Annotated in this window: 57 protein-coding genes, 1 tRNA gene and 1 pseudogene (1 of these 59 cut by a window edge); 32 read left to right on the top strand and 27 right to left on the bottom strand. The window is 64.6% G+C overall.

All coding sequences use genetic code 11. From position 1 onward, the window contains the following. Positions 1–250: 250 nt before the first annotated feature. From B5V03_RS21280 to B5V03_RS21265, 4 genes are read right to left on the bottom strand one after another with little or no spacing between them, the layout of a single operon-like run. On the bottom strand, positions 251–568 hold the full coding sequence (locus tag B5V03_RS21280; RefSeq protein WP_129272342.1) for a response regulator transcription factor: 318 nt from the start codon (positions 566–568) through the stop codon (positions 251–253). Positions 569–619: 51 nt separating this feature from the next. After that, positions 620–1,843, bottom strand: a complete 1,224-nt coding sequence (locus B5V03_RS21275) for an ABC transporter permease (protein ID WP_129272341.1) — start codon at positions 1,841–1,843, stop codon at positions 620–622. After that, positions 1,840–2,565, bottom strand: a complete 726-nt coding sequence (locus B5V03_RS21270) for an ABC transporter ATP-binding protein (RefSeq protein ID WP_129272340.1) — start codon at positions 2,563–2,565, stop codon at positions 1,840–1,842. The genes B5V03_RS21275 and B5V03_RS21270 overlap by 4 nt, the downstream gene beginning before the upstream one ends. Continuing rightward, positions 2,562–3,992, bottom strand: coding sequence for an efflux RND transporter periplasmic adaptor subunit (locus tag B5V03_RS21265; RefSeq protein ID WP_129272339.1), 1,431 nt, complete (start codon positions 3,990–3,992; stop codon positions 2,562–2,564). Before B5V03_RS21265 ends, B5V03_RS21270 begins: the two co-directional genes overlap by 4 nt. 591 nt (positions 3,993–4,583) lie before the next feature. Here B5V03_RS21265 and B5V03_RS21260 point away from each other — a divergent pair. From B5V03_RS21260 to B5V03_RS21235, 6 genes are all read left to right on the top strand, one after another. After that, on the top strand, positions 4,584–5,237 hold the full coding sequence (locus B5V03_RS21260; RefSeq protein WP_129272338.1) for a response regulator transcription factor: 654 nt from the start codon (positions 4,584–4,586) through the stop codon (positions 5,235–5,237). Positions 5,238–5,404: 167 nt separating this feature from the next. Further along, positions 5,405–5,806 (top strand): curlin subunit CsgB, encoded by a 402-nt coding sequence (locus tag B5V03_RS21255; protein WP_164988172.1) that lies wholly within the window; start codon positions 5,405–5,407, stop codon positions 5,804–5,806. Between the two features lie 116 nt (positions 5,807–5,922). Next, a complete protein-coding gene (locus B5V03_RS21250) occupies positions 5,923–6,315 on the top strand; it encodes a curlin (RefSeq protein WP_129272336.1) in 393 nt (130 codons plus the stop codon). A gap of 26 nt (positions 6,316–6,341) precedes the next feature. After that, entirely contained in the window at positions 6,342–6,752 is a 411-nt protein-coding gene (locus B5V03_RS21245; RefSeq protein WP_164988171.1) for a curlin, read from the top strand. A 66-nt stretch (positions 6,753–6,818) separates the two neighbouring features. Next, the gene (locus tag B5V03_RS21240) at positions 6,819–7,259 is read left to right on the top strand and encodes a curlin (RefSeq protein WP_283811542.1); all 441 of its coding nucleotides are present in this window, start codon (positions 6,819–6,821) and stop codon (positions 7,257–7,259) included. 12 nt (positions 7,260–7,271) lie between these two features. Next, a complete protein-coding gene (locus tag B5V03_RS21235) occupies positions 7,272–7,553 on the top strand; it encodes a hypothetical protein (protein ID WP_129272333.1) in 282 nt (93 codons plus the stop codon). A gap of 53 nt (positions 7,554–7,606) precedes the next feature. On the opposite strand, the gene B5V03_RS21230 is transcribed toward B5V03_RS21235, so the two are convergent. Continuing rightward, positions 7,607–7,888 (bottom strand): hypothetical protein, encoded by a 282-nt coding sequence (locus B5V03_RS21230; RefSeq protein WP_129272332.1) that lies wholly within the window; start codon positions 7,886–7,888, stop codon positions 7,607–7,609. A 282-nt stretch (positions 7,889–8,170) separates the two neighbouring features. On the opposite strand from B5V03_RS21230, the gene B5V03_RS21225 reads away from it, so the two are divergent. Next, positions 8,171–8,620 carry a hypothetical protein gene (locus B5V03_RS21225; protein ID WP_164988170.1) on the top strand — a complete coding sequence of 150 codons (450 nt, stop codon included), beginning with the start codon at positions 8,171–8,173 and terminating at the stop codon, positions 8,618–8,620. A gap of 6 nt (positions 8,621–8,626) precedes the next feature. Here B5V03_RS21225 and B5V03_RS21220 read toward each other — a convergent pair whose 3' ends face one another. Further along, positions 8,627–9,466 (bottom strand): GNAT family N-acetyltransferase, encoded by an 840-nt coding sequence (locus tag B5V03_RS21220; RefSeq protein ID WP_129272330.1) that lies wholly within the window; start codon positions 9,464–9,466, stop codon positions 8,627–8,629. Between the two features lie 114 nt (positions 9,467–9,580). On the opposite strand from B5V03_RS21220, the gene B5V03_RS21215 reads away from it, so the two are divergent. Continuing rightward, complete coding sequence (locus B5V03_RS21215; RefSeq protein ID WP_129272329.1) at positions 9,581–10,285, top strand: SDR family oxidoreductase; 705 nt, start codon at positions 9,581–9,583, stop codon at positions 10,283–10,285. Between the two features lie 272 nt (positions 10,286–10,557). Then, complete coding sequence (locus B5V03_RS21210) at positions 10,558–11,391, top strand: outer membrane protein (protein WP_129272328.1); 834 nt, start codon at positions 10,558–10,560, stop codon at positions 11,389–11,391. A gap of 88 nt (positions 11,392–11,479) precedes the next feature. Here B5V03_RS21210 and B5V03_RS21205 read toward each other — a convergent pair whose 3' ends face one another. Further along, positions 11,480–12,535 carry a serine hydrolase gene (locus B5V03_RS21205; protein ID WP_164988169.1) on the bottom strand — a complete coding sequence of 352 codons (1,056 nt, stop codon included), beginning with the start codon at positions 12,533–12,535 and terminating at the stop codon, positions 11,480–11,482. A 251-nt stretch (positions 12,536–12,786) separates the two neighbouring features. On the opposite strand from B5V03_RS21205, the gene B5V03_RS21200 reads away from it, so the two are divergent. From B5V03_RS21200 to B5V03_RS21190, 3 genes are all read left to right on the top strand, one after another. Continuing rightward, positions 12,787–13,230, top strand: coding sequence for an ArsR/SmtB family transcription factor (locus B5V03_RS21200; protein WP_349643397.1), 444 nt, complete (start codon positions 12,787–12,789; stop codon positions 13,228–13,230). Between the two features lie 2 nt (positions 13,231–13,232). Next, positions 13,233–13,724 carry an SRPBCC family protein gene (locus B5V03_RS21195; RefSeq protein ID WP_129272326.1) on the top strand — a complete coding sequence of 164 codons (492 nt, stop codon included), beginning with the start codon at positions 13,233–13,235 and terminating at the stop codon, positions 13,722–13,724. A 196-nt stretch (positions 13,725–13,920) separates the two neighbouring features. After that, positions 13,921–14,763, top strand: a complete 843-nt coding sequence (locus B5V03_RS21190) for a hypothetical protein (RefSeq protein ID WP_129272325.1) — start codon at positions 13,921–13,923, stop codon at positions 14,761–14,763. A gap of 4 nt (positions 14,764–14,767) precedes the next feature. On the opposite strand, the gene B5V03_RS21185 is transcribed toward B5V03_RS21190, so the two are convergent. From B5V03_RS21185 to B5V03_RS21175, 3 genes are read right to left on the bottom strand one after another with little or no spacing between them, the layout of a single operon-like run. Then, positions 14,768–15,976 carry an ABC transporter substrate-binding protein gene (locus tag B5V03_RS21185; RefSeq protein WP_129272324.1) on the bottom strand — a complete coding sequence of 403 codons (1,209 nt, stop codon included), beginning with the start codon at positions 15,974–15,976 and terminating at the stop codon, positions 14,768–14,770. Positions 15,977–16,017: 41 nt separating this feature from the next. Next, on the bottom strand, positions 16,018–16,869 hold the full coding sequence (locus B5V03_RS21180) for a fumarylacetoacetate hydrolase family protein (protein WP_129272323.1): 852 nt from the start codon (positions 16,867–16,869) through the stop codon (positions 16,018–16,020). Between the two features lie 24 nt (positions 16,870–16,893). Then, a complete protein-coding gene (locus B5V03_RS21175) occupies positions 16,894–18,402 on the bottom strand; it encodes a bifunctional 3-(3-hydroxy-phenyl)propionate/3-hydroxycinnamic acid hydroxylase (RefSeq protein WP_129272322.1) in 1,509 nt (502 codons plus the stop codon). Between the two features lie 168 nt (positions 18,403–18,570). Between B5V03_RS21175 and B5V03_RS21170 the strand changes: the two genes are divergently transcribed. Together B5V03_RS21170 and B5V03_RS21165 are read left to right on the top strand one after the other, a co-directional pair. Next, positions 18,571–19,233, top strand: coding sequence for a TetR/AcrR family transcriptional regulator (locus B5V03_RS21170; protein ID WP_206736169.1), 663 nt, complete (start codon positions 18,571–18,573; stop codon positions 19,231–19,233). A 55-nt stretch (positions 19,234–19,288) separates the two neighbouring features. Next, the gene (locus B5V03_RS21165) at positions 19,289–19,552 is read left to right on the top strand and encodes a hypothetical protein (RefSeq protein WP_129272321.1); all 264 of its coding nucleotides are present in this window, start codon (positions 19,289–19,291) and stop codon (positions 19,550–19,552) included. Between the two features lie 124 nt (positions 19,553–19,676). On the opposite strand, the gene B5V03_RS21160 is transcribed toward B5V03_RS21165, so the two are convergent. Continuing rightward, positions 19,677–20,468 (bottom strand): DNA-binding transcriptional regulator, encoded by a 792-nt coding sequence (locus B5V03_RS21160; RefSeq protein WP_129272320.1) that lies wholly within the window; start codon positions 20,466–20,468, stop codon positions 19,677–19,679. Positions 20,469–20,615: 147 nt separating this feature from the next. Between B5V03_RS21160 and B5V03_RS21155 the strand changes: the two genes are divergently transcribed. Beyond that, positions 20,616–21,599 (top strand): VOC family protein, encoded by a 984-nt coding sequence (locus B5V03_RS21155; RefSeq protein ID WP_164988168.1) that lies wholly within the window; start codon positions 20,616–20,618, stop codon positions 21,597–21,599. Between the two features lie 51 nt (positions 21,600–21,650). Here B5V03_RS21155 and B5V03_RS21150 read toward each other — a convergent pair whose 3' ends face one another. Then, entirely contained in the window at positions 21,651–22,304 is a 654-nt protein-coding gene (locus tag B5V03_RS21150) for a response regulator (protein ID WP_129272319.1), read from the bottom strand. Further along, positions 22,301–23,686, bottom strand: a complete 1,386-nt coding sequence (locus B5V03_RS21145; RefSeq protein ID WP_129272318.1) for a sensor histidine kinase — start codon at positions 23,684–23,686, stop codon at positions 22,301–22,303. The genes B5V03_RS21150 and B5V03_RS21145 overlap by 4 nt, the downstream gene beginning before the upstream one ends. A gap of 188 nt (positions 23,687–23,874) precedes the next feature. Here B5V03_RS21145 and B5V03_RS21140 point away from each other — a divergent pair. Beyond that, positions 23,875–24,736, top strand: a pseudogene (locus B5V03_RS21140) (DUF2380 domain-containing protein). Between the two features lie 2 nt (positions 24,737–24,738). Here B5V03_RS21140 and B5V03_RS21135 read toward each other — a convergent pair. The 3 genes from B5V03_RS21135 to B5V03_RS21125 are packed head-to-tail and all read right to left on the bottom strand — an operon-like array spanning position 24,739 to position 27,774. Continuing rightward, the gene (locus B5V03_RS21135; RefSeq protein WP_129272317.1) at positions 24,739–25,770 is read right to left on the bottom strand and encodes an L-idonate 5-dehydrogenase; all 1,032 of its coding nucleotides are present in this window, start codon (positions 25,768–25,770) and stop codon (positions 24,739–24,741) included. A gap of 24 nt (positions 25,771–25,794) precedes the next feature. Next, the gene (locus tag B5V03_RS21130) at positions 25,795–26,562 is read right to left on the bottom strand and encodes an SDR family oxidoreductase (RefSeq protein WP_129272316.1); all 768 of its coding nucleotides are present in this window, start codon (positions 26,560–26,562) and stop codon (positions 25,795–25,797) included. A 12-nt stretch (positions 26,563–26,574) separates the two neighbouring features. After that, on the bottom strand, positions 26,575–27,774 hold the full coding sequence (locus B5V03_RS21125; protein WP_164988167.1) for a mandelate racemase/muconate lactonizing enzyme family protein: 1,200 nt from the start codon (positions 27,772–27,774) through the stop codon (positions 26,575–26,577). 177 nt (positions 27,775–27,951) lie between these two features. Here B5V03_RS21125 and B5V03_RS21120 point away from each other — a divergent pair, with 177 nt between their 5' ends. Together B5V03_RS21120 and B5V03_RS21115 are read left to right on the top strand one after the other, a co-directional pair. Further along, entirely contained in the window at positions 27,952–28,719 is a 768-nt protein-coding gene (locus tag B5V03_RS21120) for a GntR family transcriptional regulator (protein ID WP_129272314.1), read from the top strand. Between the two features lie 24 nt (positions 28,720–28,743). Further along, a complete protein-coding gene (locus tag B5V03_RS21115) occupies positions 28,744–30,108 on the top strand; it encodes an MFS transporter (protein WP_129272313.1) in 1,365 nt (454 codons plus the stop codon). A gap of 93 nt (positions 30,109–30,201) precedes the next feature. Here the strand turns inward: B5V03_RS21115 and B5V03_RS21110 are convergent, their stop codons facing one another. The 4 genes from B5V03_RS21110 to B5V03_RS21095 form a co-directional block, all read right to left on the bottom strand. Continuing rightward, a complete protein-coding gene (locus tag B5V03_RS21110; RefSeq protein WP_129272312.1) occupies positions 30,202–31,452 on the bottom strand; it encodes an arsenic transporter in 1,251 nt (416 codons plus the stop codon). A 21-nt stretch (positions 31,453–31,473) separates the two neighbouring features. Beyond that, complete coding sequence (locus tag B5V03_RS21105) at positions 31,474–32,748, bottom strand: MFS transporter (RefSeq protein WP_129272311.1); 1,275 nt, start codon at positions 32,746–32,748, stop codon at positions 31,474–31,476. Between the two features lie 67 nt (positions 32,749–32,815). Further along, positions 32,816–33,256 (bottom strand): EamA family transporter, encoded by a 441-nt coding sequence (locus tag B5V03_RS21100; RefSeq protein WP_129272310.1) that lies wholly within the window; start codon positions 33,254–33,256, stop codon positions 32,816–32,818. Positions 33,257–33,489: 233 nt separating this feature from the next. Next, positions 33,490–35,967, bottom strand: a complete 2,478-nt coding sequence (locus tag B5V03_RS21095) for a hybrid sensor histidine kinase/response regulator (RefSeq protein WP_129272309.1) — start codon at positions 35,965–35,967, stop codon at positions 33,490–33,492. A gap of 205 nt (positions 35,968–36,172) precedes the next feature. Here B5V03_RS21095 and B5V03_RS21090 point away from each other — a divergent pair, with 205 nt between their 5' ends. From B5V03_RS21090 to B5V03_RS21075, 4 genes are all read left to right on the top strand, one after another. After that, complete coding sequence (locus tag B5V03_RS21090) at positions 36,173–37,255, top strand: zinc-binding metallopeptidase family protein (RefSeq protein WP_129272308.1); 1,083 nt, start codon at positions 36,173–36,175, stop codon at positions 37,253–37,255. Positions 37,256–37,430: 175 nt separating this feature from the next. Beyond that, positions 37,431–39,446: an acetyl-CoA carboxylase biotin carboxylase subunit gene (locus tag B5V03_RS21085; RefSeq protein WP_129272307.1), complete on the top strand. Its 2,016-nt coding sequence runs from the start codon at positions 37,431–37,433 to the stop codon at positions 39,444–39,446. 164 nt (positions 39,447–39,610) lie between these two features. Beyond that, on the top strand, positions 39,611–40,477 hold the full coding sequence (locus B5V03_RS21080; RefSeq protein ID WP_129272306.1) for an isocitrate lyase/PEP mutase family protein: 867 nt from the start codon (positions 39,611–39,613) through the stop codon (positions 40,475–40,477). Beyond that, positions 40,474–40,773, top strand: coding sequence for an acylphosphatase (locus tag B5V03_RS21075; RefSeq protein WP_129272305.1), 300 nt, complete (start codon positions 40,474–40,476; stop codon positions 40,771–40,773). The genes B5V03_RS21080 and B5V03_RS21075 overlap by 4 nt, the downstream gene beginning before the upstream one ends. 78 nt (positions 40,774–40,851) lie before the next feature. Here the strand turns inward: B5V03_RS21075 and B5V03_RS21070 are convergent, their stop codons facing one another. Beyond that, positions 40,852–42,372 carry a PAS domain-containing sensor histidine kinase gene (locus B5V03_RS21070; protein WP_129272304.1) on the bottom strand — a complete coding sequence of 507 codons (1,521 nt, stop codon included), beginning with the start codon at positions 42,370–42,372 and terminating at the stop codon, positions 40,852–40,854. A gap of 159 nt (positions 42,373–42,531) precedes the next feature. Between B5V03_RS21070 and B5V03_RS21065 the strand changes: the two genes are divergently transcribed. From B5V03_RS21065 to B5V03_RS21055, 3 genes are read left to right on the top strand one after another with little or no spacing between them, the layout of a single operon-like run. Further along, on the top strand, positions 42,532–43,089 hold the full coding sequence (locus B5V03_RS21065; RefSeq protein WP_129272303.1) for a GbsR/MarR family transcriptional regulator: 558 nt from the start codon (positions 42,532–42,534) through the stop codon (positions 43,087–43,089). A gap of 16 nt (positions 43,090–43,105) precedes the next feature. Then, positions 43,106–43,771 carry a DUF4166 domain-containing protein gene (locus B5V03_RS21060; protein ID WP_129272302.1) on the top strand — a complete coding sequence of 222 codons (666 nt, stop codon included), beginning with the start codon at positions 43,106–43,108 and terminating at the stop codon, positions 43,769–43,771. After that, on the top strand, positions 43,768–45,204 hold the full coding sequence (locus B5V03_RS21055; protein WP_129272301.1) for a TIGR01777 family oxidoreductase: 1,437 nt from the start codon (positions 43,768–43,770) through the stop codon (positions 45,202–45,204). The genes B5V03_RS21060 and B5V03_RS21055 overlap by 4 nt, the downstream gene beginning before the upstream one ends. 2 nt (positions 45,205–45,206) lie before the next feature. Here the strand turns inward: B5V03_RS21055 and B5V03_RS21050 are convergent, their stop codons facing one another. Further along, positions 45,207–46,061, bottom strand: a complete 855-nt coding sequence (locus tag B5V03_RS21050; protein ID WP_129272300.1) for a LysR family transcriptional regulator — start codon at positions 46,059–46,061, stop codon at positions 45,207–45,209. 111 nt (positions 46,062–46,172) lie between these two features. On the opposite strand from B5V03_RS21050, the gene B5V03_RS21045 reads away from it, so the two are divergent. Beyond that, positions 46,173–46,595, top strand: a complete 423-nt coding sequence (locus B5V03_RS21045; protein ID WP_129272299.1) for a tautomerase family protein — start codon at positions 46,173–46,175, stop codon at positions 46,593–46,595. A gap of 43 nt (positions 46,596–46,638) precedes the next feature. On the opposite strand, the gene B5V03_RS21040 is transcribed toward B5V03_RS21045, so the two are convergent. Together B5V03_RS21040 and lipB are read right to left on the bottom strand one after the other, a co-directional pair. After that, entirely contained in the window at positions 46,639–47,352 is a 714-nt protein-coding gene (locus tag B5V03_RS21040) for a DNA helicase (protein WP_164988166.1), read from the bottom strand. 195 nt (positions 47,353–47,547) lie between these two features. After that, positions 47,548–48,285 (bottom strand): lipoyl(octanoyl) transferase LipB, encoded by a 738-nt coding sequence (gene lipB, locus B5V03_RS21035; protein WP_129272298.1) that lies wholly within the window; start codon positions 48,283–48,285, stop codon positions 47,548–47,550. Positions 48,286–48,367: 82 nt separating this feature from the next. Between lipB and B5V03_RS21030 the strand changes: the two genes are divergently transcribed. From B5V03_RS21030 to B5V03_RS21020, 3 genes are all read left to right on the top strand, one after another. Then, the gene (locus B5V03_RS21030; protein ID WP_008141759.1) at positions 48,368–48,610 is read left to right on the top strand and encodes a FliM/FliN family flagellar motor switch protein; all 243 of its coding nucleotides are present in this window, start codon (positions 48,368–48,370) and stop codon (positions 48,608–48,610) included. A 202-nt stretch (positions 48,611–48,812) separates the two neighbouring features. Next, a tRNA-Leu gene (locus tag B5V03_RS21025) sits at positions 48,813–48,897 on the top strand. A 430-nt stretch (positions 48,898–49,327) separates the two neighbouring features. Further along, entirely contained in the window at positions 49,328–50,503 is a 1,176-nt protein-coding gene (locus B5V03_RS21020) for a lipase family protein (protein ID WP_129272297.1), read from the top strand. A gap of 39 nt (positions 50,504–50,542) precedes the next feature. Here the strand turns inward: B5V03_RS21020 and B5V03_RS21015 are convergent, their stop codons facing one another. Further along, positions 50,543–51,481, bottom strand: a complete 939-nt coding sequence (locus B5V03_RS21015) for a GlxA family transcriptional regulator (protein WP_129272296.1) — start codon at positions 51,479–51,481, stop codon at positions 50,543–50,545. A 92-nt stretch (positions 51,482–51,573) separates the two neighbouring features. Between B5V03_RS21015 and B5V03_RS21010 the strand changes: the two genes are divergently transcribed. Further along, a complete protein-coding gene (locus tag B5V03_RS21010; protein WP_129272295.1) occupies positions 51,574–52,260 on the top strand; it encodes a DJ-1/PfpI family protein in 687 nt (228 codons plus the stop codon). Between the two features lie 85 nt (positions 52,261–52,345). Further along, the gene (locus B5V03_RS21005; protein ID WP_245502283.1) at positions 52,346–53,614 is read left to right on the top strand and encodes an ABC transporter substrate-binding protein; all 1,269 of its coding nucleotides are present in this window, start codon (positions 52,346–52,348) and stop codon (positions 53,612–53,614) included. A 31-nt stretch (positions 53,615–53,645) separates the two neighbouring features. Here the strand turns inward: B5V03_RS21005 and B5V03_RS41550 are convergent, their stop codons facing one another. Beyond that, positions 53,646–53,903 carry a hypothetical protein gene (locus B5V03_RS41550; RefSeq protein ID WP_164988165.1) on the bottom strand — a complete coding sequence of 86 codons (258 nt, stop codon included), beginning with the start codon at positions 53,901–53,903 and terminating at the stop codon, positions 53,646–53,648. A gap of 289 nt (positions 53,904–54,192) precedes the next feature. On the opposite strand from B5V03_RS41550, the gene B5V03_RS20995 reads away from it, so the two are divergent. Continuing rightward, positions 54,193–54,567, top strand: a complete 375-nt coding sequence (locus tag B5V03_RS20995) for a hypothetical protein (protein WP_129272294.1) — start codon at positions 54,193–54,195, stop codon at positions 54,565–54,567. A gap of 4 nt (positions 54,568–54,571) precedes the next feature. Here the strand turns inward: B5V03_RS20995 and B5V03_RS20990 are convergent, their stop codons facing one another. Continuing rightward, positions 54,572–54,765, bottom strand: the final stretch of a protein-coding gene (locus B5V03_RS20990) for a polysaccharide deacetylase family protein (protein ID WP_129272293.1). The gene runs 1,105 nt beyond the window's last position; only the last 194 of its 1,299 coding nucleotides appear in the window; its start codon lies off the right edge, out of view — the gene reads right to left on this strand; its stop codon occupies positions 54,572–54,574.

The following is a 54,765-nucleotide window of genomic DNA, read 5'->3' as shown; positions in this document are numbered from 1 at the left end:
CGTGTGCGCGACGGCTTTGCTCACAGTTGCCTGCCCTGCGAAACCCTTCGCGCCGATGTAATTAACGTCCACCGCCGTCCGGCCCGCGTTCGTGACGATCGCGATACGCCCCTCTTCCTTGGGCCGGGTTGTGGTGATGAATACGCCGCTTCCGAATTTCGGTAAAGTGGAATATTTTTGCGACCGTGCATTGACCGGTGGCTAGGGTGTTTTGCCCGACGGGCTGCACAAGGGATTGTGGCCACGGCCGTTAGTCCGGCGCGGTCGGTACCCGCGGATTCTGCGCGAGAGCCTGTGCCGGCTTGACTGCCGCCGGGTTGGCTCCGCTCCTGCCCAGGTCGCGGCGCAGTGAAAGGGGGGCTGCTTTGAGCGCATAGATGATCGCGATCTGGGTCCGGTTCTGAAGGCGGTATTTGCGCATGATGTTGCCGATATGCGCGCGCACCGTGTTCTCCGAGATCTTGAGCTCGTAGGCGATGTTCTTGTTCTGCATGCCCCGCGCGATCAACATCATCAGCTCACGCTCGCGCGGTGTCGGTGTAATCGAATCCTTCGGATCCGGGCTCATGACTGGTTCCTCCCTGGTCTTCGGGTTGACGTGGCCGCCGCCGGCATCTTCTCACTCCGTCTTGAGCGCATCGATCGGACTGAGCCGGGATGCCTTGTGGGCGGGATAGAACCCGAAAATAAGGCCGGTCGCGATCGAGAAGACGAGGGCAAGGCCGATCGCCTCACCGTCGATCGAGGTGATCCATCCGGCCATGCGGGCGACCGTCATCGAGAGCGTGATGCCGCCGGCAACGCCGATGGCACCGCCGAGCAGGCAGAGGACGAGCGCCTCGCAGAGAAATTGCAGCCGGATGTCCCGCATCCGTCCGCCCAACGCGCGGCGGATTCCGATCTCCCGCGTGCGCTCGGTAACCGACACGATCATGACGTTCATGATGCTGATGCCGCCGACGAGCAGCGAGACCGAGGCGATGGCGACGAGCAGGAGCGCCACGGTGCGGATCGCGCCCTGCTGCGCTTCCATGGCGGCGGCCGGGTCCTGGACCTTGAAGTCGTCGTCCTGGCCGGCGGGGACGCGGTGGCGCTGCCGCAGCAGGTTTTCGATCTCCGTTCGAGCGCCCGCCATCTGGCCGTCCGCGGCCACCTTGGCGATGATGTAGGCCACCGAATCCCGGTTGATGTTGCTCGCGCTGCCGAGGAAGCGCAGCTTGGCGGTGCTGAGCGGTACAAAGGCGACGTCGTCCTGCGCCGGACCTTTGCGATCGAGCACGCCGACCACTTCGAGCGGCACCTTCATGATCCTGATCTGCGCGCCGATCGGATCGTCGCCGGGCGCGAACAGCTCGCGCGCGACCGTGCTTCCGAGGATCACGACCTTGCCGGCGCCGGCCTCTTCGGCGCCGGAGAAATAGCGCCCGGTCGCCAGCTGCCAGTCCCGCACCATGAAGTGGCCGGTCGTCGTACCGTTGATGGTCGTGTTCCAGTTCTTGCTCTCGTGGATGACCTGCGCCGTTCCGGCGATCGAGCCGGCCGCGGCCTGGATTTCCGGAATCTGTTCGAGGATGGCCTGCACGTCGCTCTCGGTCATCGTCAGCTTGCTGCCGTCCTTGAGGCGTACGCCGCCCTGATAGACTGCGCCGGGCGTGATCATCAGCACGTTGGCGCCGATCGAGCGGATCTGTTCCTGGAGGCGAAGCTGCGCACCGGATCCGATCGCGAACACCGTCACGATGGACGCGACGCCGATCACGATGCCGAGCATGGTGAGGAAGCTGCGCAGCGGATTGAGGCGCAGGGCGTGCAGGGCGATCTGAAAACCCTGGAGCATCGTCATGACACAGCGCTCCGTTTTGGCAGCAGCTGGAACAGCGTCTCGTCGCTGACGAGCTCGCCGTCGTGCAGGCGGATGGTGCGCCGGCACTGTGTCGCGATGCCGGGATCATGCGTGATCATCACGATGGTCTGGCCGTCGCGGTTGAGCGCGGCGAACAGCGCCAGGATCTCGGCGCCGGTGCGGCTATCGAGCGCGCCGGTCGGCTCGTCGGCGAGCACGATCAGCGGGGAAGCGATCAGCGCCCTCGCGATCGCGACGCGCTGCTGCTCGCCGCCCGAGAGCTGCCGCGGAAAGTGATGAGCCCGGTGCAGCATGCCGACGGCCTGAAGGCTCGTCTCAGCACGCGCAAGGCGCGCCTTGCGGCCGACGCCGCAATAGACCAGCGGCAGCGCGACGTTCTCGATCGCGTTGTGGCGCGCGAGCAAATTGTAGGACTGGAACACGAAACCGATGCTGCGGGCGCGCAACAACGACCGGCGATCTTCCGAGAGCTCGGCGACATTGGCTCCCTCGAGATAGACCGCGCCCTCGCTCGGCAGGTCGAGCAGCCCGATCATGTTCATCAGCGTCGATTTGCCGGAGCCCGACGGTCCCATCACGGCGACGATCTCACCCTGCGCGATGTCGAAGCTGACGTTGCGCACCGCTGCCACCGCAACCCCGTCGGTGCGATAGGTTTTGGACACGGATCGGAGGCTGATGAGGGGCAGGGGGGCGGTCATGATCCGAACCTGATTCCGAGGAACTCCATGCCCGCGGGCCGGATGGCCTGGCCGACGGCGACCTGGCTACCCTCGACGAGGTCTCCGCTCCTAAGCGCGACCTGTTCGGTGCCGGCCGCTCCGACCGTCACCGCAATGCGTTGGAGCGAGCCGCTCGCAGTGCGCACCCACACGCCGCTGTGCGCGGCCGTTGGGTCCGGCGGCGTGCCAGACGGCTGGAAACGCAGCGCGGCGAGCGGCACCTTCAGCACATCGTCCTGCCGCTCGATCACGATCTTCACCAAAGCAGTCATGCCGGGCAGCAGCGCGCCGTCGAGATTGGAGGTCGACAGCACGACGGTGTAGGTGACGACGTGCTGCTGGTTCTGCGGCGCCTTGCGGACCTGCCGCACCACGGCTTCGAAGCGGCGGTCGGGGTAGGCATCCACCGTGAAATGGGCGCGCTGGCGGGGGGTGATGCGCCCGATATCGGCTTCGTCGACCAGGGCATGAATCTCCATGTCTTCCAGGCGGTGGGCGACCACGAAGGTGGTGCGGGATTCGAGGCCGACCGCGAGCGTCTGGCCCTCGTTGACGAACCTGCCGACGACGACGCCGTCGATCGGCGAACGGATCACGGTGCGGTCGAGATCGGCCTGGGCCGCAGCGAGAACGGCTGCCTTCTCCGGCACCGCCATTCGGGCCTGCTGCAACTCGGCTTCGATTCGGCGGACGTCGGCCTGCGCGCCGTCTACGGCGTAGGCGTTGAGGGACATGAGGACTTCGGCCTCGCGTTCCTGGGCCACGCGCGCGGTGAATTCTGTCTGCGCGTCGTCGACCGTCGACGTTGCCACGACATTTTGCGACTGGAGCGCCAGCTTGCGTTGCAAGGTCTTCTGCGCCGACGCCTTGACCGCCTGGGCGCTGTCGAGCTTGGCGGCGAGCACGTCCCTGCTGCCTTTGGCGTTTTGCAGATCGATCCTGGCGCGATCGAGCTTGGCCCGCTCGATGTCAACGAAGGAGTCGGCGACCGCCAGCGCCGCCTTGGCCTCGTCGACCTTGGCCGCGAAGCTGCGGGGATCGATCAAGGCAAGCGGCTGGTCCTTGCTGACGGCGTCGTTGAAGTCGACATAGACGCGGGCGAGCTGCCCGGACAGTTGCGAACCGACCTCGATCGTCTTGACGGGTTGCAGGGCGCCCGTGACGGTGACGGTCTGCTCAATGCTGCCGCGCTGAATTGCGGCGTAGCGGAACACTGGCGCATCCGACCCGAATGTCGGAGCTTCCGCGCCGGAAGGCACGAGGAACTTCCTCGTCGATTGATAGGCGCGAACCGCGCCGTCCGAGGCGTGTCCGGCAGCGCCAGTGATGATGTCCGGCCCCGCACTGTAGATCGCGGCGAGGGCGCATGCAGTCCCGAACAAGGCAATGACAGGTACAAATCGCATATCAAAAGCCCGCCTTCTGAAAATGACTTTGCTGGCGGAAAGGTCGCTTATCGCGCTATGGTTGCATTTCATCGAAGCAATATCGAACTATCGATTTTATGTCGCCGGTCTCGGGGCGACGGACGGGCGCGCTTCATGATCCAGTAGTAAAGTCTGCTGGGTGCTACTTTTCGTGATTTGCGCAACGCGCATACCGGGCGTATTCCAAACGACGCGCGCGGTATCAAAACTCGATAGCTGACTGAACGTCCCGTCAGGTTTGCAGGCGATGGGCGTTCGATTGGCGTGTGGGTGGCGACGCCATGACGCAGTGGGCAATATCACGGCCGCAGCGCCGGACTGCTGCATCCTCCAGATGGCACCTCGCCGTGACGCCGCCTATCGCTGCGTCGAACTCTTTCAATCACGAAGTCCGATATGTGAACGCCTTCACTCGTCTCCACGGCGTGTTGGCTCTAAGACGTGATATCTGCGGGCCGATGAGATTCTCTCGGTCATCGCGCATGCCTCCAAGCACCTTGTTATCGCTTGCAAGAACAATGGATGGCTCGTTGCTTGATCATCGAGCGCCAAGTCCGGGAGCCTGTTGGAATGAGTTCAAATCAAGCCACAGTTTATGTCGTTGATGATGAAATCGAGATACGAAACGCGATCGGAAGCCTCTGCGAGGAGACGGGGCACCAGGTGAGATTGTTTGCCTCGACCGACGAATTCCTCGCGGAGACGCTCACTGACGGACCATCCTGCCTGGTGCTCGACATCCGCTTTCCCGGAACGTCGCCGACCGGGCTCGAGCTTCAGCGCAAGCTGACGGAAACTGGCGTGCCGATACCGATCGTCTTCATCAGCGGGCACTCTGACGTGCGCGTCTCGGTCGAGGCCATGAAGCACGGTGCGGTCGAGTTTCTGCCAAAACCGTTCCGTGAGCAGGAGATCCTCGATGCGATCAGGCACGGTATCGAGCGGGATCGGAGGCGGCTTGTGCGAGAGGACGGTGTGCGCGAGGCGCGACAGCGCGTCGAGACACTGACGGCGCGGGAGCGCGAGATCATGCTGCTGATGGCCGAAGGGCTCGTCGCCAAGCAGATCGCGGCAAAGCTCGGCGTCAGCGAGGTGACGGTGAAGGTCCATCGCGCCCGGATGATGCGAAAGCTGGAGCTACGTTCGCCGATCGAGGTAGCGCGATTGATCGACAGCATAGGACTACAGGCCGAGCGTTTCGATGTCAGACCTGCGCAGAGCTAGACTTGCGGGGTGCGATATGACTGCACGACGTCTAGTCCGTATCGACTAGCATGAACTGCAGTCTATCGCACGGCGCACGACCGGTTCAGAGTCATCCCTACGATGTCGGTCTCCTCCAGGACGGCATCAGAAACCAGTCAGACAACTTGGTTAGAAAGGGATATTCCATGCGCAAATTGTTTCTTGCTTCCGTTGCCGTGTTCGCCCTGTCTTCCGCTGCCCAGGCCGCCAATACTTCGACCACGGTGCAGCTCGGCGTCGTGAACTCCTCGAGCGTCACGCAGAACGGCCTCACCAACGACAGTTCGTCGACGACTCAGATCGGCATCCTGAACGGCGCGAGCACCATGCAAGGCACCAGCTCGCCGTCGCTCAACAACGCCAGCACGGTGAACCAGGCCGGCGTGCAGAACTCGGCGACCACCGGCCAGGTGGCCTTCGGCAACAACGGCAGTGCGATCACCCAGAATTCGTTCGGGCCGCCCGCCCTCCAGAACAACTCAGCCGCCGTCGGCCAGCTCAGCGGCCTCGGCATCAACACGAGCACCGTCTCGCAGACGGCGCACTGAACCACCTCGTCGGCCGGACGCGTCACATCGCGGCGCGTCCGGACCGTTGTCGAAAGCACCGCAACCGGGCCAGCCGACCCATCAGGGATCGCGCGCTCATTCTCGCGGAGGACATCATGCGGATCACCTATCTCGTTGCGACAGCCGCCGTGCTCAGTGCCTTGACCGCTGTCGATGCCCGGGCCGGCAACTCGGCCAGCGTGCTGCAATTCGGCACGACCAACAGCTCCTTCATCTCGCAGACGGGCTCAACCAGCAACAGCGCCACGACGATGCAGTTCGGCGCGACCAACACGGCGACCACCTTGCAGACGGGCTCGCTCCTCACGGTCAACACCGCGGTGACCGGGCAGGGCGGTACCACCGCGACGGCGTCCAACACGGCGCTGGCCGGCCAGGTCGGCGGCTCCAATTCGAGCCTGATCGGCCAGATCGGCGCCAACAATACGGCCGGCGTCGGGCAGCTCGGGATCCTGAACGGCTCGACTGTTCTCCAGCAGACCCCGTGAGCAACTCCGAAGTGGTGAGGCACGTCATGAAACGTCTCCTGGCAGGCAGCTGTGCCGCAATGCTCGCTCTGTGCTCCGCCGGTGCAGGACCCGCCGGCGCCCAGACCGCCGACATCAAGACCATCGTGTCGGTCGGCGGTCCGCCGGTGGTGCTGAACCAGAACAGCCAGCTCAACATGGCGGGCGTGTTCATGATCGGCGGCAGCACCAGTGCGACAGTGACGCAGAACGGCACCAATAATGCCACGGGCATCCTGCAATTCGGCGGAACGAATTCGGCATCGGTCGGGCAGGCCGGGACGAACAATTTCGCCTTCGTCGGCCAGACCGGCCAGTCGGCGACCAGTGTGGTGTCCCAGCTCGGCGCCATGAACACGGGCGCAGTGGTGCAGTTCAGCAAGGTCAACAACTCGACGATTGTCCAGACCGCACCTTGAGGGGCGCGTGAGCTAATCGGCGTCGGGAACCAGCGGGGAAGCGCGATGTGGTGCGGCAGAGAGGTCTTGACGCGGGTTCTGGCCGTGGCGGCGCTCTTTGCCGCCCTCGGCGCGGCGACGCCGGCGTCGGCCGGATCGGTCCAGCGCAGCGTGACCAACCGGAACGTGAGCATCGAGACGATCGTGCAATTCGGCGACAACGTTCAGCCTGTCACGATCGAGGAGAACAGCCGCGTCAATATCGCGCGGGTGATCCAGATCGGCGGAACGGGAACGGTGGATGCGACGATCATCCAGAACGGCGCGCGCAATTATGCCAACGTGATCCAGGTGGGCGGCACCACCAACGCGGCGGTCGGTCAGTCCGGTCTCAGCAATACCGCCGATATCGTCCAGGTCGGCAATTCCACCAATGCGCTCCTGCTTCAGATCGGCGACATGAATACGGGAGCAGTGAGGCAGTTCGGACGTTTCAACTGGCTGGCGATCTTCCAGTTCGGCCGATGATGGAGGTGTGACATGAGATTGCTCCTACTCGCATCCGGAATAGGATTCATCGGCGTGGTTGCGATGGCGCCCGCCGGGGCCGGCGATGGCCACACCACGGTGGTCCAGGACGAGAACGGGACGGCGGCGATCACCCAGAGCGGCGATCCCGCGCAGGCCGAGGTCAGGATCGAGAAAGAGCCCGGGCGTACCACGGTGTACCGGCGCAGCGGCGGCAACACCGCCATCGTGTCGCAGGGCACCGGAAATGCGCAGGACATGCTCGACTGGCTGCGCAAGCAGCAGGGCCGCTGACGCACCAAGGCCCACCGTCCGCGAAGGACGATGGGCCTCGGCGCAAGCGAACCCTACCAGCTGCGATATCTGCCGGTCAGCGTGCCGTTGTTGTTGCCGCCAGGGCCGACGTCGCCTTGCGACGAGCTCGGCGTCGGATGGTTGGTGCCGTTGAGCGCGCCGTACGGCCCGGCGTCCGGATAATACGCGCGCGGCTGCACCGGCTCATAAGCAGGGGCGGTGCGATCCCAGCCGACGCGTTGATCGTTCCAGCCGTAACCCTGCGCCGAGGCGGCCGTGGTGCCCGCGATGAGTGATGCCGTGATCAGGCAGAGGAGTTTCGACTTGTTCTGCATTGATGATGCTCCTTGCTTCGTGTCGGGGCCAACGGATGCAATGGGGGAGCGTTCCGGGCGCCTTTGGCCTCGCCCGATCAACTCCGATCAACAGGTTATGAAGTGCCGTTCCGTGGAACGAAGTGCCTGAAATCATCCGGGAATTCCGGGCGTCATGTCGCACTTTGTTCCCCGTTAATCTCATGCCTTAACCAACAATTAATTATACGTTTGCGGGTGGGCGACAGGCGGGCCTAGCATGCAGTGGGGAGCCGCGAAAAGCCGAACGAGTTGGTGCGTATCATGATGTCCAGATCACATGGGGCGCTCGTCGCCTCGCTCAGCGCGGCCGCGCTGCTCCTTGCTCCCAGCGAAAGTTTTGCCAGGCCCGGCGGCGCCGCGCCGCATGGCATAGCTGCCGCAGCGCCTTCCGGCCCGGTGGCGCGTCCGCCGATCGCACCTGGCGCCCGGTTCCGCGGCCGCAACACGCCGTGGGTCTATTGGCCGGGCGGCGGCGGGTTCTACTACGGCGGGGGAAACGACAACCAGCCCTTCGTCGATATCGGACAGCCCGTCTCCAACGACGTGCGTTACACCTACACCTATGACGTTCCCTGGGACTGGACGCATCGCTTCCCGCCGAACGTGGTGCCGTCTGACCGGCCCTATGTGTCGAGCTGCCCGACGGAGCAGGTGACGGTGCCCGGCCGCGGCGGTGGCGAGCATACCGTCAACATCATGCGCTGCTACTGAGCAGCGCTAGCCAAGTTCAAAACTGGTCACGCCGAAGACGCGGTCGATCCGCAGCGGCGGGATTGCGCCTGTGTACATCCGCGCCGTCTCGAACACCGGCTTGAGGGCGAGATCTTCCACGAGCGCGATCGCTTCGCGATTGACCGCGGGGACATCGAGGAAGATGTCGCCACCACCTGAGCTTGCCAGCAAGGCCTGCACGACCTTCGCCGCCGCAGCGCGATCGTCGGCGACGAGCGGGCCGATCTTGTAGCCGTTCCGGCACGGCCGGATCACGCCCCATGCGGCGAGCTTCCCGTCACGCAACAGCGCGCGGCCGAGATGGCCTTGAGTCTCGATCCAGGCACGCAGGAAAGCGCTGCGTCGAGCCGGGAAGACCGTGGCGTCGTCGGCTTCCACAAGCGCGAACGGGACTTTGTCGAGCGCCACGACATCGGCCGGCGCCGGCGGCGCGGCGACGGTGCCACCATAGCGGATATTGGCGTAGGCCAGCCGGAAGCCCGACTTCTTGTAATTGTCCTGCTGCGCCACGACACCGTCGAGGCCGATCACGCGTGGGCGCGCATGCGCGATCGCCGCGTTCCAGATCCGCAGGCCGTGGCCCGCGCCGCGAAAACCTTCGCGCACGATGTAGAAGCCGAGGAAGGCGAAGCGATCATCGTAATTGACGCAGGAGACGGTTGCGACCGGCTCGCCATCGATCTCGCCGACGAAGAAGCCGCGCGCATCGGGGATCGCGAAACAGGCGGCGTCCGACAGGCCCGGATTCCAGCCCTCGGCCGCGGCCCAGTCGACGGCGACGGAGATCTCCTCGGGGCGCAAATTGTGGATCTGCAAATCGCTCATGACGGATGCCTTCGATGGTGGACCAGCCGGCGGGTCTGGCTGTAGAAGCCCTCATGATAGGCCGGGCCATAACAGACTAAACCTTGGGCTCGCCTCAACACAGGGATGATCGTCATGGCAGCAGAGAAGGTCGCACTCGTCACCGCCGGCGGCAGTGGTATGGGGGCGGGCGCCGCCCGGCGGCTCGCCACGGACGGCTTTCGCGTCGCGATCCTGTCGTCCTCCGGAAAGGGCGAGGCGCTGGCGGCCGAGCTCGGCGGCCTTGGCGTCACCGGCTCCAACAAGTCGAACGACGATTTGAAGCGCCTCGTCGACGGCGCGCTTGCCAAGTGGGGGCGCATCGACGTGCTCGTCAACAGCGCCGGCCATGGGCCCCGCGCGGCGATCACGGAGATTACCGACGAGCAGTGGCATACCGGCCTCGATACCTATCTGCTCAACGTGATCCGTTCGACCCGGCTGGTGACGCCGGTGATGCAGGCCCAGAAGGCCGGCGCCATCATCAACATCTCGACCGCCTGGGCGTTCGAGCCGAGCGCGATGTTCCCGACCTCCGCGGTGTTCCGCGCGGGCCTTGCCGCCTTCACGAAGATCTTCACCGACACGCATGCCGCCGACAATATCCGCATGAATAACGTGCTGCCGGGCTGGATCGACAGCCTGCCGCAGCTGGACGCGCGCCGCGACAGCGTGCCGATGAAGCGTTACGGCAAGGTCGAGGAGATCGCGGCGACGGTCTCGTTCCTGGCATCCGACGGTGCCGCCTATATCACCGGCCAGAACATCCGTGTCGACGGTGGGCTGACGCGCTCGGTCTGATGAAGGCAGAATCAAATCGCTTCGGTGCTACTTTGTCTTGACGCGACACCGGTGAGCGTTGCGCGTCGCTCGCGACAGGTGACACGTGGCCCTCGAGCCACACTTGTCCTCCGTCGCACGATGCGAGGCGCGCATTGCGTCACAGTCCCTACGAACTGCGCCGCAGACAAAGACGCTGAGAGGCGCGCCGCCTATGCCTAGCCCGTGCCCGGATACTCCCATCCGGTGCATTCGAGACGCGAGTTTCGATCGCGTGGGGCCAGGAGATTGGAATGAAGAAGTTTTTGTTGGCGGTTGCCTCGGTTGTTTTGGGCAGCGCATCGGTGCATGCAGCCGACCTCGCGGCGCAGTACACCAAGGCGCCGGTGATGGCACCGGCCTACAATTGGACGGGCTTTTATGTCGGCGGCAATGTCGGCGGGCAGTGGGGCAGCGCTGATCTGAACACCTCGACCGTCTGGACGCCGGCGGGTTATTTTGCCACGAGCAGTGTTCCCGCTATCGGCACGGTCGGCGCCCAGGGCGCCAACAGCTCCAGCGTGACCGGCGGCTTTACCGCCGGCTACAACTGGCAGGTCAACCACGCCGTGCTCGGTCTCGAAGGCGACATCAACTATTTCGGTTTCAAGGGAAGCGCGAGCGGTTCGGCGGTCTATCCCTGCTGCGCCCCGACCGCCTTTACGGTGTCGTCACAGGTCTCGGCCGACTGGCTCGCGACCATCCGCGGCCGCATCGGCTTCCTCGCGGCTCCGACCTGGCTGCTTTACGCCACGGGCGGCGCGGCGATCGCGGAGGTGAAGGGCAATTTCAACTTCACCGATACGTTCTCGGCGGCGACCGAGTCGGCCGCAATCCGCGACACGCGCGTGGGCTGGACCGCAGGTGTGGGCACCGAATACGCCTTCGGCGGCGGCTGGTCGCTCAAGGCCGAATATCTCTATGTCGATCTCGGTCGCAGCACGGCAACCAGCACCAATCTCGTGACTTTCGCGGGTACCGCGCCGTCTCCGAGCAACGTCTACACCCACTCGGTCGACCTCAAGTCGAACATCGTGCGCGTCGGCGTGAACTACAAGTTCGGCGGACCGGTCGTCGCCAGGTACTGAGGTTCATAAGGTACTGAACTTCATCCCGTTCCTGATCTGGCGTGGAAAGCCCCGGCCTGGCCGGGGCTTTCTGTTTTCGGGGAACGGCTCAGCGCGCGGCCACGAGCCTTGCCAGCGCGGGCAGGATCTTGTAGCGGGCGATCTCATGCGGGTATTCGCCGCGATTGGCCAGCAGCACGATGCCGATCCGACGCGCCGGCACGAGGCCGATATAGCCCGAGGCATTGTTGAGGCCGCCCGGCTTGTCGACGACGGTCGTGTCCGGAAGATGCACCGTCTCCCACGCCATGCCCTGTCCGAACTTCTCGTCGACGCGGAAGGCCTCGTGCTGCGTCATCCGCAGCGCCTCGCGCAGATGCGGATCGACCGGGTGGCCATCGACTGAGGCCGCAACGAAGGTCGAAAGGTCCCGCGCCGAGGAGAACATCTGGCCGGTGCCGGGGACGTCAAAATAACTCTGCTGGTTGCCGATCGGGCCGATCGCCGCGCCCTGGTCCGAATAGCCCTGGACCACGCGCTGCATCCAGGCCGCGGACATGACGGCGCGGTTGTCCTCGCCGCGTTCAGGCAACGAAGTCGCGGTCATGCCGAGCGGCGCAAGGATACGCTGTTCGAACTGCGTCGCGATCGGCGTGCGGTAGCAGCGCTCAAGCACGAGCTGGAGCAGCACGTAGCCGGCATGGCTGTAGACGCGCTGCTTGCCGGGCGTCTCGCCGGCGTCGGGCTTCCAGGCGTTGAGCATCTCGATGAACCGCGCGCGCGAAAACTGCTCGTTCGGCCAGGGCGGATGGTCGGTCGGCAGCAACAGTCCCGACGTGTGGGTGGCAAGCTCGCCGACGGTGACGTGGCGGATATAGTCGCCTGTGAGCTCGGGCAAATATTTCGGCAGGGGATCGTCGAGCCGCAGCTCGCCGCGGAGCGTGCCCAACGCCACCAGCGTCGCCTCGAACGGCTTGCGCAGCGAGCCGAGGTTGAACAGCGTATCCGGTGTGATGGGACGTCGCGTGGTGTCCTCGGCAAAGCCGTAATTGAAGAACTCGACATGGCGGCCGGCATAGAGCGCGGCGGCGAGGCCGCCCGGCTGGTCCGGTGTCATGGTCGGCGCGAGCTCGGCGGCGACGATGTCGCGCATCTGCGCGATCATGTCGGAATCCGCGGACGCGCGCCGTGGTGCAAGCGCGATCGCAAGCGGAACGAGCGCAACCCGGGCGAAGGTTCGCCGGGTGATCGGGGATGAGGTGACAACAGGCGACACGTGCTCTGATGAATCATGCTTGTGCGCCCCCGTTTCTCTTTTAGCGGGGAGGGCGCGATGTCCCAATTCACGATTGCGCGTTGTGGGTTCCGCATCGCGGGTGACGACGCCACAAATTAACTTAGCCAATCAGCTAACAATTGTTGACGCCGGCGGCGCGCGGCCCTATAGTTAGCTTCATGGCTAACCAATTATCCCATCTCGATCAGATCTTCGCGGCCCTTTCCGATCCGACGCGGCGGGCGATCGTGATGCGGCTTTGCGCGGGCGAGGCCTCGGTCGGGGAACTCGCCGACCCCTTCGACATGGCGCTGCCGAGCTTCATGAAACATATCCACGTGCTGGAGACGAGCGGGCTCGTTCAGTCGGAGAAATCCGGCCGCGTGCGTACCTGCCGCCTCAGCCCGGACACGCTGGTCGGCGCGGAAGACTGGTTCCAGCAGCAGCGCGCGATCTGGGAGGCGCGGCTCGACCGGTTCGAAGCTTACGTGATGAAGCTCAAACAGGAGAGGGCGGCCGTCAAGCGGCCGTCCCGGAACACCGACAAGAAAACCGACAAGACAACCAAACGGAAAGGTTCCTGACGATGACGAATGCTGCCAATCCCGCTCTGTCGCAATGGTCCCTCGACCGCGAGATCGTGATGTCGCGCGTGATCGACGCGCCGTGCGATCTGGTGTTCGAGGCGTGGTCCGATCCAAAACATCTGCCGCAATGGTTCGGGCCGAAAGGCTTCAAGCTCGAGACTTTTGAGATCGACGTGCGGGTCGGCGGCGTCTGGCGCTTCAACATGATCGGGCCCGACGGCACGGTCTATCCGAACCGCATGCGCTTCCGCCGCATCGAGCGGCCCTCGCTGATGGAGATGGACCACGGCGTCGACCAGGACGAGGATCCCGGCATGTTCCGCTTCACCGTCACCTTTGCCGAGCAGAGCAACGGCAAGACGGTTCTGATGATGCGGCAACTGGCCTCCAGCACCGCGCAGCGCGACGGCATGATCGGCTTCGGCGCCGTTGAATACGGCTACCAGACGCTGGACAAGCTGGCGGCGTATGTCGGTGGGATGAAGAAATAAGTGCGACGCGCGAGTCGGGGGCGCCCTCGAAGCGGCGTCCCCGGAATACGCATGGAAACGCAGGCGCCTTCGCGATTATGACAGCGCGCAGGCGAATTATGACAGTGCCGTCACGCAGATTTTTGTCGCGTCGTGGTGCTGATTTATGACAGAATTACTACCGTTGGATGTCATGTTGACTACGGCGGAGCGATTCATGTTGCAGTGGCAGGCACGGTCAAATCCCCTCGCGTGGTGGTGGGGGTCCCTGACGCTCGTCAGCGCTGCCAACATTCTCGTCTGGTTCATGCTGTACCGCGAGTTCTACGCTTCGCCTGCCGGCAACGTCGGCGGCGGCTCGGACATCGGGCTGATGTTCCTGCTCTGCGCCGGCTATGTGTTCGGCTGCGCCTTCCGCTCGTTCCTGCCGCGCGCCGACGTGCAGCGCATCTGCCTGTTCGACACCTGGCTCTCCAGCGTGTTCGTGGGCCGTACCGTCGCGACCGTGGCCGAGCTGTGCTTCGTCGCGCAATGGGCGATCATTTTGCATCAGCTTGGTCACATGACGGGCGCCGAGACCGCGGTGAACATCGCGCTCGTGATCGTGCCCATCATCATCATCGCGGAGTGCTTCTCCTGGTACGCGGTGGTGACGACCAACTTCCTCTTCAACGCCATCGAGAACTCGCTGTGGGCGGTGACCTTCTTCCTCGCCGGCATCGCACTGTGCCGCCTGATGCCGGAATTCCAGGGGCCGGTGCGCTGGGCGCTGATTGCCGGTATCGTCGGCATCGCCTGCTTCCTCGCCTTCCTCGTCACCGTCGACGTGCCGATGTATCTCAGCCGCTGGCGGGCAGGGCATGAAGAGGGCGGCAGGTTCCTGGGCTTCCTCGAAGGCCTGCACGACGTCTCGACGCGCTGGGTGGTGACCCACGACATCGCCCATTGGAAGGGCGAGCTGACCTGGATGTTCCTGTATTTCAGCGCCGCGGTGTGGTCGAGCCTGGCGCTCTGCGCGCTCTATGCCATGGAAGGCTATCTCACGCGGTATCTCGCCTGAGCGGTTATTTGCCGACCAGACCGCACTTGCTGCGGTCGAGTGGTCGGAAAGCCTGGTCGGGCGGGATGGTCGCGACCAGCTTGACGAAGTCCCAGGGTCCCCTGGATTCCTCGGGCGTCTTGACCTGCACCAGATAGAGGTCGTGCACCATGCGCTGGTCCTCGCGGATGCGGCCATTGGGCGTGTAGGCATCCGAGACCGGCGTCGCCTTCATCTTCGCCATCACGGCAGCGCTGTCGTCCGAATCGGTGTCCTTCACCGCTTGCAGATAGTGACGCACGGCGGAATAGACGCCGGCCTGGATCTGCGACGGCATGGCCTTACGGCGCGCGTAGAACGCATCGGAGAACTTTCGGGCAGCCGGTGAGACGTCCTCGAAGAACGAGGTGACGATGAGATCGCCGCGTGTCGCCTTGAGACCGACAGCTTCGATATCGACGTTCTGGAACGACATCGGCACGATCTTCATGCCCTGGTCGGCAAGACCGAATTCCTCCGCCTGCTTGATCACGGTGGCATTGTCGCCGGCGACATTGATCGCGAGGATCCTTGCGCCCGAGGACTGCGCCTGGAGCAGGAACGATGAGTAGTCGGGCGTGCCGAGCTGTGCCTTGACGCTGCCGGCGATCTTGCCGCCGAGCTCGGCGATGCGGGCGCGCGCGGTCGCCTCGATCGAATGGCCGAAGGCGTAGTCGCCGGTGATGAAGAACCATGGCTCCTTGCTGGTCTGCATGATGCCGGAGACCACCGCGGTCGCGGTCGAATACGCGTCCTGGGTCCACTGCACGCTGGTCGGCGCGCAGGCTTCGTCGGTGAGCTGGTTGGCGCCGGCGCCAGAGACCAGGAAGATTTTTCCGTTGCCGCGCACCAGTTCCTGCACCGCAAGCGCAGCACCGGAACTGCCGCCATCCGCGATCGCCTGCACGCCATCGGTGAACCACTTTCGCGCGAGCGAGGCCGCAAGGTCCGGCTTGTTCTGGTGATCGGCCTGCAAGATTTCGATCGGCTTGCCGTTGATCTTGCCGCCGAACTCCTCCGCCGCCATCCGTGCCGCCTCGACCGAGCCGGGCCCCATCGCAGTTGCGAAAATGCCGTTCATGTCGGTGAGGACGCCGATGCGGATGGCATTGCCCTTGATCTCGGCGCGCGCGGTGCCCGCGAGCGCCAGTGTGATCAGCAGGATGGCGGTGGATGTCGTGCGGATTGTGGCCATGGCGTTTCCCGATTTTATCGTTGATTGATTGGCGCTGGTGATCAGGCCGGTTCGGTGATGACCTTGTTGCGCAAGGTTCCGATGCCGGAGATTTCGACCTCGACGGTGTCGCCGGGGCGCATCCAGAGGGGTGGTGTACGCTTGGCGCCGACGCCGCCCGGCGTGCCCGTGACGATGACGTCGCCGGGGACGAGTGGGCAGATCGTCGAGATGTAGGCGATCAGCGCGGGGATTGCGGTGATCAGGAGATCCGTCGTCGTGTTCTGCACGACGGTGCCGTTCAGCCGCGTCTGCAAGGTCAGCTTCGACGGGTCGGGAATCTCGTCCGTCGTCACCAGCCACGGGCCAAAGCTGCCGCTCTCCGCAAAGGACTTGCCGGAGAGGAACTGGCTGGTGTGGCGCTGCCAGTCGCGGATGCTGCCTTCGTTGTAGCAGGAATAGCCGGCGATGTGGTCGAGCGCTCGGCTTGCGGGGATGTGCCGGCCTTCCTTGCCGATGACGAGTGCAAGCTCGCCTTCGTAATCGAAATCGTCGCTGACTTTGGGCTTCACGATCGGCTGGAGATGGCCGACCTGGCTACATGGGAAGCGGACGAACAAGGCCGGCTTCTCTGTGACGGTACGTCCGGTCTCGGCGACGTGGTCGCGATAGTTGAGGCCGACGCAGATGATCTTGCCGGGATCTGGGATGACGGGCGCAAAGCTGATCTCGTCGAGCGAATGATCGGACGCCGCGGACGCGACCAGCTTTGCCGCTTCGGCCATGCGATCCGCTTCGAGCATTTGCCGCAGCGTGGTGCAGGGCGCCATGCGCGTGCCGAGATCGACGACGCCATTGTCCTTGACGGCCCCGAAGGAGGCGCGGCCGTTGGCGATGAAAGAGAGCAGCTTCATACGATGTCCTTGAGGTGTGTTCGGTCAGGCCGCGGACGGCACATGGGATGGAGGCGAGATGGCGGCGATGAGCCGGTCGAGTTCGGCATCGTTGCGGGCGGCGCCGCGGACGTAGCGGTCGGGACGAACGAGCGCGGCCGTGATGCCGTGCTCGCGCAGCCATGGTCCGATACCCTCGGCGTCGTCGCTGGTCAGGATTTTGATCCCTGCCTGTGAATGAGCCAGCCGCGTCGGCAGCGTGGCCGCGCTCGCGACAAGGAGGACGTGGCTGTAGCCGATCCGGTCGTCGCCGCGGCTGCCGTCATTCAGCATGAACTGCGGCGCGAGATGACCGGCTAGAGGCAGGTCGCCGAGCGCAAGGCCGGGGCCGAGCAGGGGCTTCTTCACCTCCAGCTTGACCGGCGCATTCTCGCGCGCTTCGCCCGCGGCAAGGCCGGCTTCGATCGCCTTGGTGTTGATGACACCGCCAAGGCGAATGGCGAGCGCGATGAACTCGCGCACATGCGGCTGACGCTCGCTCTGGTAGGTGTCGAGCAGATCAGGCGCGGCGTCGCCGCGGACGATCGCGGCCAGCTTCCAGGCGAGGTTGGCGGCATCGCGGATACCGGCGCACATGCCCTGGCCGAGGAAGGGTGGGGTCTGGTGTGCGGAATCACCCGCGAGCAGCAGCCGGCCGTTGCGCCATTGCTGCGCGATCACGGAATGAAAGGTATAGACCGCCGCGCGCTCGAGTTCGGCATCCTCGGGCGTGATCCAGCGCGACAGCAGTTCCCAGACCTTTGCCGGCTGCGCCACGTCCTGTGAATCCTCGTCCGGAAGAACCGTGATCTCCCAGCGGCGCCGCGTGCCGGCGCCGCGGACGTAAGTCGCGGGCCGCCTCGGATCGCAATGCTGAATGCTGTAATCGCCGAGGTCGTCGCGCTCGCGCTTGAGCAGCACGTCGATCACCAGCCAGCGTTCGTGGAAGCCGAGATCGTCCATGCCGGAGCCGATGAAGCGGCGCACCAGCGAGCGGGCGCCGTCGCAGCCGATCACATAGGCGGCGCGAACCTCGGTCAGCTTGCCGTTGGACAGGTCCTCGTAGCGGGCACGCACGCCGGTCTCGTCCTGGTCCAGTGCGAACACGTCGCAGCGGCTGCGCAAGGTGACGTGCGGCCAGCGCGCGAGGCCGGAAATCAGCACATCCTCCAGATCGGGCTGATGGAAGCGGTAACTGAGATTCCAGCCCATCGGCGTCAGCGTCTGCGGCCGCGACCAGTCCAGCAGCATTTTGCCGTTCGCATCGAGGAAGAGCATGCCGGGACTGAGGATGGTTTGCGGCACGATCGCGTCGGCGAGGCCGATGGTCTGGAACACCCGCATGCATTCGTCGTCGAAATGCACCGCGCGCGGCAAATGATAGGTTCGCGCCTCGCGCTCCAGCACCAGCGTCCGCACGCCGCACAGGCCGAGCAGGTTGGCGAGCGTGGCGCCGACCGGGCCGCGGCCGACGATCACGACATCGAATTCGGAAGCTGCAGAGTTATTTTGCATGGGGCGATCTTTGCCCCCTCGCGGGTGACGACTTCAACGCCGCCGCGCCGAGTGTCCGTCCAGCGGACACGGCTCCCTGACATGTCAGCCGGACAAGCTGCGCGAAATTCGCTCTTGCCAAAGGCGGGCGGCGAATATATGTACAACTGAACATATACGCAGGTGGTGATGGCGAAGGCCAGGAAGAAGAGCGTTGTGCCGTCCCGCCCGCGAGGGCGGCGTAGCAAGGATATGCCGGATGGCCGCCAGGCGCTCCTGGCGGCGGCCGCTCACGCATTTGCCTGCCACGGTTTCGACGGCGCGGATCTGCGCAGCGTTGCTGCGGCCGCCAATGTCAGCGCCAACCTGGTTCGTGTTCACTTCGGCAGCAAGGCCGCGCTCTGGGAGGCTTGCCTGGATCGGGTCGTGGCGATCGGAGTTCCCGCGATGGCCGCTGTCCATCAGATCGCTTGCGATTCCACGCGCCCACTGGGAGATCGGCTTTGCGGCGTCATCTCGGAGATTGCCGCATTCTATGCAGCGCATCCGGATGTCAGGGAATTCGTTGTCCGGCATGCCACGGAAGCGCCGGAGCGGGCCGTCCTGGTGTTGGATCGACTTCTGCGCCCTGCCTACGCGACGGTGCGTGAGCTTTTTTCCGCCGGCATTGAAGCCGGCATCATCCGCAGCCGACATCCGGCGTTGTTCTTCGCTCTTCTCAACGCCGCGCTGAACCAGCCGCCTGCTTTTCCGATGCTGCTCAATCGGATTGCGCCCGAGATCGACCCGGAAACCTCTCGCGATCTGCTGATCGAGACGACCATCGCGACGTTTCTGCATCTTCCATCGTGACGCTGGACGACATCGCCGGCCTCGCCAAACATCCAACCTGAGAGTGAAAGTCCCCATGCAAATTCGTCTTGTTCTTGCTTTGCTGACCGCAACGATCACCCCGGCCCTTGCCCAGTCCGGGCCGAGCGAGGCCGACCAGCGCCAAGCCTGCATGGGAGACGCGCTTCGGCTTTGCGCCGCCTACGTTCCCGACCGCGCCCAGATCAGGAATTGCATGGCCGCTCAGCGAGATCAGCTCAGCCCGCAATGCCGTGTCGTCTTTGATGCGTCTTCACAGGCGATGAACCCACAACGGCGCGCCGGCTCCAGGGCGCCCTAAAGCGCGATGAGATTGGGATGAATCATCATCGCGCTTTAGGTTATTGTTTGAGCATGATCTCCGCGCAAACGCGTTCCGCGTTTGTCGCGAGGGAAAACCGCTTCGCACTTTTCCGGATCATGCTTTAGGCCTCGACCGGAATGGTGGCCGCCGTTTCGCGCAACGGGGTCACGAACCCGGCGACGGCTTCGTCGAGTGAAAGCGCCGATTTGATCCAGATGATGGAGATGCAGCCGAACACGGCGCCGTTGCGGACGATGGGCACGGCAATCGATGCCGTCTTCGGATTGTATTCGCCCTCGCTGCGGATCGCATAGCCGCGCGCCTGTGTTTCGGCGATCATCCGGTCGAGGCGGCCTTCTGTGAGGAAGGGACGATCGTCAGCCTCGTCGATGCGGCGCAGATGATTGACGATCAGGTCGCGCTCGCGCGCGGGGCAGGCGGCGAGATAGGCACGGCCCGCCGACGTCCGCAGCATCGGCAGGCGCTTGCCGATCATGCCGCGGTCGATCGAGAGCGGGCTGCGCGAATGGGTGGTCTCCTGCACCACCATGGCGGCGTTCTCGTAAGTGGAGAGATCGACCGGCCAGACCAGGGTCTTGCTGAGCTCGGCGAGGAAAGGCGCCGCCGCCTGGCAGATCACCACGCCGGGATCGTAACCGTCACCGAGGCTCAGCGCGAGCCGGGTCACGCGAAAACGATCGTCGCTGGCGCTGCGCGCGACATAGCCGAGTTCCTCGAGCGTCTCGAGCAGGCGATAGACCGTCGGGCGGGGCAAATCGAGCGCGCGGGCGACGTCGCCGGCGCGGATGCCGCCGGAGCGGTTCACCTCCTGCAGCACGTCCAGCCCGCGCTTGAAGGCACGGACGCCCTCCGATTGCCGCGGCTGCCCGTTCCGCGTCCGCTCCTTGGACACTTCGTATTTCCTCCCTTGCGGCCGACTGCCTCGCGATTATCGTCATTGCGAACGCGAAGCGATCGCGGGACGCCACCGTAGGATCGCGCGCGGCCGGTATCAAGTTCGCCGCACTGCGGCGAGAGCGATGCTCTCGGGAGGATGTCGATGGAAATCACCGCGCTCGGCTATATCGGGATCAATTCATCGGAGCTCGATCAGTGGGGCCGGATGGCGACCGGGCTGCTCGGCATGCAGCAGGTCGATCGCGGCGGCAAGATGCGCGCCTTCCGCATGGATGATCGCAAGCAGCGCCTGATTGTGGACGGCAGCAGCGATGCGGGTCTCGCGGTGATGGGCTGGGAGGTTCCTTCGACCACCGAGCTCGACCAGTTGGCCGGACGGCTCGAAGGCCATGGCGTCAAGGTCGGGCGCGGCTCGCGTGCGCTGGCCGATGAACGGCATGTTGCCGAGCTGATCATTTTCGCTGATCCCGCCGGTAACCGGCTGGAAGCCTTTTGCGAGCCCGAGCTTGCGACCGAGCCATTCAGGCCGGGGAGGCCGATCTCGGGCTTCCGTACCGGCGCGCTTGGCATGGGGCATATCGTGCTCAATGTGGACGATGTCGAGCCGCTGGTGCCGTTCTATCGCGACGTGCTTGGCTTCCACGTCTCCGATTTCGGGCTGAAGCCTTACGGGCTCTACTTCTTTCACGTCAACGGCCGCCACCACTCCTTTGCGATGGTTGGCTCGGGGCGCAAGGCGTTGCATCATTTCATGGTCGAACTCGGTACGCTCGACGATGTCGGGCAGGGCTATGATCTCGCGCAGCTCGAGGATGGTCGCGTCGTCTACACACTGGGCCGGCATACCAACGACCATATGACCTCATTCTACGTCAACACGCCGTCCGGATTCTTCATCGAATATGGCTGGGGCGGGCGCATCATCGATCCCGAGACCTGGCAGCCGCACGAGACCTTTGATGGCCCGTCGTTGTGGGGCCACGAGCGGCTTTATATGCCGGACGAACAGCGCAAGCGCCTGCGTGACATGCGGCTGGACGCGGCCGCCCGCGGCGTGCGCGTCGCCGATCCGCGCGTGCCGCCGCTGAACTGCGCCTGGCTGGATTCGGTGGTCGCGCGCGAGTGATCTGCGGCCACGCCGGATGGTGCGAAGCTCGAGCCATGGGGCTGGCAGCGATCAGGCTTCGCCGAGATCGGCGTCCGTCAAAATTCCCTGGCGCAGCGCCAGCCGGACCAGCTCGATGTCGGAGCCGACGCCGAGCTTGTCCTTGATCAGCGAATGCAGGTTCGCCACCGTCTTCGGGCTGACGTGGAGCGTCTCGGCGATCTCCTCCGTCGTGTTCTCCGCGAGCAGCAGCCGCAGCACCTCGAACTCGCGCGGCGTGAGCACGTCGGCGGCCGAGCTCTCGCCGGCAAGACGGCTGAGCGCGAGCTCGTGGTCGATGTCGGGGCTGATGGCGATCTTGCCGGCGAGCACGTCCATCACGGCGCGCACCAGCGTCTCCGGCGGGCTGGTCTTGGTGACGTAACCCCGCGCGCCGGCGCGGATCGCCTGCACGGCGAAGCCGGCATTCTCGTGCATGGTGAAGACGAGGATTTTTGCGGCCTTGTCCCATTGCCTGATCCGCCTGACGGCCTCGATGCCGCCGATGCCGGGCATGCTCAGATCCATGATGACGAGGTCGGGCGCCTCGGATTTGAACAGGCGGTAGGCCTCGGCGCCGTCGCCGGCTTCGGCGATGACGCGCAGGCCCGGCTGCTTCTCGAGCACCGAGCGATAACCCTCGCGGACGACGGAATGGTCGTCGACCAGCAGAATGGTCGCGCTCATGCCGCCCGCTCCAGCACCGGCTGATCAGCGGCCGGGAGTGGAATGACGACGCGCAGTGCGGAGCCGCTATTTGGGCTGGCCTCGAAGCTGAGCCGGCCGCGCAGGGCCGCGACGCGCTCGCGCATGCCGAGCAGGCCCATCCCGGATTTCGTGGCCGGATCGTGCGACCGTCCGTCATCGTCAATCGCAAGGGCGATCTCGGAAGGCGACATCGCCAACGCCAGGCTCACCTTGGTGGCGCCGGCATGTTTGGCGGCGTTGGTGAGCGCCTCCTGCACGATACGGTAGAGGCTGGCGCTGATTGTCGCCGGCAGGCTCTCGAATGCGCCGTCGAAGCGGATCGAAAACCGCGTCTCGCCGCGGCTGCGCCCGTTCCAGCCGGCGACGAGACCTTCGAGGCTGGCGACGAGCCCGAGCTCCTCGACGTCGGGCGGGCGCAGCCGGAACAGCGTGCCGCGCAGCGTCTCCATCATGCCGGTCGCGGTTCGGGCGATGCCGTCGCATTCGCCGAGCAAAGACGGGCAGTCCTGCGCGGCGGTCTGGCGAGCGGAGGCGGCGAGCGCGCGGATCGCGGCCAGCGACTGGCCGAATTCGTCATGCAGCTCGCGCGCGAGATGCCGCCGCTCCTCGTCCTGGAGCGCGATCAGCTTTCGCGTCAACTCGGCACGCTCGGCAAGCGCGGTATCGAGGCTCTCGGCGAGGTGGTTGAAGACGTCGCGGATCGCTGACAATTCGGCGAGGTCGAACGGCGGCAGCCGCGCGCTGAGATCGCCAGCGGCAATCTGCTCGAGACCGGTGCGGATCATGCGGGTAGGGTGCAGCGCCCGCGCCAGCGCGGCATAAACCAGCACACACAACAGCGGCAGTGCGATCGCAAGCGCAAGCATCAGGCGGCCGGCTTCGTGCCAGGCGTCGGCCGTCTGCACGGCGGGATCGACGGAGACGACAACCTCGCCGAGCCTCATGCCACGCACAATCACGGGCCGTACCGCCTCGCGGCCGGGGTCGAACAGGCCGTGATAGAAGGCTGTGAAGACCTGTGGCGGCGGGCTCGCCGGTATGGGGGCGCCGCTGCAGAAGCGCTGGAGGATGTCGCCGCTGGTGCCACGGAATGCCAGGCACAGGCCGGGCGTCATCACGTAAGTCGAGACGGGGTCGAGGTTGGGAAAATCCGAGCGGGGGCTCGCTACCCACTGGATCTTGCCCTGTTGCAGCTCCAGCGTCTTCGCGACGATGGCGGCGATATCGTCGATGCGCGTGTGGGCCGCGCGGTCGGCCGTAATGAGGAAATAGGCGGAGATCGCGGCGAAGCAGGCGGCCGATATCGCGGCCACGCGCAACGTCAGACGGACCTTGAGATCGAACCTCGGGCGGTTCCACATCGGCGGACACCTGGCGCGAACGGAATTGTCGCCGCCGCATTAAACGGCAGAACGCGAGCGGCGGAAAGCGCCACGCTTACCGCAGTGCAACGTCGTGAAATTTTCCCGGCTTTGGTCGGGACTGGCGCTGCTGCAAGGTCTGAAGCGGCCGTCCAGATTGCGGCGCTGCTCCATCGCGCGAGGCCCGCATGCGTCGTTTCAGGTCGATCCTTTCTGCCTTTCTCCTCAGTGTCCTCCCGGTGGCCGCTTCGCCGGCTGGCGCCGAGGCGGCTATCGGCGTGGCCATGGACGATTTCAGCTATACCGATACCTCGGCCGAGCCGGCCAACCAGACCGCGGCTCACGAGCGGCGGCTTCAGGCGTTCATGGCCGCGCTCAGGCGGGATATCGGCGCGGATGCTCGTTACCGGCTGGCGCCGTCGGCCCAGGACGGCGCGGCGTTCAAGGTCATCGGCGGGATTCAGAAGACCAGCACGCTGGTGCAATGGGCCAAGGTCGCCGTGATCGACGTCGGCGCCAAGAAGCTCGTGATGGACAAGCTCTACACCTTCCGCGGCGACAATGATGAATCATGGGAGCGCGCCGAGATTTTTGTGTCTCGCGAGATCATGGCGGCACTCGCAACGCCCGCGCCGATCGCGTTGGCGGTATTCGACTTCGAGCTGGAGGACACGACCGCTGCCTCGGTGGAGGCTTCCTCGTCCGATGCGTCATACCTCGCCGAAGTCACCGGCAGCGTGCGCGAGGCGCTCGGCCAATCCGGCCGCTATCGCATCGTCGAGGTCGGCGGCGAGGCGGCGAAGGCGCGTGCGTTGCGCGACTGCAATGGCTGCGAGGCCGCGATTGCGCAAAAGCTCGGCGCCGATCAATCACTGATCGGCGTGGTGCGGCGGGTCAGCCGCACCGAGTACACGCTCGGCTTCCAGGTTCGCGACGCCAGGACCGGCGCGGCTGGCGCGCGGCGACAGCGGCCTGCGCCTGGGCGCGGACTATTCCTGGAAACGAGGCGCTGTGCGGCTGGTCAGCGACCGGCTGATCGAGAGCCAATAGTTTTAGAACGTCAGCTGCACCTTCATCGACTGCGAGCGGTCGGTGGCAAGCTCGAAGGCGGCGACCGCATTCTCGAACGGCATCGTCGCCGTGATCAGCGGTCTCACGTCGATCAGGCCTTCACCCATCAGCCGCACTGCCAGCTCGAATTCGGGATCGAAGCGGAAGGTGCCGCGCAGCTGCAATTCCTTGGCGACGATGGCGTTGATCGGCAGGGTCATCTCGCCGCCGAGGCCGAGCTGCACCAGCGTCGCGCCGGGACGGAGCACGTCGAGCGCGGTGCGGAGCGCCGCCTGATTGCCGGAGGCTTCGAATAGCGTGTCGAACACACCCTTGCCAACGCGCCAGGGATCGAGCGCGGTGGCATCGGTCGCGACATTGATGGCATGCGTGGCGCCGAGCTTTTTCGCGACCGCGAGCGGGGCGTCGGCGACATCGGTCACCACGATCTCGGATGCGCCGCCAAAGCGCGAGACAAGGATCATCAGCGCGCCGATCGGGCCGCAGCCGGTGATCAGCACGCGCTTGCCGAGCAGGGGGCCGGCCTGCTTGCCGGCATGCAGGCACACTGCGAGCGGTTCGGCGACTGCGGCTTCTGCCAGCGACAGCTTGTCCGAGATCGGCACGGCCTGCGTGGCGTCGACGGTGAGGAACTCGCGAAAGCCGCCCTGCACATGGGGAAAGCGCATCGCGCTGCCGAGGAAGCGCATGTCGAGGCACTGGTTGCGCATGCCTTCCTGGCAATGCAGACACTGGCCGCACGGCTTGCTCGGATTGACCGCAACGCGCGTACCCGGCCTCACATTGCTGACGCCATCACCGACCGCTGCGACCACGCCGGCGATCTCATGCCCCAGCGCCATCGGCTGCTGGATGCGGACGACGCCGAAGCCGCCGTGATGATAGTAGTGCAAGTCCGAGCCGCAGATGCCGCCATTGGCGATCTTGACGCGGACCTCGCCCGGGCCGGGCGCAGGATCGGGATAGCTGTCGATCCGCAAATCTTTCGGGGCGTGAATGACGACGGCGCGCATGGCTTGCTCCTCAGACTTTGGCGATCACATCGCGGAGATCATGCCGCCATCGACATAGATGATCTGGCCGTTGACATAGGTGGAGGCGTCCGACGCCAGGAAGATCGCGGCGCCCACCAGCTCGTCCGGCCTGCCCCAGCGCTTTGAGGGGATGCGGCCCATCAGCCAATTGTTGAAGTCGGTGTTGTTGACCAGCGCCTCATTCATGTCGGTCAGCATGTAGCCGGGGCCGATCGCGTTGGCCTGGATGCCGTGCTGGGCCCATTCTACCGCCATCGAGCGCGTCAGGTTCTTGATGCCGCCCTTGGCCGCGGTATAGGGCGCAATCGTCGGACGCGCGAGCTCACTGCCGAGCGAGCCGATATTGATGATCTTGCCGTGCTTGCGCGGGATCATGCGCTTGCCGGCCTCGCGGCCGATCACGAAGGCGCTGGTGAGGTCAGTCTCGATCACCTTGCGCCATTCGTCGGTGGTGAACTCGACCAGCGGCTTGCGGTGCTGGATGCCGGCATTGTTGACGAGAATGTCGACCGCGAGCCCTTCGCGGTCGAAGCGCTCGAAGGCGGCGACGATCGCAGGCTCGTCCGTGACGTTGAAGGCGGCGCCTTCAGCCTGGAGACCCGCCGCGCGAAACTCGGCGACAGCCTGCTCGACACGCTTGGGATCGACGCCGTTGATGATGATCTTGGCGCCGGCCTTCGCCATGCCTTCGGCGATGGCGCGGCCGAGCCCGCGAGAGGAGCCGGTCACGAGTGCAGTGCGGCCGGACAGGTCGAACAGGGCGGTGCTCATCTCAAAAGATCCTCAAACGTTGGAGCGGCGCACGGTGAGATCGCTGCGGTCGAATACAGCGGGCAGGAGGTCGACGCCGAGGCCGGGTCCTTCCATCGGATAGACATAACCGTCCTTGATCGTGGGCATGGTGGTGACGAGCTCATTGTACCAGCCCTTGTAGAAGGCGCGCACCGATTCCTGGATCAGCGTATTGGGCTGGCTGAACGACATGTGGATGGCCGCGATGAAGCCGATCGGGCCGATGCAATCGTGCGGTGCAAAGGGACGGTGATAGGTCTCGGCCATCGCCGCGATCTTGCGGCCCTCGGTGAGACCGCCGGTCCAGCACAGGTCCGCCATTACCACATGCATGGCGTCGCGGTCGAGCATGTCCTTGTAGGGGAAGCGCGAGCCCAGCGTCTCGCTGGCGCAAACCCAGACATCGGTCGAGCGCGCATATTCGGCCAGTGCCTGCGGCGAGTTCATCCGGATCGGGTCTTCGTACCAGGTCGGCTTGTAGGGCTCGAGCGCCCGCGCGATCTGTTTGGCGGTCGGCAGATTCCAGAGCGAATGGAGCTCAACCATGATCTCCATCTTGTCGCCGACGGCTTTACGAATTTTCTCGAACGGCTCGATCGCCTGCTTCATCTGCGCTGCGGTGATGTAGAGACCCTTGTTCTCCTGCGCCGCCGGATCGAACGGCCAGATCTTCATCGCGGAGATGCCGCTTTCCAGCAGGCTTTCGGCGAGCGCATCGGCGTGGTTCATGAAGCCGTCGAGATCCTCGTAGGGACCCTTATTGGCACCAAGATTCCAGTTCGCGACCGGGCTGATATTGGTGGAGCGAACATATTGCGTGCCGGCGCAGGTGTTGTAGATACGCTGCTTGTCGCGGCAGAGGCCGCCGAGCATCTGGTGCACCGGCTGATTGCAGACCTTGCCGAACAGATCCCACAGCGCGATGTCGATCGCGGACGCCGCGCGATATTCGACACCGGTCGAGGACTGCGCCATCGGCAGGTTGAGCATGTCGCGATGGATGGCTTCGATGTGCAGGGGATTGCGGCCGAGCAGACGGCCGGCAAAGGTGTCGTGGATCTGCGCTTCGACCGCGCCGGCGCCATAGAAGGTTTCGCCGAGACCGATCATGCCCGTGTCGGTGTGGACGCGCACCCAGATGACGTTGGAAAATTCCTCGGTACGCAGTGTCTCGATCGACGTGATCTTCACGGCCATTGTCCTCCCGTCACAGGCGCCTCGCGCCGTCGTCTCATTTCGCACTGCAGCATGTTGCAGATCGCGCCGGAGTCTTACGCCTGCTTGTAATATATCACAACATGTTTTAAGGGTGCCACAACTAAGGCGCCACTGAACAACGCGAGCGCGGGGCTGACGGGAGAGAACGACATGGCACGCCGCAAGCGCGCGCTCGAGGTGGTGAGAAACGACGACGACGGCGGGGGCAAGCCCTCGCGGCGCAACCGGCTCAACTTCTTCGAGCTGGCCTATCTGAAGATCGAAGAGCTCCTTGTTCATTGCGAGCTCAAGCCCGGACAATTCATGACGATGCTGGAGCTGCAGCAGATCACCGGTTTCGGCCGCACGCCGGTGCATCACGCCATCAATCGTCTGTCCGCCGATACGCTTATCATCATCCGCCCGCGCCACGGCCTGCACATCGCGCCGATCGATCTCGCGCGCGAGCGCATGCTGCTGGCCTTGCGCCGCGACATGGAGCGCTTTGTCGTCCGGCTTGCGGCCGATCGCGCCAGTCTCTCGCACCGCAATCAGGCGCTGCACATCGAGCGCCTCCTGCGCGAGCGTCGCGCCAACCTGACCCTCGACGAATTCAACAGCATCGATCGCCGCATCGACGCGCTGGTGCTGGAAGCGGCGGGTGAGCCGTTCCTGGTGCATACGCTGCGGCCGCTGCACACGCTGTACCGCCGCATCGGCTACATCCACCACCGCTTCATGCCAGGACAGACCGACCTGTCAGGCACCATCGATCGCCATCTCGCCATTCTCAGCGCGGTCGCCGGCCGCCATGTCGAGGACGCCGTGAAGGCGAGCGATGCCCTGATCGACTACATGGACCAGATGTTCACGGGTATGGAGGCGGGCATCGACCCGCGTCTGCTCGATTGCAGCATCGAGCCGCTGCTCGGCACGTAAAGAGTTTTGAAGAGAGGACCAAAGATGTCAACGATGGCCATGCCACAACCGACCGCGAGCGAAGCGGCGGTCCGCTACCTCATCACCAACTACAGTCCCAAGGGCAACAAGGTCGGCTGGCTGATGATGGCCTCGATCCTGGTCGAGGCCTGGGATCTCTATTCGATCGCCTTCGTGCTGATCTTCATCAAGGAGCAGTACAATCCCGATCCGCTGATGCTGGGTCTCGCCGCAGCGGGCACGCAAGGCGGCGCCCTGATCGGTGCTCTGCTCGGCGGCTGGCTCTCCGACAAGATCGGCCGCCGCGTCATGTTCCTGGTGACGATGGTGATGTTCATCGTGCTGGCGCTGGCGCAGGCCTTCGTGCCCAATATCACCTGGCTCATCGTGATCCGCTTCCTGCTCGGCATTCCGCTCGGCTCGGACATCTCGACCGGCTACACCTACATCATGGAATCCATGGCCAAGGGTGAGCGCGAGGTCATGGGCAACCGCTGGCAGTTCATGTTCGCGGTCGGCGAGGTCCTCACCATCGGCGTCATCGTCATCTTCCTGCTGCTCGACATCCAGCACGAGATGCTGTGGCGCGTGACGCTCGGCCTCGGCGCGTTGCCGGCGCTGATCATCCTGATCATGCGCCACGACGTGCCGGAGACGGCGGTGTGGCTGGTGCAGAAGGGCCGCTACCGCGAGGCCAAGCAGGTCGCGCGTGAGATGTTCAACGACGATCTCGCGATGCTGCCGGACCATGACGTTGAAGTGCCGAAGGTCTCGACCCGCGCATTCCTCGCCGATCTCAGGAAGGATCCGATCCGCTGGCGTGCGACGATCTACGGCTGGATCGCCTGCTTCGTGCAAGCCAGCGAGTTCTCGACCTTCGCGTTCTATCTGCCGGTACTCTTTGTCATGGTCGGCGTGTCGAGCGTGCTCGGCATCAATCTGGTGACGATGGCGCTATTCTCCTTCGCCGCCGTGTCGGGCTGGGTCGGTCCGCTGCTGACGCCAAAGATCGGCCACCGCGGCATCTCGATCGCGGGCTTCTCGATCGTGCTGGCCTCGCTGCTGGTCGCGGCCTTCGCGCTCTACACCGACAACAAGATCCTGCTGCCGTTCGCGGCCGCCGCGATGTTGTGGGGCCATTATTGGGACGCCTCGAACTGCATGACGATCCCGACCATGGTCGCCAAGCCCAAATATCGCGGCACCGCCAGCGGCTTCGCCTACATGTTCGTGAAGCTGCCGTCGTTCCTGGCGATCTTCCTGTTCCCGACGGTGTTCGCTGCGATCGGCCAGGCGAATGCCACGCTGATGGTCGCGATCTTCCCGCTGATCGGGTTGCTCGCCGCAATCTTCATCCTGCCGGAAGTCTACGGCTACGAGAACGATTGATCTTAGGCGCGATGATCTCATCGCGCCTTAGTCTTTTATTTGAGCATGATCTTGTCGGAAAACCGCTGCACACTTTTCCGGATCATGCTCGGGTTACCTGATCGCGGCAGCCAATGCCGCGATCAGGGCCGGCGGGGTCACCAGTAGTCCGAGCTTGAGGAACCGCCAGGCGCCGACCTCGATCTTCTCGCGGCGAAGCGCAACCAGCCAGAGGATGGTGGCAAGCGATCCCGTGACCGACAGATTGGGCCCAAGGTCGACGCCGATCAGGATGGCGCTGACGACGGGTGCGGGCAGATGATCGCTGGCGGCAACCGAGCCGGCAACAAGACCGACCGGAAGATTGTTGGCGATGTTGGTGGCGATCCCCGTCGCTATGCCGACGCTCCAGGCGGCCTGCGGGACCGATTGTGCGACGGCCTGGTGCAAGAGCGCGCTGAGCTGCCCGATCACGCCGGTTTTGATCAGCGCCTCCACCATCACGAAGAGACCGCCGACCAGCGGCAGCACGCTCCAGGAGACGCCACGCAGCACGGGCAGCGGCGATTGCCGGCTGATCAGCAGTACGATCGCGGCCGTCACCATGCCGCAGATGAATGTTGGCAAGCCAAGCTGCTTGTCCAGCGCCGACGCCGTGACCAGCACCACGCCGATCGCAACGATGCCGACGGCCGTCAACTTGCCGCCGCGGCCGAGTTTTGGATGCGGCACGCTGCGAGCGATCGTCTCTTCTTTCAGCGCGCGGTGCTGGGTCAGGCGCAGCACGATGTAGGTCAGCAGGATCGAGGCGGCCGAGGGCAGGGCGAACAGACGCAGCCATTCGGTCAGTTGCGGCATGCGCGCGCCGAATACGACGAGATTGGCGGGATTTGAGATCGGCAGCACGAAGCTCGCGGCATTGGCGATGAAGGCGCAGACGAACAGATAGGGCAGCGGTTTTGCACCGGCTGCGCGCGTCGCAGCGTAGACGGCAGGCGTCAGCACGATGGCGGTGGCATCGTTGGAGAGCAGCACAGTGACGACCGTGCCGACGAGATAGATCAGCAGGAACAGCCGTTGCGGCGAGCCGCCTGCGTATTCCACCGCAAGGGCTGCGAGATAGTCGAACAGGCCCTCGAGCCGGGCGAGCTCGGCGATCAGCATCATGCCGATCAGGAAGAGATAGACGTCGAGGCCTTTCTCGATGCCGAGAAGCGCATCCTGCCACGGCAGGAAGCCCGGCAGAACCAGTGCCGCGGCGCCGATGACGGCCCAGATCGCCTCGGGCAGCCGGAAAGGGCGGATGATGACGCCTGCTGTCGCGGCGACGATGATGCTCCAGGCCCAAATGGCGTCAGACGGCACGTTCGATCCTTGAAGTGGGTTTCATTCGGCAGCGATAACCGATGCTGGAGCCGCTGTCTTCCCCTGTCCCGGCAAGGCGGCCTGCCGCGTCTCGGGCAAGGCGAGGAGGCAGACGACGGCGCCGACCGCCGCGACCGCGCCGAGCGTGATGAACGCCGCGCTGTAGCCCGCGCCGACCACGACGAAGCCGGCGAGCGTGGTCGACAGCGCCGCACCGATGCTTTGCGCAGTGATGACGGCGCCTTGCGCGACGTTGAAGCGGCCGGTGTTGCGCATGAGGTCGGCGACGATGACGGGGAAGATTGCGCCAAAAATGCCGGCGCCGACGCCGTCGAGAAGTTGCACGCCGACCAGCCAGAACGGATCGTCAGAGAGCGTATAGAGGGCACCGCGGATCGGCAGGATCAGCAATGCGGCCAGGAAGAAGCGCTTGTGGCCCCAGCGGTCGGCCTTCGCGCCGACCAGCATTGCGAACGGCACCATCACCAATTGCGCCGCGACGATACAGGCCGACATCAGACTGGTGCCCATGTTCTTGTCCTGGAGCGCGAGCTTCTGCCCGACCAGCGGCAGCATGGCCGCGTTGGAGAGATGAAACAGCAACACGCAAATCGCGAAGACGAGGAGAGGGCGGCAGGTCAGCAGCACGCCGAGCCCCGACGGCTGCTCTTGCTGGCTCGCAGGGCCGGCGTCGTGCAACCCGCGGGCAAGGTCGTGGTCGATCGCCTGCTCGGGGATCGCAAGGATGCTGACGAGGCTCGCGATAGCCATGGCGCCGAGAAGGTAGAACACGACGGTCGGGCCAAACCAATAGGCGGAGAGCCCGGCAAGCCCCGCCGCGACCGCGTTGCCGGCGTGATTAAAGGTCTCGTTGCGGCCGATCCGTCGGGTGAAGGCGGCATGGCCGAAGATGCCCAGCGAGACGGCGGCAATCGCCGGCGGAAAGACGACAGCGGCGGCCTGCGCGATTCCTTGCGAGATCGCGACCGGCCCGAAGCTCGGAAACAGGGGCAGCGACAGCGATGCAGCCGTCACCATGACGGCAGCGACAACCATCACCAGCCGTTTTGCCCGAGTGGCATCGACGAGTGCACCCGCCGGCGTCTGCGCCACGATGCCGGCGATGGTCGCGATCGACATCACGAGGCCGATACGCGCCTCGTCCCAGTGCTGTTCGGTGAGGAGATAGACGGCCAGATACGGGCCGAGCCCGTCGCGGACATCGGCAAGGAAGAAGTTGGCCGCATCCAGTGCGTGACCTGCCTGCCTTGCCCGATCGGGGTTGTCGCGCGACATCGGTTTTCTCGATCGAGGCTGGGAAGCGTCTCGGCAGAAACCGATCTCACGCCCGCTTTGTTCCGCCTTAAAACTTCACCGCCAGCAGCACCGCGCCGGCGCCGATCATGGCGATGCCGATCCATCCTTGCGCCGTAGGACGTTCGCCGAGAAACGCGAAGGCGAACAGGGCGACCAGCACGACGCTGAGCTTGTCGATCGGCGCCACCAGCGTGGCAGGACCGAGCTTCAGCGCACGGAAATAACAAAGCCACGACGCCCCGGTCGCAAGTCCCGACAGCACCAGAAAGATCCATGTCTTCGACGAGATCGCCGAAGGAACCGCGAACTGGCCGGTGAAGAACAGCAGCACGGAGAAGGCGAGCAGCACCACGATGGTGCGGATGAAGGTCGCCAGATCCGGGTTGATGTTCTCAACGCCGACCTTGGCGAAGATCGCCGTCAGCGCGGCAAAGCAGGCGGAGAGAAGCGCCCAGGTCTGCCAGGTGGAGAGGAAGGCGGATTTCATGTGAATGCTCGACTAAGTTGATGAGGCCATGTGTTGGAAGGTTAAGCCAAAAACTCCGCTGTCGTCCCGGACAAGCGAAGCGCAGATCCGGGACCCACAACCACAGGGTCGAGTTTTGCGAAGACTTGTGGCTACCGGCTCGCGCTACAACCTCTCCCTGGGGCTATGGGTCCCGGATCGGCGCTCCGTTTCGCTGCGCTTGTCCGGGACGACAGCGTGGGGGTGGCTCACATTCAACGCGCCACCGACAGCTTCTCCGTGATCGCCTTGCGCAAAATGCGCGAGAGCGATTCCACCGAGTACGGCTTCTGGATCAGCTCGAAGCCGCGATGCGCGTTCTCCGCGAGCACGTTGCTGTAGCCGGAGGTGAGCACGACGGGCAGGCCCGGATAGCGCTCGCGGATGATGCCGGCGAGCTCGACGCCGTTCATGCCGGGCATGATGACATCGGAGAACACCAGATCGACCGCGAATTCGTTCTCGCCGAGGATGGCGAGTGCGGCATTGGCGTTGGCGACGCGGCGGACGACATAGCCGAGGTCTTCCAGAAGCTCGGTCGAGAACTGGCCGACATCGTCATTGTCCTCGACCACGAGCACGCGATAGCCGCGGCCGGTGGTCGAGGTCTCGCTGGTCAGCGCTGCGGCTTCCTTCTCTGCGGCCGGGCTCTGTGCCTGCGGCAGGTAGATCGTGAAGGTCGCGCCTTTGCCTTGCGTGCTCGTCACCGCAATGTCGCCCTCGGACTGCTTTGCGAAGCCGAACGCCTGGCTGAGGCCGAGGCCGGTGCCCTTGCCGACCTCCTTGGTGGTGAAGAACGGCTCGAAGATGGCGTCAATGTTTTCGGCCGCGATGCCGCTGCCGGTGTCCGCCACCGAGATCGCGACATAATCGCCGCCGCGCGCCGATTGCGCGCGCAGGCTCGGGATGCCCTGGATTTTGTGCACGGCGATGGTGAGGCGGCCTTCGCCGTCCATGGCGTCGCGGGCGTTGATGGCAAGGTTGATCAGCGCGGTTTCGAATTGCGCGATGTCGGCGACGGTGAAGCAATCGGCATCGTCGATCTCGACGTCGATCTCGATGCGGCCGCCGACCAGGGGGCGGACCAGTTGCGCCACGCTCTCGACCTGGCTCCCGACGTTGAAGATCTGCGGCTTCAGCGGCTGGCGGCGCGCGAAGGCCAGGAGCTGCGCGGTCAGCTTCGATGCGCGCTCGACGGTGTCGGAGATGGCGTCGACATAGCGGCGGCGGCGCTCCTCCGGCAGTTCGCGACGGCGCAGGAAATCGGTCGCCGAGCGTATGATGGTGAGGAGGTTGTTGAAGTCGTGGGCGACGCCGCCGGTGAGCTGGCCGATCGCCTCCATCTTCTGCGACTGCCGCAGCGCTTCCTCGCCGCGGCGGCGGTCGGTGATGTCGACAGCCTCCGGCACCGCACCGGTGATGTTGCCGTGGCGGTCGAGCACGGGGCGCATGCCGAATTCGAAATCGCGCTCGCCGATCGGCAGGCGCAGCCGCATTTCCATCCGCACCGCTTCGCCCTGGAGCACGGTGTCGAAGGCCTCGCGCACGGCGGCGCTCATGCCTTCCGTGCCGGTGAACCATGGCGTGTCCCAGAACGGCTTTCCGATCACGTCGGCGGAGCTTGCCTTGATGCCGTCGAGGGCGGTCCTGTTGGCGTAGAGCAGCTCGCCCCTGAGGTTGACCAGGCCCTGATACTGGTTGCTGGTCTCCAGGATCGCGCGCAGCCGCGCCTCGTTGGATTCGAGCTCGGCGGTGCGCTCGGCGATACGCTCTTCCAGCGTCTCGTTGAGCCGCCGGAGCTCGATCTCGGCCTGCTTTGCCGCGGTGATGTCGTGGGCAACGCCGATGAAGCCGATGTGCTTGCCGGTCGGGTCCCAGCGGGGCTGCGATTCCGAACGCAGCCAGCGCCACTCGCCCTTGGCGTCCTTGTAGCGCGCCTCCAGCACGAACGGTTTGAGCGAGGCTTCGCCCTGGACGGATTGCTGCAAGACATGCGGCAGGTCGTCCGGATGCAGCACCTTGCGCCAGTCGAAATCGATTGCCTGGTCATAGGGCAGGCCGACGAAGTCGACATAGGCCTGGTTGGCGAAGGAGCGCTTGCGGTCGAGCTTTGTCACCCAGATCGGCACCGGCGCGCTGTCGGCGATCAGCCGGAAACGCTCCTCGCTCTCGCGCAGCGTCTCGCGCGCCAGCGCCTGGCCGGTGATGTCGATATGGGCGCCGACGAGGCGGATGGCGCGACCATCGCGGTCACGCTCGATCTTGGCGACGACGCGGATCCAGCGGGTCTCGCCGTCGCTGGGACGGATGATGCGGTATTCTGCGGTGTAATCCTCGCTGGTCCCGGAAAGTGCCTCGAAGAAGTGTTTCACCGTGGCGTCGCGGTCGTCTGGATGGATGCGGGTGACCCAGTCCTCGTGCGATTCATCGGCAGCCTCAGGCGGCAGGCCGTGAATCATCAGATATTCAGGCGATCGGCGGTTCCTGAAACCCTCGCGGAAGTCGACCTCGACGCCGCCGACCTTGCCGATGCGCTGGATGCGTGCGAGCTCGGCCTCGCGCTCCTGGAGCGCACGATAGGCATTGTCGCGCTGGCGCGCGATTTCTTCGAGGTGCTGGCGCAGCCGTTCGGCGGCGATGGTCTCGGGCAAAGGATCGTTCAAGGCGTCGGCCGTTGTGATGCGTGAGCGCACGTGCCGGACCGATATTCACACAGACGGAGCGTGATGGCCATTGTCCGGAGGGGAATATGCGCCACTGAATGCATTGTGGTGGGTATGTACGAACCCAGGGTCTGGCTATTTGTTCCAAATATTGGAACGATGAGCCGTCGGAGCGCGTATCTGCGAGGCGCCACAACTCTTATTCACAAAACTCCCTTTCCGAAGAGGCTAAATCTTGAAGCTCTTTGTCTGCCAGTCCTGCGGCAACGTTCTCTATTTCGAGAACCGCGCCTGCGAACGCTGCGGCCACCAGGTCGCCTTCCTGCCGGAGAAGGAGGCGATGTCGGCGATTGAGCCTGACGGGGAGGGCTGGGCCACGCTCGCCGACAAGGGCAAGGGCCGCATGCTGTGTCGCAATGCCGAGTACGACGCCTGCAACTGGCTGACCGATGCCAGCGATACCACCGGCTATTGCCGCGCCTGCCGCCACAATGGCATCGTGCCTGACCTCTCCGACCCCGTTCAGCTCGCCGGCTGGCGCGAACTGGAGGTGGCGAAACACCGGCTGTTCTATTCCCTGATCCGCTGGAAACTGCCGCTCCAGACCCGGCAGGACAACGCCGCGCATGGCCTGATTTTCAACTTCCTCGCCGACGATCCGAACAGCGGGCAGAAGATATTGACCGGGCATGACAACGGCCTGATCACGATCGCGCTCACCGAGACCGACGGCATCGAGCGCGAGCGGCGCAGGCTGGAGATGGGTGAGCCCTACCGCACGCTGCTCGGACATTTCCGCCACGAGGTCGGGCACTATTTCTGGGACGTGCTGGTCCGCGACGGCGGCAGGCTGCAAGAATGCCGCGCTGTATTCGGCGACGATTCAGTCGATTACGGCGAGGCTCTGCAGCGCCACTACGCCGAAGGCGCGCCACCGGACTGGCAGCAGAACTACGTCTCGTCCTACGCCACCACGCACCCCTGGGAAGACTTCGCCGAAACCTGGGCGCACTATCTCCACATCGTCGATACCCTGGAGATGGCGTCCGAGTTCGGCATGGAGGTGCGGCCCAGGGTCGACCGCGACGGGGAGTTGACGACACGCATCCGTTTCAACCCCTACGAGGCCAGGGACGTCGAGGCGATCGTCAACGCATGGCTGCCTTTCACCTTCGCCATGAACAGCGTCAACCGCGCCATGGGCATGCGCGACCTCTATCCCTTCATCCTGTCGCCGGCCGTGGTCGCCAAACTGGGCTTCATTCACGGCCTGGTCCGGGACGTAGCCAAGGAAAGCATCAAGGCCCGGAAGCCCTAGGGCGTCTCACGGACCAAGCGGCCCGTTTCGGTCTTGCGCTGGTCCGCCGGAGGGGCCGGATTTAGACCGTTGCCTCCGGCCCATTTTGATGTACCACGGGAGCCACACGGCCCGTCCCCTGCCGGTCCCAACGGCCAGGGACGGGTCCCGCCCAAGGTCGAGATTCAAGAAAAGCATGTTCAAACGCATTCTGATCGCCAATCGCGGCGAAATCGCCTGCCGGGTCATCAAGACCGCTCGCCGCATGGGAATTCAGACGGTTGCAGTCTATTCCGAGGCCGACCGCGACGCCCTCCATGTCGAGATGGCCGACGAGGCCGTGCTGATCGGGCCGCCCGCTGCGGCCGAGAGCTATCTGGTGATCGAGAAGATCGTCGAGGCCTGCCGCAAGACCGGCGCAGAAGCTGTCCATCCCGGCTACGGTTTCCTGTCCGAGCGGGAGGCGTTTCCGCGCGCGCTGGAGGCCGCCGGCATCGTCTTCATCGGCCCGAACCCCGGCGCGATTGCCGCGATGGGTGACAAGATCGAATCCAAGAAGGCGGCCGCAAAAGCAAAAGTCTCGACCGTGCCGGGCTATCTCGGCGTGATCGAGGACGACAAGCACGCGGTGAAGATCTCCGACGAGATCGGCTACCCCGTGATGATCAAGGCCTCCGCCGGCGGTGGCGGCAAGGGCATGCGCATCGCGCATTCCAAGGCCGAGGTGGCCGAGGGTTTCAACCTCGCCAAGGCCGAGGCCAAGGCCTCGTTCGGCGACGACCGCGTCTTCGTCGAAAAATTCATCGTCGATCCCCGCCACATTGAGATCCAGGTGCTGGGCGACAAGCATGGCAACGTGATCTATCTCGGCGAGCGCGAATGCTCGATCCAGCGCCGCAACCAGAAGGTCATCGAGGAAGCGCCGTCGCCGCTGCTCGACGAAGCCACCCGCCGCAAGATGGGCGAGCAGGCCGTCGCGCTGGCCAAGGCCGTGAACTATGACTCCGCCGGCACCGTCGAGTTCGTCGCGGGCCAGGACAAGAGCTTCTTCTTCCTGGAGATGAACACGCGCCTCCAGGTCGAGCATCCCGTCACCGAGCTCGTGACCGGCGTCGATCTCGTCGAGCAGATGCTCCGCGTCGCCGCCGGCGAGAAGCTCGCGATCGCGCAGAAGGACGTCACGCTGACCGGCTGGGCGGTGGAATCGCGCCTCTATGCCGAAGACCCGTTCCGCAACTTCCTGCCCTCGATCGGGCGTCTGGTAAAGTACCGTCCGCCGGCGGAAGTGAGCCAGGACGGCATCACGGTGCGCAATGACACCGGTGTGCAGGAAGGCGGCGAGATCTCGATCCATTACGATCCGATGATTGCGAAGCTCGTGACGCATGCGCCCTCGCGCGCGGCCGCCATCGAGGCGCAGGCCATCGCGCTGGATTCGTTCTATGTCGACGGCATCCGTCACAACATCCCGTTCCTGTCCGCACTGATGCACCATCCGCGCTGGCGTGAGGGCAATCTCTCGACCGGCTTCATCGCCGAGGAATTCCCCAAGGGCTTTGCGGTGCGCGTGCCCGAAGGCGAGGTCGCGCGTCGCATCGCTGCGGTCGGCGCCGCCATCGATCACGTGCTCGGCGAGCGCAAGCGTCAGATCTCGGGCCAGATGGGCGGCCGCGTCGTGCAGCGCGAGCGCCGCCGCGCGGTCTGGCTCGACCGCCAGGAGATTTTGCTCGAGGTCGCGCGCGAAGGCGATGCGATCGCGATCCGCTTCGTCGATGCCGCCGGCAAGGCCGGCAATGCACATCTGTTGCAGTCGCCTTGGAAGCCGGGCGATCCGGTCTGGCAGGGCACGATCGACGGCCACCTCGTCGCGGTGCAGACACGCCCGATCGCCAACGGCATCCGTCTCGCGCATCAGGGCGTCGAGGTGCCGGTCTATGTCTGGACCGAAGCTGAAGCGGCATCCGCGCGGCTGATGCCGGTGACCACGGCTGCCGACACCGGCAAGAAGCTGCTCTGTCCGATGCCCGGGCTCATCGTCTCGATCGCGGTGACCGAGGGCCAGGAGGTCAAGGCCGGCGAGACACTGGCCGTGGTCGAAGCCATGAAGATGCAGAACGTGCTGCGCGCCGAGCAGGACGGCACCGTGAAGAAGATCCACGCCAGCGCCGGCGCGACGCTCGCGGTGGACGCGCTGATTCTGGAGTTTGCATAGGGGTGTGAGTGGGGTAGGTGGTCTGCCCACGAGCACCGTCATTGCGAGGAGCCCTTGCGACGAAGCAATCCAGTCTGTCTCCGCGGATGCATTTCTGGATTGCTTCGCTTCGCTCGCAATGACGGAGTATGATACGGCCTGCGTAACTTGACCGAGACAGCACTATGGCCTTTCGTTCCCGCCGCGAGAAACTGCGATCGATCCTGTCGGGCTCAGCCTGCGTCCATCCCGGCTCGGTCTACGACGCGATCTCGATCCGTATCGCCGAGGATCTCGGCTTTCCCATCGGCATGTTCGGCGGCTCGGTCGCCTCGCTCGCGGTGCTCGGCGACCCCGACATCACGCTGATCACGCTTACTGAGCTCGCCGAGCAGATGCGGCGGATGTCGCGCGCGGCAGCACTTCCGGTACTGGTCGATGCCGATCACGGCTATGGCAACGCGCTCAACGTGCGCCGCACGGTGCAGGAGCTGGAGACGGCAGGCGCCGCCGGCCTCACCATCGAGGACACGCTGCTGCCGGCCGCTTTCGGCGAAGCGAAGCCGCAGCTGATCTCGCTGGAGGAGGGCGTCGGCAAGATGAAGGCCGCGCTTGGTGGCCGCGGCGATCCCTCGCTCGTCATCATGGGCCGCACTGGAGCTGCCTCGATCACCTCGCTCGACGACACCATCCGCCGTGCCAGGGCCTATGAGGCGACGGGCGTCGACGCGCTATTCTTCACCGGCATCAAGTCGCGCGCCGAGCTCGAGGCGATTGTCGCCGCGACGCACTTGCCGATTGTGCTCGGTGGCGCGCCCGACGACTTGAACGCGATCGACTATCTCACCAGCCAGCGCGTGCGCATCGCGCTTCAGGGCCATGCGCCGGTCGCAGCTGCCACGCAGGCGGTTTATGAGACGCTGAGGGCGCTGCGCGAGGGGACGCCGCCGAAGGCCCTCAACGGCCTCGCGTCGTCGGAATTGACCGCGCGCGTCATGCGTGAGGCCGAAACGAAGGCGCGCAGCGCTGACTTTCTCGGATTGAAAAGATGAGCCGGGCGATCCTCCAGGTCGTGATCCGCGGGCTCGTTCAAGGCGTCGGCTATCGGGCCTGGCTCGAGGCGCAAGCGGTCACCTGCGGCCTCGAAGGCTGGGTCCGCAATCGCCGCGACGGCAGCGTGGAAGCGCTGTTCGCGGGAACGCCCAAGCACGTTGCCGACATGGTCGCTCTGTGCCGCCACGGCCCGCCGTCGTCGCGCGTCGACAGCGTGACGAGCGAGACGGCGAGTGCGGACGAGCTGAACCTGCGCAGGGCAGGGGAAGCGTTCTCGGTGTTGCCGACGGTTTGAGGGCCAAGCCTCTCTCCGCGCGGGAGGTGCGCTCCCTCGCCCCGTTCTTACGGGAGAGGTTAAGAAGGCGAAGAGCCGTCACCGCGGCAGCTTGGCGATCGCTTCGCTCAACTCGTGGATCTCGTACGGCTTGCGCAGGATCGGGAAATCGCCGCGCACGTCGGCGGCGACGTCGCTGTAGCCGGTGGCGAGCAGGATCGGAAGGCCGGGGCGGATCTGACGCAGATGATGGGCGAGGCCGAGTCCATCCATCTTGCCAGGCATGACAATGTCCGAGAACACGAAATCGACGCCGTTCTTCTCGATCTCGCGCAACGCGGACTCGGCGTCGGGGACGCGGCGAACGCTGTAGCCGAGCTGCTCCAGCAGGCCGATGCTGACGATTGCGACGTCGGGATTGTCTTCGACCAGCAGCACCGTGCCGCTGCCGAGAACCGGCGCGGCATCAGGCGTCTCGCTCGACACGGTCCCGGTTGCGCGCGGCAACAGGATGGTGAAGGTCGTGCCCTTGCCGAGCTCGCTTGCGACCTTGACCGTGCCGCCGGCCTGATGCGCGAAGCCGTGCACCTGCGACAGGCCGAGGCCGGTGCCTTTTCCCACCGGTTTCGTCGTGAAGAACGGCTCGAAGATCTTGTCGACGACGTCGGAGGCGATGCCAAGCCCGGTATCGGCGACGGTGATGGCGACGAACTCGCCGCTGTGGGGTGGGTCCTCCAGGACGACGTTGCGTGCGCCGACCGTCACCGTGCCGCCGTCGGGCATGGCATCGCGGGCGTTGATGACGAGATTGAGCAGCCCGGTCTCGAACTCGGAGATGTCAGCCTTGACCGGCCAGACCTCGCGGTCGATCTCGAAGGCGAGATGAACGGCGCTGCCGACGCCGGCGTGAAGCACTTCGCGGATCGCCTCGATGCGGTCGCCGAAACGGATCGCCTGTGGATTGACGCTCTGCCGCCGCGCGAAGGTCAGGAGCTGGCTGGTCAGCGCGGCGCCGCGCTTGGTCGCGGTCTCGATCGCTAACATCGCGCGCTGCAGCTTGGCATCGTCGGCGACGTCCTTCTTCAGGATGTGAAGGCTGCCGCTGATGATCATCAGGAGATTGTTGAAGTCGTGCGCGACGCCTCCGGTGAGCTGGCCGAGCGCATCGAACTTCTGCGACTCGGCAAGTTGCGTCTGCATCCTCTCGAGCTTGAGCTGCGCGTTGCGGCGCTCAGTGATGTCGCGGGTGATCTTGGCGAAGCCGACAAGGGTGCCCTGCTCGTAGATCGGGTCGATCACGACGCTTGCCCAGAAGAAGGTGCCGTCCTTGCGGACGCGCCAGCCTTCCTCCTCGTAGCGGCCCTGGTCGCGCGCGATGCCGAGGGCACGGGCAGGCTTGCCGTTGGCGCGGTCGGTCTCGGTGTAGAAGCGGGAGAAATGCTGGCCGAGGATTTCGTCGGGCGCGTAGCCCTTGATCCGTTCGCCGCCGATGTTCCAGCTGGTGATGATACCGGTAGGGTCGAGCATGTAGAGTGCGTAGTCCGCGACTCCTTCCACCAACAGCCGAAAGCTGCGCTCGCTTTCGAACAAGTCTCTCTGTTGACTGGACTTTATCGCCATTCTCAACTCAACCCCGCCTGCAACGTGGCAAAACGCTCAGGAGGGCGGTTGGTTCCCGTCCTCTGGGACGTTTTTAGGCAAATACGGCGGACGGTATGCAGGACGCAAGCCCTATCGGAGGCTATTGACAGTCAATCGCATTCGTCAGATATTTCTGTTATGACAGAAATGACCGGAAAGAAGAAACTCCCCGCCGCCGTCGAGCGCTTCATCCTGCATTGGGGCGACATGGGGGATCAGTGGGGCGTCAATCGCTCGGTCAGCCAGATCCACGGGCTGCTCTATCTCGCCGAGGCGCCGATGACGGCCGAGGACATCGCCGACACGCTCGGCATGGCGCGTTCCAACGTCTCCAATTCGCTGAAGGAGTTGCTGGCCTGGAACCTGATCCGGCGCGTCCCGATCCTCGGCGACCGCCGCGATCATTACGAGGCCGAGACCGATATCTGGGAGGTTGCGGCACGCATCGCGGCGCGGCGCAAGGAGCGGGAGCTTGATCCCGCGATCACGGCGCTCCGGGCCTGCGTGTCCGATGCGGCCGACGATCCCACCATCAATCCGGTCGCGAGCAAACGGCTGAAGGAGATGCTCGCCTTCACCGAGCTCGCCGACCACTGGTTCATGCAGATGCTGAAGGTGCCGCGGCCGCGATTGGTCGCGCTGATGAAGCTCGGCGAGAAGATCGCCAGTCTGCTGCCTCTGGGCAAGGCCAAATAGCGTCGAGGAGGGTGCGATGACGTCGGCTCGATTATCAGGCTCCAACGCAACTCCCTCCGCTCACACAAAACTGCTCGACGATCGCCGCTTCCGCGCGCTGTTGCCGGATGAGGATTGGGGTCGCCTGCCGCTCGCGACCTGGCGGCGCTTCTCAAAACGCGTCGGCGACGGTGACAGCGTCGTCTATGTCGGCGTGGTCGAGGAGGTCTCTTTCAGCGACATCGGCTGGTGGTTCGCGCAAGCCGCGCGCCTGATCGGCGGCCCGCTGCCCACGGGACGCGATACCGGCGTGCCCATGATCGTCACGGTCACCGAGGACGGCGCGACCGGTGGCCAGACCTGGACCCGCATCTGCGCCCGCAAGCGCGGCTTTCCACAGGTGATCCATTCCGCCAAGCGTTTTGCCGGGCCGACCGGGCTCGAGGAATATGTCGGCTTCGGCGTCTCGATGGCGCTCCGTATCGCGGTCGAAGGCCAGGCGCTGACCTTCCGCAGTGCCGGCTACGGCCTCCAGCTCGGACGCCTCTGGATCCCGCTGCCGCAATGGCTGACGCCGGGCGATCTCACGGTGACGCACGGCGATCTCGGCGAGGGTGCTTTCCGCTTCACCCTCGACGTCATTCATCCGCGTTACGGCGCACTGATCCACCAGTCCGCCATGTTCAGGGAGGCCGTATCATGACGCTGCTGTTGTGGACGCTCATCGCCATCCAGATCGTGATGGGCGTGTTCGACACCTTCTATCACCACGAATTCACCGAGCGCCTGGCCTGGCGCCCGTCGCAGCGCTTCGAGCTGAAGCTGCACGGCATTCGCAACATGCTCTATGCGCTGCTATTCCTGCTGCTCGGCTGGCTCGAGGTCTATGGCGTGCTCGCGCTGCTGATCGTCGCGGTGCTGATCGCCGAGATCGTCATCACGCTGATGGATTTTGTCGAGGAGGATCTGAGCCGGAAACTGCCGCCGAGCGAGCGCATCAACCACACGCTGCTGGCGATCAACTACGGTGCCATCCTGGCGCTGCTGCTGCCGGTGCTGCTCGAGTGGGCGATGCAGCCCTTTGGCGTGACCGTCGTGTATCGGGGCCTGCTCAGTATCGCCGCGACCGCCTGCGCAGTCGGCGCTGCGCTCTGCGGCATCAGGGACTTTGCGGCGATGCGCCGGCTCGGCCGCATGCGAAGCGTGCCCGCGAACGGACTCGTCGACAAGCTGCCCGGCCGCAAGACCGTTTTGATCACCGGTGCCACCGGCTTCATCGGCAGCCGCCTTGCGGCGAGCCTCGGTGGTGCCGGGCATCACGTCATCGCGCTGATCCGCACCCCCGCGAAGGCCGAGATGCTGCCCCCGCCCGTGACGCTGATCACCAGCCTCGATCAACTCGCCGCGGACACGCCAATCGACGCCATCGTCAACCTCGCTGGCGAGCCGATCGGCAACGGCCTCTGGACCGAAGCGAAGCGCGCGAAGATCATCAGCTCGCGCATCGACATGACCGGCGAGGTCGTGAAGCTGATTGCGCGGCTCGAGCGCAAGCCCGAGATGCTCGTCAGCGGCTCTGCCATCGGCTGGTACGGCCTGTGGGCCGACCAGGTGCTGACGGAATCTGCGAAGTCCCACGCCTGCTTCAGCCACGAGCTGTGCGCGGCCTGGGAAAGGGCGGCGCGGCCGGCGGAGGAGCTTGGCGTCCGCGTGGTCAATTTGCGCGTCGGCCTCGTGCTCGGCACGGAAGGCGGTTTTGTCACGCGCTTGCTGACGCCGTTCGAGTTCGGCCTCGGCGGTCCCCTCGGCACCGGGCGGCAGTGGATGTCCTGGATCGAGCGCGACGATTTGATCCGGCTGATCGCCTATGTGATGGCGACGCCTGATCTCGCAGGTCCCGTCAATGCCACCGCGCCGATCCCGGTCACCAACGCAAAGTTCACCGAGGAGCTCGGCCGCTGTCTGCATCGCCCCGCGGTGTTCCGCATTCCCGGCGGCCTGCTGCGCCGGGTCGGCGGCGGCTTTGCCGACGAGCTCCTGCTCGGCGGACAGCGCGTGCTGCCGAACAAGGCGCTGAGCCGCGGTTTTGTGTTCCGGCACGAGACGCTGCGCAGCGCGTTCGAGGCGATCCTATGAATTCAGGTGGCGGCTACACTTCGAAATGTCGCCGCCACCGCGCGCAACGCTGCCAGCTTGGCGGGATCGCTGACCTTCGAATGCAGCATCACCTTCGAGCTGCCGAGCTTTGGCAGTTCGTGTGCAGGCCCGATGTCGACCAATCCGGGCGGTGCGATCCGGCGCGCCAGCGGCGCAATCGCAAGTCCGGCAAGCGCGGCAGCGACCACGGCCGTGACGCCGCCTCCGACGAAGCGTTCGCGCCAGGCCATTCCGGCCTTGTCGAGCGCACGCACGGCGATGGCGCGGACACCGCAGGGCGGGGCGAGGGTTGCGAGTGGCAGCGGTTCGCCCTTCGGTAGGGCGAGGCGCCGTGATGCGAACCAGCCGAATTCGTCCTCGGTCAGTTTTTCGCCGCCGCGGCGGCTGCCTTCCTGGCGGACGATCACCGCGTCGAGCTCGCCCGCGTCATAGGCATCCTGCATCTCGCGCGAAAAGCCAATGGTGACGGCAAACGTGAGGTTCGCCGACATCGCATGCAGGCGTTCGAGCAGCGGCACCAGTTCGGGGCCCGCGGCGTGGTCGGAGATACCGAGCGAGAGCGATTGCGCGGCCGGTGCCTCGCCCGACAGCGCGCGGTCATGCGCTTCCATCAGCGCGCGGGCGCGGTCAAGGAACGCCGCGCCGTCGGCGGTGAGTCGGACGGCACGCGGCGAGCGCTCGACGAGGCGTTTTCCGAGTAGCGTCTCCAGCCGTTGCAGCTTCAGGCTGACGGCGGCCTGTGTCGTACCGAGTACCTCGGCAGCACGCGTAAAACCCTGGAGGTCGGCGACCAGCAGGAAGGCCTTGATGGTGGCGATATCGAGTGTGGCGGTCATTATGAATGCTTATCACTGGTATCAATAGAGATAAGATACCAAAATGGCGGGTGAAGGTCTAGCTTCTCTCCAACGCCGCGCAAATCGCGCGACATCCTGAGGAGAACGACCATGCCCCTGATCACCGTGTCGTACACCACCCCCCGCCAGTCGCCCGCGCTGAAGGCCGACATCGCCAGCGCCGTGTCCGAGCTCACCGCAAAGATCCTGCACAAGGATCCCAAGGTGACCGCCATCATCGTGAAATCGGTCGATGCGGCTGACTGGTTCGCCGGCGGCAAGTCGCTCGCCGAGCAAAAGCTCGCCAGCTACTGGATCGATATCCACGTCAGCGAAGGCACCAACACCAAGGACGAGAAGGCCGCCTATCTCGCCGCCACGTTCAAACGTATGGCCGAGATCCTGGGCCCGCTGCATCCCGAGACCTATCTGCATGTCGACGAGGTCAAGGGCGACGCTTACGGCTTTGGCGGCCTCACCCAGGAACGTCGTTACATCGCCGGCAAGCTCGAAGTGTCGCTAGCTGCCGCGTGAGGCGGCAAGCCGCGGGTGAGCGATCTCACCCGCGGCCTGATCGTCAGCTCGCCGCGCGGAACTGAACTTCGGAATTGTTCAGGAAGCACGTCTTGTCGAACAGTTTCAGATCCAGCGGGTTCGGCAGCCTGACATCGCTGATATCAGGGCAGGGTTTTATCGAGGGATCATAGGACCGGTCGATCTGCGAGATGAAGACCACGATCAGCCCCTTGTCGCGTGCGAACGATTTCAGCGCGCGCACCTGAACGGTGAGATCGGGGTTTTCGCGCCTCTGGTCGAGCAGTTGCAGATAGTCGATCACCACGACCGTGCCGCGGGGCGCTGCTGCCATCTGCTTGATGATGTGATCGGCGCTGATCGCGTCGGAGCAATCGACCTCGAACAGTTTGTCGAACTGCACGGGGTCTACGCCGATCGCACGCAATCGATCCAGAACGTCTCTCTCTGTGTATTCGAGCGAGAAGAACGCGGCGTGATGGCCCGACTTCATGGCCTCCACGGAAAGTTCGAGGCTCATCAGAGTCTTGCCTTGGCCGGGGCGCGCCCCGACCAGCACGAGATCGCCCTGCTGGAATTGCGGAAACAGTCGATTGGCCGGCGTGACTGCGCCAGCTTTTGCCGCGAGCATGCTCCAGGCGGAAAACCCTTCGCTCGCGGCAATGCGGTCAAGTGCGGCGTGGAGCGGGACGCCTTCCGCACGCGACAAGCGTTTTGCTTTGCGCTTCAGATGATAGATGGGTGCAGACAGCTTCATCGTAAAACCTCCCATTGCGAGCTGAAATGCAATCCCTCCTTATGCCCAGTGCTCGAACAGTCGGTCCGATGATCAACTCGCCCGGCATGACATCTGCTTTCCCGGCGGAGGGGGGAGGCGTGGGCGGCACCGGAATCGAACATAGCCGATTCGTATGTATGGAGAATGCGAGCAGCGCGTCTCCAACAGGAAACGCTAGGCAGCCGCCTCCGGCACCAACGCCTTGGTCGGCCCGAACAACTCCTCGAACGCCTGCCGGAGCGCGACGTCGACGTCAGTCATGGTCACGAGCTGGCCGAGATCGACCAGCGACGTCACGCCGTAGCGGGGATCGGCGACGCCGCAGGGCACGATGCCGGCGAAATGCGACAGCTCCGGCTCGACATTGATGGCGATGCCGTGGAACGAGACCCAGCGCTTCAGCCGGACGCCGATCGCCGCGATCTTGTCTTCATGCTCGGATCCCTTGTCGGGCCGCTTCACCCAGACGCCGACCCGGTCCTCGCGCCGCTCGCCGCGGACGTTGAAGGCGCCGAGCGTCTTCAGGATCAGCTCCTCCAGGCTCGCGACATAAGCCCGCACATCAGGCCGGCGGCGCTTGAGGTCGAGCATGATGTAGGCCACCCGCTGGCCGGGCCCGTGATAGGTCAGCTGCCCGCCGCGCCCGGTGGCAAAGGTCGGGAATCGGGGATCGAGCAGGTCGCTTTCCTTGCCCGAGGTGCCCGAGGTGTAGAGCGGGGGGTGCTCCAGCAGCCAGACCAGCTCCGGCGCTTCGCCGGCCGCAATCGCCGCGACTCGCGCCTCCATGGCGGAAACCGCCTCCGGATAGGGCACGGGCGCGTCGGAGATTCGCCACTCGACAGGTTCGCCGCTTGCAGCGGAAAACGACGTCAAATCGAGGTCTTGGCGGGGGTTTTGAGGTGAATTAACCATTGGCTAACCATAACGTGGTGATGATCACAGGCGCAAATGCCAAAGTCCTTTGGCTCAGTCTCCAGTTGCGGCGGTCCTGACAGTGCCCACTCTCGATAAAGTCACCGTGGATCTCATGGTCGTCCTCGGGACGACCACCATGCCGATCCATCAAGTATTACGTCTTTCCCGCGGCGCCATCATCGAGCTGGACGCGACCGAGGCCGACGAGGTCAAGGTCTTGGCCAATAACCTGCCGGTCGCCTCCGGCGTCGTGCTGGTGGACCGCAACCGAATCGCGGTCGAGGTCAAGCAGATGCTGCCGCGCACGCAGGGGACGCGGTAGCGCCCCGGAGACGCGGTAGCGGCCTGGGCACGCGGTAACGAGGGCTTCGGCATCCGATAGGACCGATCCGGACAGGGATAGGGATTTTCCTGCCAAGCTTGTGGAATTCGAGGCCTTTGCAGGCTTGTATCCCCCTGATGGATTTGTTAGATCGGCGACCGCTGATCCGGCCAGCCTAACGACCTCAGGCCGGTATCTCCTTGCGCTCGTGGCGGAATTGGTAGACGCGCTGCCTTGAGGTGGCAGTGGGTAACACCGTGGGGGTTCGAGTCCCTCCGAGCGCACCATACGGCGGATCGCGCCGTTTTAGTCGGGGTAGGGCCTGTTGCTGCCGAAATCCCCTCGCAGATCAAGTCGATGATCTGATCATCAAACATCAGGCAAAAGTGGCTGCATCGGACGCGATGCGTCTGAGCGAATCTGTTCAGCCAATTTGATTTGCCGAGATTGACCACGGCAGCTTGGCGCGGCGGCGGTCCGTAATCGATTTTGTCGCAAGTGATCGCAAAGGACCTGCTCCGTCATTGGTCCTGCTCACGCAATTGTTCCTGGAAATAGCCTGTCAGGGACGCGGGTCGATCGACACCTTGATATTGCATTTTGATACGATCACACCCTATAATTGATTAACTCCGAGAGATCCGAAAATATCGGTCGCTGGCTTCCGGGTCCGAACACGGGCTGCCGGAGTCGAGCGCCTTTGCAAGGGAGGGCAGTATGACGCTCAAGCCGGGATTCCAATTCGCGGAGGCGCAACTTCTGCTCGAGATGGCGCAGCATGCCTATGCCGGCACGCCATCGCTGACCGAAGTGGTGGCAACCTGCGGCGTTCCCCCCGTGCCCGATCCAAGCTCGAATTGGACGATCCGCAAGGACCTCACCCCGACGAGCTCCACGCTCTTGGATAATTACTGGCAGGTCTGGCAGAACCAGAGTGACAGCACCCAATACGCGATCGCCGTGCGCGGTACGGTCGCAAGTGCGGCCAGCGTGTTGGCCGATTTGCTGTTCCCCCTGATCAACGCGCGCTTTGACGTGAAGCTCGGTTCGATCTCGCTGCCGTTCTATCTCGCCCGCGATGAGGGTGACAGTGCGGTGAAAGCCGGTGTGCATTCGGGCTTCGCTCTGAGTTTGCTGCTCATGCTGTTCACCACCGATAGCCCATTGTTCGTGACCTTGGCGCTGCTCGCGGAGCAGGGCAACGACGTCTACGTCACCGGGCACAGCCAGGGTGCATCGATTGCCACGCTGCTCACCTCGCTGGTCCGGCACTCGACGGATGTTTTCAAGGGGCCGGCCTACAAGACCTACACCTTCGCGCCTGCCAAGGGCGGCAACGACCATTACGCATACGATTACGCGCAGCTTGCCGGGGTCGACGGATACGCCTGGGCGGTGACATCGACGCAGGACTGGGTGCCGCAGGCGCCGTTTGCCCTGGAGTGGATCTCAGACCTCAACACGCCAAATCCGTTGCGTGGGTTCAACGGCAGCCCCAATCCCGAGGCCATGATCGCGCTCGGCAGCGTGGTCGCCGACGGTGAGAGCGCCGTCAATCGCGTTCGCGACGATGCGGTGAGGCGGCTCAAGCAGCGGGTCGGGAGTCTTTCTCTGAGGCTGACATCCGAGACGATCCATTTGAAAGCCGCCGATCTCGGCGCGGCAAATGCCACACCGATCACGGGATCGACGATCTCGGATGTGATCCAGCAGATCCTCGACCAGATTCAGGCCTCGCTGAACTATGCCGACGTCGGCGCGCTGCTGCCGCTATTCGCCACCCCGGGCGGCAACCCGACCGACGGGACGCCGGGATGCCAGACGCTGGACTATTTCTGGCAGCACCATCTCGGCAACTACCTGAAATACATGAAGCAGCAGTATGGCAGCTGAGCCGGCAATGACTGCGTGCGCGGAGCGACCAATTTCCGCTCACACACTCCGCGCCGAGCGTCGCAGCGATTGCGGCGGCTGACCGAAGGCGCGGATGAAGGCACGGCGCATCCGCTCGGGGTCGCGAAAACCTGTCGATTGCGCGACGCGCTCGATGGCTTCGCCGGAGGACTGCACCCGCTCGCGCGCCACCTCGACCCGCAACCGCTCGACGGCCTTGGTCGGCGTCGATCCGGTTTCGGCGATGAAGGAACGCACGAAATGCCGCGCGCTCAAGCCAGCGCGTTCGGCGAGAGCGTCGACCGTGAGCTGCGCGTCTAGGTTCTCGCGCACCCAGGACAAGAGGCCGCCGAAGCGGCCGTTCGGCGTCTTGAGTTCGAGCAAGGTCGAGAACTGCGACTGCCCGCCGCCGCGGCGCTGATAGAGCACCAGCTGTCGCGCGACCGCTTGCGAGACCTCTTCGCCGTGGTCCTCGGCGATCATGGCGAGTGCGAGATCGATCCCTGCGGTGATGCCCGCCGACGTCCACACGCGATCGTCCCGGATGAAGATCTGGTCCGGCTCCAGCCTGACATTGGGATAGCGTCCGGTGAAGTCGCGCGTGCAAGACCAGTGCGTGGTCGCGCTGCGGCCGTCCAGGAGTCCGGCCTCCGCGAGCAGGTAGGCGCCGTTGCAAACGCTGGCCATGCGCACGCCGCGCTTCGCCAGTCTCCGAATGAAGGCGATCGTCGTCTTGCAGCGCGTGGCTGCTTCGACGCCTTCGCCGCCTGCAACGAGCAGCGTCGTGACGGGGCTCGCCGCGCGCAAGCTGCGCGCAAACATCTCGGTGCCCGACGAGCTGCGCACGGCGCCGGCCTTGGTTGCGACCGTGATGACCTGCGGGGCGTTTGGCACGTAACGTCTTGCGATCTCGAACACCGAGATCGGGCCGGCCGCGTCCAGCAACTGGAATTCGGGAAAGATCAGGAAGCCGATCATGGACGCGTCCAAAAATGAGGGAATTACGCCGTTTCCGACCTCAAGGCGAACATGACAGGCTGTCACCGTCAAGCACGATGTCGAGGTGGGTCATGTCGGGTCCGTTGCAGATCGGTCTTCTGGTTTTTCCCCGTGTCACCCAGCTCGATCTCACAGGTCCGGCGCAGGTCTTCTCCAGCCTGCCTGATGTGAACGTGCATCTGGTCTGGAAACGCATCGAACCTGTGCCGAGCGATTCCGTGATCATGCTGACGCCGACCGTCACCTTCGCCGATTGCCCGCAGCTCGACGTGATCTGCGTTCCCGGCGGCTATGGCACCGACGAGCTGATGCTCGACGAGGAGGTGCTGGCGTTTCTGCGCAGGCAGGAGAGGGGCGCGACTTACGTCACGTCGGTCTGCACCGGCTCGCTCGTGCTTGGCGCTGCCGGCCTCTTGCAAGGGTACCGCGCAGCGACGCACTGGACGGCCGTCGATGCCTTGCCGTTCTTCGGCGCCTCGGTGTCGCGCGAGCGGGTCTGCATCGATCGCAACCGCATGACGGGCGGCGGCATCACGGCCGGAATCGATTTCGCGCTCACCCTGGTCTCGATGTTGCGAGGCCGGGCGGCTGCCGAGATGATCCAGCTCCGCATGGAATATAATCCCGCGCCACCGTTCGAGGCCGGCTCGCCGGATACAGCGCCCGCGGCGATCGTCGCGGCGATGAAGGAGCGCGTTGCGCCGGCGCAGGCGCGGCGGCTGGAGTTCGTCAGGAAGGCCGTCGGTCAGCAAGGATAGCAGCTGCGAAACTGCCGATCGGACATTGGGATAATCGGGGCAGGTCATCGCTGACATCCGTCGCGATGCTGGAATGGAGGGGGCAATGGCGCCTTGTCGTGTTCGGAAGTTGCAGTCATGGCGCATCCCGCTTGCCCGGTTCACCTTCGGACTTGCCCTGGCGCTGGGGCCGCTCGCGCTCGCCGAGCGGAGCGCGGCTGCCGACTTTTCCGGCGGGGTCATCAAGATCGGCATCATCAACGATCAGTCCGGCCCATTGTCGGACAATTCTGGACCAGGCTCCGTCGTCGCCGCAAAGTTGGCCGCTGAGGATTTTCAGAGAGCGACTCCTGACATCAAGGTGGAGATCATCTTCGCCGACCATCAGAACAAGCCGGACATAGGGGCGCAAATTGTCCGCAAATGGTTCGACGTCGACGGCGTCGACATGGTGGCCGATGTCGGAAACTCGGCGGTCGCGCTCGCGATCCAGTCGATCGCGCGCGACAAGAACAGGATCGTCATCTATTCGGCGGTCGGCACCACGGAGATCGGCGGCAAGCAATGTTCGCGTACCGGATTGATGTGGCTGCACGACAATTACAATCTCGTCTCCGGATCGGTTCGCAGGCTGGTGTCGCAAGGCTATGACAGCTGGTTCTTCATCGCGGCCGACTATGCGTTCGGACGCAATATGGTGGAGGTGTCCCAGCGTGTGCTCGCGGAAGGACAAGCAAAGTCGCTTGGTGCCGTCTTTCACCCGCTCGGAAACGCCGACTACGGCTCGTTCCTGCTGCAAGCCCAGGCCTCGAAGGCCAAGGTCGTCGCCTTCGCCAATGCCGGTGAGCAGCTCGTGACCGCGATGAAGCAATGGCACGAGTTCGGAATGAACATGGGATCGCAGAAGCCGGTCGCCGAGCTGATGTTCCTGACCGACGTGCACGCCATGGGCGTCGACACGGCCAAGGGACTAACGACCGTCACCGCCTGGTATTGGGCCCTCAACGATGAGACGCGCGCGTTCGGCCAGAGGTTCTACAAGCTCCACAAGGCGATGCCGACCGCGCCGCAGGCCGCCGTCTACTCCGCCGTGTTACAATATCTGAGAGCGGCGGCTGCGGCCGGAACGGACGAGACCAACGCGGTCCTCGACAAGATGCGCGCGATGCCGGTGGACGATTTCTACGCGCCGGGCGCACGGCTGCGCGCCGACAACAAGCTCGTGCACGATTTCTATCTGGTCGAGGTCAAGAAGCCTGCGGAGGTCAAGACCCTCTGGGACTACTATAACGTGGTCGAGAAAATACCGGCCGAGGACGCTTTTCTCCCCCTGAGCCAGAGCGAATGTCCGTTGCTCAAGACGTCGGCAAACTGACCTGGGCCGGGCGAGGCCGGAGCGGCCCTCCTCAGCCATATTCCTCGCCAATCCCGTATTCCTTGTAGATCTCGAGCGGATCCGTGTCCGGAAACAGGCGGCATTTGGCCTGGGCGAGGTGCAGGCTCACCGCCGCCGGCTCCTTGCCGTTCGCCAGCATCTTGCGGATGTCGTCCATATGCGCGTTTGGCCGATGCTTGGGTTCGAGCTGCTCCAGTGCGACCAGCGCGGTCGCCAGCGCTTCGGTCAGAACCCAGTCGTCGTGGCCCGTGATTCCCTTCTTCGGCATCGGCAGACCCCAGATGTGGCGGCACCCGATAGTCTATCGCGACTTCCGCCAAATCTCCATTGAGCCGTGGCGCTCCGGTGCGCGGAACGGGCCGGTCAACGTGGTCCGGCTTGCATTATGGCCGCGCGTGGCTAAAAGGCGGCAATTGCGCGGACGATCGTATCTTTGTTGAAACAAAGTTGGCGTAGACGGGCCTCGCGCGGCGTTCAGGTCGGCTGTTCCGGCCTGTGAGCCGTATCCCTGAACTCTCGGAAGCCGAACGGTCGTACCGCCGAAGGCTGGAGCCAGCATGGTCTTTCTTAGCTTCGTCTACCGCTTCGTCACCAATTTCGCATTCATGGCGATGGTCTATTTCAGCCTGAACTTCATGGAGAAATACCAGAACCGGGCGATCATCGCGATCCTGGTGCTGGTCTATACCGGCATGCGCGCGGCCTCGACGCTGCGTGCGTTCTACTTCTTCCAGAAGATCGAGAAGCTGGAGGCCGAGACGAAGCGCCTGCAGGCCCCGATCAATGACGGCTCGGGCGGAACCAGCGCGCGCAAGCAGGTCGTCGCCGACGTGGCCCGGCTGCGCCGCGACGGCGAACTCAAATCCTATATGGACCTGTTCTTCCTGGCGCTGATCGTGCTGCTTTGCGTGGCCGCCATCATGCGGCAGTGAGGGCTTAAGCGCGTTTCTTCACGCTGGTCGCGACGCGGGTCGGGTGGGGCGTTGTACCCTTCTGTGCAGTACCCTTGGTCTGTGCGGTATGTTTCGGGGTGCCGTGTGCAGCGTCGGCGGTCCGGGAGGCGCGCGACTTGCCGGCCTTGATGCTTCCGGACTTGATGCTTCCGGACTTGCCCTTGGCCGCGCGCGGCG

It is taken from the genome of Bradyrhizobium betae, assembly GCF_004123905.1.
Classification (GTDB): Bacteria; Pseudomonadota; Alphaproteobacteria; order Rhizobiales; family Xanthobacteraceae; genus Bradyrhizobium; species Bradyrhizobium betae_A.
This window is presented reverse-complemented; position numbering and strand designations above follow the sequence as displayed.

Excerpts from the sequence above, each read along its gene's own strand:
- B5V03_RS21190 (WP_129272325.1), top strand. The coding sequence starts at position 13,921 with ATGTTGCAGTGGCAGGCACGGTCAAATCCCCTCGCGTGGTGGTGGGGG.
- B5V03_RS21225 (WP_164988170.1), top strand. The coding sequence starts at position 8,171 with ATGATGTCCAGATCACATGGGGCGCTCGTCGCCTCGCTCAGCGCGGCC.
- B5V03_RS21100 (WP_129272310.1), bottom strand. The coding sequence starts at position 33,256 with ATGAAATCCGCCTTCCTCTCCACCTGGCAGACCTGGGCGCTTCTCTCC.
- B5V03_RS21270 (WP_129272340.1), bottom strand. The coding sequence starts at position 2,565 with ATGACCGCCCCCCTGCCCCTCATCAGCCTCCGATCCGTGTCCAAAACC.
- B5V03_RS21165 (WP_129272321.1), top strand. The coding sequence starts at position 19,289 with ATGCAAATTCGTCTTGTTCTTGCTTTGCTGACCGCAACGATCACCCCG.
- B5V03_RS21010 (WP_129272295.1), top strand. The coding sequence starts at position 51,574 with ATGTCGGGTCCGTTGCAGATCGGTCTTCTGGTTTTTCCCCGTGTCACC.
- B5V03_RS21170 (WP_206736169.1), top strand. The coding sequence starts at position 18,571 with ATGGCGAAGGCCAGGAAGAAGAGCGTTGTGCCGTCCCGCCCGCGAGGG.
- B5V03_RS21065 (WP_129272303.1), top strand. The coding sequence starts at position 42,532 with ATGACAGAAATGACCGGAAAGAAGAAACTCCCCGCCGCCGTCGAGCGC.
- B5V03_RS21245 (WP_164988171.1), top strand. The coding sequence starts at position 6,342 with ATGAAACGTCTCCTGGCAGGCAGCTGTGCCGCAATGCTCGCTCTGTGC.
- B5V03_RS21050 (WP_129272300.1), bottom strand. The coding sequence starts at position 46,061 with ATGACCGCCACACTCGATATCGCCACCATCAAGGCCTTCCTGCTGGTC.
- B5V03_RS20995 (WP_129272294.1), top strand. The coding sequence starts at position 54,193 with ATGGTCTTTCTTAGCTTCGTCTACCGCTTCGTCACCAATTTCGCATTC.
- B5V03_RS21280 (WP_129272342.1), bottom strand. The coding sequence starts at position 568 with ATGAGCCCGGATCCGAAGGATTCGATTACACCGACACCGCGCGAGCGT.
- B5V03_RS21080 (WP_129272306.1), top strand. The coding sequence starts at position 39,611 with ATGGCCTTTCGTTCCCGCCGCGAGAAACTGCGATCGATCCTGTCGGGC.
- B5V03_RS21015 (WP_129272296.1), bottom strand. The coding sequence starts at position 51,481 with ATGATCGGCTTCCTGATCTTTCCCGAATTCCAGTTGCTGGACGCGGCC.
- B5V03_RS21220 (WP_129272330.1), bottom strand. The coding sequence starts at position 9,466 with ATGAGCGATTTGCAGATCCACAATTTGCGCCCCGAGGAGATCTCCGTC.
- B5V03_RS21255 (WP_164988172.1), top strand. The coding sequence starts at position 5,405 with ATGCGCAAATTGTTTCTTGCTTCCGTTGCCGTGTTCGCCCTGTCTTCC.
- B5V03_RS21055 (WP_129272301.1), top strand. The coding sequence starts at position 43,768 with ATGACGCTGCTGTTGTGGACGCTCATCGCCATCCAGATCGTGATGGGC.
- B5V03_RS21155 (WP_164988168.1), top strand. The coding sequence starts at position 20,616 with ATGGAAATCACCGCGCTCGGCTATATCGGGATCAATTCATCGGAGCTC.
- B5V03_RS21040 (WP_164988166.1), bottom strand. The coding sequence starts at position 47,352 with ATGAAGCTGTCTGCACCCATCTATCATCTGAAGCGCAAAGCAAAACGC.
- B5V03_RS21120 (WP_129272314.1), top strand. The coding sequence starts at position 27,952 with ATGGCACGCCGCAAGCGCGCGCTCGAGGTGGTGAGAAACGACGACGAC.
- B5V03_RS21215 (WP_129272329.1), top strand. The coding sequence starts at position 9,581 with ATGGCAGCAGAGAAGGTCGCACTCGTCACCGCCGGCGGCAGTGGTATG.
- B5V03_RS41550 (WP_164988165.1), bottom strand. The coding sequence starts at position 53,903 with ATGCCGAAGAAGGGAATCACGGGCCACGACGACTGGGTTCTGACCGAA.
- B5V03_RS21145 (WP_129272318.1), bottom strand. The coding sequence starts at position 23,686 with ATGTGGAACCGCCCGAGGTTCGATCTCAAGGTCCGTCTGACGTTGCGC.
- B5V03_RS21265 (WP_129272339.1), bottom strand. The coding sequence starts at position 3,992 with ATGCGATTTGTACCTGTCATTGCCTTGTTCGGGACTGCATGCGCCCTC.
- B5V03_RS21135 (WP_129272317.1), bottom strand. The coding sequence starts at position 25,770 with ATGCGCGCCGTCGTCATTCACGCCCCGAAAGATTTGCGGATCGACAGC.
- B5V03_RS21195 (WP_129272326.1), top strand. The coding sequence starts at position 13,233 with ATGACGAATGCTGCCAATCCCGCTCTGTCGCAATGGTCCCTCGACCGC.
- B5V03_RS21105 (WP_129272311.1), bottom strand. The coding sequence starts at position 32,748 with ATGTCGCGCGACAACCCCGATCGGGCAAGGCAGGCAGGTCACGCACTG.
- B5V03_RS21130 (WP_129272316.1), bottom strand. The coding sequence starts at position 26,562 with ATGAGCACCGCCCTGTTCGACCTGTCCGGCCGCACTGCACTCGTGACC.
- B5V03_RS21205 (WP_164988169.1), bottom strand. The coding sequence starts at position 12,535 with ATGATCGCGCAGATGCGCGACATCGTCGCCGCCGAGCTCGCGCCGACC.
- B5V03_RS21235 (WP_129272333.1), top strand. The coding sequence starts at position 7,272 with ATGAGATTGCTCCTACTCGCATCCGGAATAGGATTCATCGGCGTGGTT.
- B5V03_RS21005 (WP_245502283.1), top strand. The coding sequence starts at position 52,346 with ATGGCGCCTTGTCGTGTTCGGAAGTTGCAGTCATGGCGCATCCCGCTT.
- B5V03_RS21075 (WP_129272305.1), top strand. The coding sequence starts at position 40,474 with ATGAGCCGGGCGATCCTCCAGGTCGTGATCCGCGGGCTCGTTCAAGGC.
- B5V03_RS21020 (WP_129272297.1), top strand. The coding sequence starts at position 49,328 with ATGACGCTCAAGCCGGGATTCCAATTCGCGGAGGCGCAACTTCTGCTC.
- B5V03_RS21230 (WP_129272332.1), bottom strand. The coding sequence starts at position 7,888 with ATGCAGAACAAGTCGAAACTCCTCTGCCTGATCACGGCATCACTCATC.
- B5V03_RS21115 (WP_129272313.1), top strand. The coding sequence starts at position 28,744 with ATGTCAACGATGGCCATGCCACAACCGACCGCGAGCGAAGCGGCGGTC.
- B5V03_RS21070 (WP_129272304.1), bottom strand. The coding sequence starts at position 42,372 with ATGGCGATAAAGTCCAGTCAACAGAGAGACTTGTTCGAAAGCGAGCGC.
- B5V03_RS21260 (WP_129272338.1), top strand. The coding sequence starts at position 4,584 with ATGAGTTCAAATCAAGCCACAGTTTATGTCGTTGATGATGAAATCGAG.
- B5V03_RS21210 (WP_129272328.1), top strand. The coding sequence starts at position 10,558 with ATGAAGAAGTTTTTGTTGGCGGTTGCCTCGGTTGTTTTGGGCAGCGCA.
- B5V03_RS21275 (WP_129272341.1), bottom strand. The coding sequence starts at position 1,843 with ATGACGATGCTCCAGGGTTTTCAGATCGCCCTGCACGCCCTGCGCCTC.
- B5V03_RS21060 (WP_129272302.1), top strand. The coding sequence starts at position 43,106 with ATGACGTCGGCTCGATTATCAGGCTCCAACGCAACTCCCTCCGCTCAC.
- B5V03_RS21250 (WP_129272336.1), top strand. The coding sequence starts at position 5,923 with ATGCGGATCACCTATCTCGTTGCGACAGCCGCCGTGCTCAGTGCCTTG.
- B5V03_RS21085 (WP_129272307.1), top strand. The coding sequence starts at position 37,431 with ATGTTCAAACGCATTCTGATCGCCAATCGCGGCGAAATCGCCTGCCGG.
- B5V03_RS21180 (WP_129272323.1), bottom strand. The coding sequence starts at position 16,869 with ATGAAGCTGCTCTCTTTCATCGCCAACGGCCGCGCCTCCTTCGGGGCC.
- B5V03_RS21175 (WP_129272322.1), bottom strand. The coding sequence starts at position 18,402 with ATGCAAAATAACTCTGCAGCTTCCGAATTCGATGTCGTGATCGTCGGC.
- B5V03_RS21185 (WP_129272324.1), bottom strand. The coding sequence starts at position 15,976 with ATGGCCACAATCCGCACGACATCCACCGCCATCCTGCTGATCACACTG.
- lipB (WP_129272298.1), bottom strand. The coding sequence starts at position 48,285 with ATGGTTAATTCACCTCAAAACCCCCGCCAAGACCTCGATTTGACGTCG.
- B5V03_RS21150 (WP_129272319.1), bottom strand. The coding sequence starts at position 22,304 with ATGAGCGCGACCATTCTGCTGGTCGACGACCATTCCGTCGTCCGCGAG.
- B5V03_RS21045 (WP_129272299.1), top strand. The coding sequence starts at position 46,173 with ATGCCCCTGATCACCGTGTCGTACACCACCCCCCGCCAGTCGCCCGCG.